The 57671-nt window shown below is 37.9% G+C and carries 54 protein-coding genes, 2 tRNA genes and 1 other annotated feature (2 of these 57 only partly in view); of the genes, 22 read left to right on the top strand and 34 right to left on the bottom strand.

Annotation, left to right across the window (positions count from 1 at the left end):
- Window positions 1-148, top strand: partial view of a sulfite exporter TauE/SafE family protein gene (locus tag H1225_RS05795; RefSeq protein ID WP_161723857.1) — the 3' end only. 668 nt of this gene lie to the left of the window's left edge; 148 of the gene's 816 nt are visible here — the last part of the coding sequence; its start codon lies off the left edge, out of view; it ends in the stop codon at window positions 146-148.
- A gap of 284 nt (window positions 149-432) precedes the next feature.
- On the top strand, window positions 433-1011 hold the full coding sequence (gene sodB / locus H1225_RS05790) for a superoxide dismutase [Fe] (protein WP_072062546.1): 579 nt from the start codon (window positions 433-435) through the stop codon (window positions 1009-1011).
- Between the two features lie 135 nt (window positions 1012-1146).
- On the opposite strand, the gene cydH is transcribed toward sodB, so the two are convergent.
- The gene (gene cydH, locus H1225_RS18415) at window positions 1147-1230 is read right to left on the bottom strand and encodes a cytochrome bd-I oxidase subunit CydH (protein ID WP_109400341.1); all 84 of its coding nucleotides are present in this window, start codon (window positions 1228-1230) and stop codon (window positions 1147-1149) included.
- Between the two features lie 267 nt (window positions 1231-1497).
- Here cydH and purR point away from each other — a divergent pair, with 267 nt between their 5' ends.
- Window positions 1498-2523 (top strand): HTH-type transcriptional repressor PurR, encoded by a 1026-nt coding sequence (purR, locus tag H1225_RS05785; RefSeq protein WP_239739552.1) that lies wholly within the window; start codon window positions 1498-1500, stop codon window positions 2521-2523.
- Window positions 2524-2549: 26 nt separating this feature from the next.
- On the opposite strand, the gene punR is transcribed toward purR, so the two are convergent.
- Entirely contained in the window at window positions 2550-3452 is a 903-nt protein-coding gene (gene punR / locus H1225_RS05780; protein WP_006537046.1) for a DNA-binding transcriptional activator PunR, read from the bottom strand.
- A gap of 118 nt (window positions 3453-3570) precedes the next feature.
- Here punR and punC point away from each other — a divergent pair, with 118 nt between their 5' ends.
- Together punC and cfa are read left to right on the top strand one after the other, a co-directional pair.
- A complete protein-coding gene (punC, locus tag H1225_RS05775) occupies window positions 3571-4788 on the top strand; it encodes a purine nucleoside transporter PunC (protein ID WP_109847608.1) in 1218 nt (405 codons plus the stop codon).
- Window positions 4789-5091: 303 nt separating this feature from the next.
- Window positions 5092-6246 (top strand): cyclopropane fatty acyl phospholipid synthase, encoded by a 1155-nt coding sequence (gene cfa, locus H1225_RS05770; RefSeq protein WP_006537049.1) that lies wholly within the window; start codon window positions 5092-5094, stop codon window positions 6244-6246.
- Between the two features lie 87 nt (window positions 6247-6333).
- On the opposite strand, the gene H1225_RS05765 is transcribed toward cfa, so the two are convergent.
- Window positions 6334-6984, bottom strand: coding sequence for a riboflavin synthase subunit alpha (locus H1225_RS05765; protein ID WP_161671570.1), 651 nt, complete (start codon window positions 6982-6984; stop codon window positions 6334-6336).
- A gap of 310 nt (window positions 6985-7294) precedes the next feature.
- Between H1225_RS05765 and H1225_RS05760 the strand changes: the two genes are divergently transcribed.
- The 6 genes from H1225_RS05760 (at window position 7295) to H1225_RS05735 (ending at window position 12586) form a co-directional block, all read left to right on the top strand.
- Window positions 7295-8668 carry an MATE family efflux transporter gene (locus H1225_RS05760; RefSeq protein WP_072062550.1) on the top strand — a complete coding sequence of 458 codons (1374 nt, stop codon included), beginning with the start codon at window positions 7295-7297 and terminating at the stop codon, window positions 8666-8668.
- A 150-nt stretch (window positions 8669-8818) separates the two neighbouring features.
- Window positions 8819-8895 (top strand) — tRNA-Val (locus H1225_RS05755).
- A 29-nt stretch (window positions 8896-8924) separates the two neighbouring features.
- Window positions 8925-9001 (top strand) — tRNA-Val (locus H1225_RS05750).
- A gap of 451 nt (window positions 9002-9452) precedes the next feature.
- The gene (pykF, locus tag H1225_RS05745) at window positions 9453-10865 is read left to right on the top strand and encodes a pyruvate kinase PykF (RefSeq protein ID WP_006537052.1); all 1413 of its coding nucleotides are present in this window, start codon (window positions 9453-9455) and stop codon (window positions 10863-10865) included.
- 163 nt (window positions 10866-11028) lie between these two features.
- Window positions 11029-12081 (top strand): linear amide C-N hydrolase, encoded by a 1053-nt coding sequence (locus H1225_RS05740; protein WP_239739550.1) that lies wholly within the window; start codon window positions 11029-11031, stop codon window positions 12079-12081.
- 265 nt (window positions 12082-12346) lie between these two features.
- Entirely contained in the window at window positions 12347-12586 is a 240-nt protein-coding gene (locus tag H1225_RS05735) for an Lpp/OprI family alanine-zipper lipoprotein (RefSeq protein WP_069369313.1), read from the top strand.
- Window positions 12587-12676: 90 nt separating this feature from the next.
- Here H1225_RS05735 and H1225_RS05730 read toward each other — a convergent pair whose 3' ends face one another.
- The 11 genes from H1225_RS05730 to ydiJ all read right to left on the bottom strand — a co-directional run bounded on the left by H1225_RS05730 (window position 12677) and on the right by ydiJ (window position 24727).
- A complete protein-coding gene (locus H1225_RS05730) occupies window positions 12677-13201 on the bottom strand; it encodes a hypothetical protein (protein WP_239739548.1) in 525 nt (174 codons plus the stop codon).
- A gap of 155 nt (window positions 13202-13356) precedes the next feature.
- A complete protein-coding gene (locus H1225_RS05725; RefSeq protein ID WP_161671573.1) occupies window positions 13357-14274 on the bottom strand; it encodes a L,D-transpeptidase family protein in 918 nt (305 codons plus the stop codon).
- A gap of 116 nt (window positions 14275-14390) precedes the next feature.
- Window positions 14391-14819 carry a cysteine desulfuration protein SufE gene (gene sufE, locus H1225_RS05720; protein WP_006537057.1) on the bottom strand — a complete coding sequence of 143 codons (429 nt, stop codon included), beginning with the start codon at window positions 14817-14819 and terminating at the stop codon, window positions 14391-14393.
- A gap of 21 nt (window positions 14820-14840) precedes the next feature.
- The gene (gene sufS, locus H1225_RS05715) at window positions 14841-16079 is read right to left on the bottom strand and encodes a cysteine desulfurase SufS (RefSeq protein ID WP_202608160.1); all 1239 of its coding nucleotides are present in this window, start codon (window positions 16077-16079) and stop codon (window positions 14841-14843) included.
- An 11-nt stretch (window positions 16080-16090) separates the two neighbouring features.
- Window positions 16091-17398 carry a Fe-S cluster assembly protein SufD gene (sufD, locus tag H1225_RS05710; RefSeq protein WP_006537062.1) on the bottom strand — a complete coding sequence of 436 codons (1308 nt, stop codon included), beginning with the start codon at window positions 17396-17398 and terminating at the stop codon, window positions 16091-16093.
- Window positions 17373-18119 carry a Fe-S cluster assembly ATPase SufC gene (sufC, locus tag H1225_RS05705; RefSeq protein WP_072062556.1) on the bottom strand — a complete coding sequence of 249 codons (747 nt, stop codon included), beginning with the start codon at window positions 18117-18119 and terminating at the stop codon, window positions 17373-17375. Before sufC ends, sufD begins: the two co-directional genes overlap by 26 nt.
- Before the next feature lie 44 nt (window positions 18120-18163).
- Entirely contained in the window at window positions 18164-19666 is a 1503-nt protein-coding gene (sufB, locus tag H1225_RS05700; RefSeq protein WP_239739546.1) for a Fe-S cluster assembly protein SufB, read from the bottom strand.
- Window positions 19667-19683: 17 nt separating this feature from the next.
- A complete protein-coding gene (gene sufA, locus H1225_RS05695; protein WP_072062558.1) occupies window positions 19684-20052 on the bottom strand; it encodes a Fe-S cluster assembly scaffold SufA in 369 nt (122 codons plus the stop codon).
- A gap of 417 nt (window positions 20053-20469) precedes the next feature.
- Entirely contained in the window at window positions 20470-21090 is a 621-nt protein-coding gene (locus tag H1225_RS05690; protein ID WP_109400330.1) for a hypothetical protein, read from the bottom strand.
- A gap of 170 nt (window positions 21091-21260) precedes the next feature.
- A complete protein-coding gene (gene menI / locus H1225_RS05685) occupies window positions 21261-21674 on the bottom strand; it encodes a 1,4-dihydroxy-2-naphthoyl-CoA hydrolase (RefSeq protein ID WP_006537067.1) in 414 nt (137 codons plus the stop codon).
- A complete protein-coding gene (ydiJ, locus tag H1225_RS05680) occupies window positions 21671-24727 on the bottom strand; it encodes a D-2-hydroxyglutarate dehydrogenase YdiJ (protein WP_072062560.1) in 3057 nt (1018 codons plus the stop codon). Before ydiJ ends, menI begins: the two co-directional genes overlap by 4 nt.
- A 216-nt stretch (window positions 24728-24943) precedes the next feature.
- On the opposite strand from ydiJ, the gene ydiK reads away from it, so the two are divergent.
- Window positions 24944-26056 carry an AI-2E family transporter YdiK gene (ydiK, locus tag H1225_RS05675; RefSeq protein ID WP_006537070.1) on the top strand — a complete coding sequence of 371 codons (1113 nt, stop codon included), beginning with the start codon at window positions 24944-24946 and terminating at the stop codon, window positions 26054-26056.
- A 455-nt stretch (window positions 26057-26511) separates the two neighbouring features.
- On the opposite strand, the gene ppsA is transcribed toward ydiK, so the two are convergent.
- On the bottom strand, window positions 26512-28884 hold the full coding sequence (gene ppsA, locus H1225_RS05670; protein ID WP_109400328.1) for a phosphoenolpyruvate synthase: 2373 nt from the start codon (window positions 28882-28884) through the stop codon (window positions 26512-26514).
- 219 nt (window positions 28885-29103) lie between these two features.
- Here ppsA and ppsR point away from each other — a divergent pair, with 219 nt between their 5' ends.
- The 10 genes from ppsR (at window position 29104) to H1225_RS05620 (ending at window position 40502) form a co-directional block, all read left to right on the top strand.
- Entirely contained in the window at window positions 29104-29970 is an 867-nt protein-coding gene (gene ppsR / locus H1225_RS05665; protein ID WP_072062562.1) for a posphoenolpyruvate synthetase regulatory kinase/phosphorylase PpsR, read from the top strand.
- Between the two features lie 120 nt (window positions 29971-30090).
- Window positions 30091-31137, top strand: coding sequence for a 3-deoxy-7-phosphoheptulonate synthase (locus H1225_RS05660; protein ID WP_115065312.1), 1047 nt, complete (start codon window positions 30091-30093; stop codon window positions 31135-31137).
- A gap of 235 nt (window positions 31138-31372) precedes the next feature.
- Window positions 31373-31555: a hemin uptake protein HemP gene (gene hemP / locus H1225_RS05655; protein ID WP_072062564.1), complete on the top strand. Its 183-nt coding sequence runs from the start codon at window positions 31373-31375 to the stop codon at window positions 31553-31555.
- Window positions 31556-31636: 81 nt separating this feature from the next.
- The gene (locus tag H1225_RS05650; RefSeq protein ID WP_161671575.1) at window positions 31637-33808 is read left to right on the top strand and encodes a TonB-dependent receptor domain-containing protein; all 2172 of its coding nucleotides are present in this window, start codon (window positions 31637-31639) and stop codon (window positions 33806-33808) included.
- Window positions 33809-33878: 70 nt separating this feature from the next.
- Complete coding sequence (locus H1225_RS05645) at window positions 33879-35909, top strand: TonB-dependent hemoglobin/transferrin/lactoferrin family receptor (protein ID WP_239739544.1); 2031 nt, start codon at window positions 33879-33881, stop codon at window positions 35907-35909.
- Window positions 35910-35944: 35 nt separating this feature from the next.
- Window positions 35945-36994 carry a hemin-degrading factor gene (locus H1225_RS05640; protein ID WP_167426077.1) on the top strand — a complete coding sequence of 350 codons (1050 nt, stop codon included), beginning with the start codon at window positions 35945-35947 and terminating at the stop codon, window positions 36992-36994.
- 15 nt (window positions 36995-37009) lie between these two features.
- On the top strand, window positions 37010-37825 hold the full coding sequence (locus H1225_RS05635) for a heme/hemin ABC transporter substrate-binding protein (RefSeq protein ID WP_115065309.1): 816 nt from the start codon (window positions 37010-37012) through the stop codon (window positions 37823-37825).
- Window positions 37825-38829: a FecCD family ABC transporter permease gene (locus H1225_RS05630; protein ID WP_109400322.1), complete on the top strand. Its 1005-nt coding sequence runs from the start codon at window positions 37825-37827 to the stop codon at window positions 38827-38829. Before H1225_RS05635 ends, H1225_RS05630 begins: the two co-directional genes overlap by 1 nt.
- Window positions 38826-39620, top strand: coding sequence for a heme ABC transporter ATP-binding protein (locus H1225_RS05625; RefSeq protein WP_072062570.1), 795 nt, complete (start codon window positions 38826-38828; stop codon window positions 39618-39620). Before H1225_RS05630 ends, H1225_RS05625 begins: the two co-directional genes overlap by 4 nt.
- A 513-nt stretch (window positions 39621-40133) precedes the next feature.
- The gene (locus H1225_RS05620) at window positions 40134-40502 is read left to right on the top strand and encodes a helix-turn-helix domain-containing protein (protein ID WP_109847620.1); all 369 of its coding nucleotides are present in this window, start codon (window positions 40134-40136) and stop codon (window positions 40500-40502) included.
- A gap of 80 nt (window positions 40503-40582) precedes the next feature.
- Here the strand turns inward: H1225_RS05620 and H1225_RS05615 are convergent, their stop codons facing one another.
- From H1225_RS05615 to thrS, 19 genes are all read right to left on the bottom strand, one after another.
- Window positions 40583-41602 (bottom strand): lipoate--protein ligase, encoded by a 1020-nt coding sequence (locus H1225_RS05615; RefSeq protein WP_072062572.1) that lies wholly within the window; start codon window positions 41600-41602, stop codon window positions 40583-40585.
- A 77-nt stretch (window positions 41603-41679) separates the two neighbouring features.
- Complete coding sequence (locus H1225_RS05610; RefSeq protein ID WP_036913240.1) at window positions 41680-42171, bottom strand: C40 family peptidase; 492 nt, start codon at window positions 42169-42171, stop codon at window positions 41680-41682.
- 148 nt (window positions 42172-42319) lie between these two features.
- Window positions 42320-42718 carry a 4-amino-4-deoxy-L-arabinose-phosphoundecaprenol flippase subunit ArnF gene (arnF, locus tag H1225_RS05605; protein ID WP_161671592.1) on the bottom strand — a complete coding sequence of 133 codons (399 nt, stop codon included), beginning with the start codon at window positions 42716-42718 and terminating at the stop codon, window positions 42320-42322.
- Window positions 42715-43056 (bottom strand): 4-amino-4-deoxy-L-arabinose-phosphoundecaprenol flippase subunit ArnE, encoded by a 342-nt coding sequence (gene arnE, locus H1225_RS05600; RefSeq protein WP_072062573.1) that lies wholly within the window; start codon window positions 43054-43056, stop codon window positions 42715-42717. Before arnE ends, arnF begins: the two co-directional genes overlap by 4 nt.
- On the bottom strand, window positions 43056-44720 hold the full coding sequence (gene arnT / locus H1225_RS05595) for a lipid IV(A) 4-amino-4-deoxy-L-arabinosyltransferase (protein ID WP_115065306.1): 1665 nt from the start codon (window positions 44718-44720) through the stop codon (window positions 43056-43058). The genes arnE and arnT overlap by 1 nt, the downstream gene beginning before the upstream one ends.
- A gap of 7 nt (window positions 44721-44727) precedes the next feature.
- A complete protein-coding gene (gene arnD, locus H1225_RS05590; RefSeq protein ID WP_072062575.1) occupies window positions 44728-45621 on the bottom strand; it encodes a 4-deoxy-4-formamido-L-arabinose-phosphoundecaprenol deformylase in 894 nt (297 codons plus the stop codon).
- A gap of 9 nt (window positions 45622-45630) precedes the next feature.
- Window positions 45631-47613 carry a bifunctional UDP-4-amino-4-deoxy-L-arabinose formyltransferase/UDP-glucuronic acid oxidase ArnA gene (arnA, locus tag H1225_RS05585; protein ID WP_109400313.1) on the bottom strand — a complete coding sequence of 661 codons (1983 nt, stop codon included), beginning with the start codon at window positions 47611-47613 and terminating at the stop codon, window positions 45631-45633.
- Window positions 47613-48593: an undecaprenyl-phosphate 4-deoxy-4-formamido-L-arabinose transferase gene (arnC, locus tag H1225_RS05580; RefSeq protein ID WP_072062577.1), complete on the bottom strand. Its 981-nt coding sequence runs from the start codon at window positions 48591-48593 to the stop codon at window positions 47613-47615. The genes arnA and arnC overlap by 1 nt, the downstream gene beginning before the upstream one ends.
- Window positions 48594-49739 (bottom strand): UDP-4-amino-4-deoxy-L-arabinose aminotransferase, encoded by a 1146-nt coding sequence (gene arnB, locus H1225_RS05575; RefSeq protein ID WP_072062578.1) that lies wholly within the window; start codon window positions 49737-49739, stop codon window positions 48594-48596.
- Window positions 49740-49873: 134 nt separating this feature from the next.
- On the bottom strand, window positions 49874-50623 hold the full coding sequence (locus H1225_RS05570; RefSeq protein ID WP_115065305.1) for a vitamin B12 ABC transporter ATP-binding protein BtuD: 750 nt from the start codon (window positions 50621-50623) through the stop codon (window positions 49874-49876).
- 1 nt (window position 50624) lies between these two features.
- Window positions 50625-51635 (bottom strand): vitamin B12 ABC transporter permease BtuC, encoded by a 1011-nt coding sequence (gene btuC / locus H1225_RS05565; RefSeq protein ID WP_006537106.1) that lies wholly within the window; start codon window positions 51633-51635, stop codon window positions 50625-50627.
- Window positions 51636-52008: 373 nt separating this feature from the next.
- Window positions 52009-52305 carry an integration host factor subunit alpha gene (gene ihfA / locus H1225_RS05560; RefSeq protein ID WP_023582381.1) on the bottom strand — a complete coding sequence of 99 codons (297 nt, stop codon included), beginning with the start codon at window positions 52303-52305 and terminating at the stop codon, window positions 52009-52011.
- A 4-nt stretch (window positions 52306-52309) separates the two neighbouring features.
- Entirely contained in the window at window positions 52310-54697 is a 2388-nt protein-coding gene (gene pheT / locus H1225_RS05555) for a phenylalanine--tRNA ligase subunit beta (protein WP_161723871.1), read from the bottom strand.
- Between the two features lie 14 nt (window positions 54698-54711).
- Window positions 54712-55695 (bottom strand): phenylalanine--tRNA ligase subunit alpha, encoded by a 984-nt coding sequence (gene pheS, locus H1225_RS05550; RefSeq protein ID WP_072062582.1) that lies wholly within the window; start codon window positions 55693-55695, stop codon window positions 54712-54714.
- Window positions 55696-55793: 98 nt separating this feature from the next.
- Window positions 55794-55917: a sequence feature (Phe leader region), on the bottom strand.
- Entirely contained in the window at window positions 55869-55916 is a 48-nt protein-coding gene (gene pheM / locus H1225_RS18410) for a pheST operon leader peptide PheM (RefSeq protein WP_120655563.1), read from the bottom strand. Its footprint overlaps the feature before it by 48 nt.
- 105 nt (window positions 55918-56022) lie before the next feature.
- Window positions 56023-56379 (bottom strand): 50S ribosomal protein L20, encoded by a 357-nt coding sequence (gene rplT / locus H1225_RS05540; RefSeq protein WP_006537111.1) that lies wholly within the window; start codon window positions 56377-56379, stop codon window positions 56023-56025.
- Window positions 56380-56421: 42 nt separating this feature from the next.
- Complete coding sequence (rpmI, locus tag H1225_RS05535; RefSeq protein ID WP_004263702.1) at window positions 56422-56619, bottom strand: 50S ribosomal protein L35; 198 nt, start codon at window positions 56617-56619, stop codon at window positions 56422-56424.
- Window positions 56620-56712: 93 nt separating this feature from the next.
- Window positions 56713-57252 (bottom strand): translation initiation factor IF-3, encoded by a 540-nt coding sequence (infC, locus tag H1225_RS05530; protein ID WP_036937410.1) that lies wholly within the window; start codon window positions 57250-57252, stop codon window positions 56713-56715.
- A 3-nt stretch (window positions 57253-57255) separates the two neighbouring features.
- Window positions 57256-57671: the final stretch of a threonine--tRNA ligase gene (gene thrS, locus H1225_RS05525; RefSeq protein WP_072062583.1), read on the bottom strand. The gene runs 1513 nt beyond the window's last position; 416 of the gene's 1929 nt are visible here — the last part of the coding sequence; its start codon lies beyond the right edge, outside the window — the gene reads right to left on this strand; its stop codon occupies window positions 57256-57258.

Genomic DNA, 57671 nt, shown 5'->3' with positions numbered 1-57671 from the left:
TATCGGAATAAGTATTACTAGCATTCTCTTCGCCCCTATCGGTGTGAAAGTTGCTTATCGCCTCCCTATCCCAAGGGTTCGTCAAATATTTGCATTATTTCTATTCTTAGTCGTAGTGAAAATGATGTACACATTGATAATGGAATAAGCAGAATATGCCACAATTAGAGAATCTAGGCTCTGATTACAGCCATTATTTTACTGCTTTACGAGTTGCTCAGTGAGCTATACTCTTATGAGTATAACTAATCTATATGGCTTATAACTATAGATAAAAGATATTTAGCTGTTATTTCAATGAATTTTTGTTAAAATAATTAGCAAAATAGTAACAAATTAGTGATTCATTTGCCTCATTCTATCGATTCAAATGGTTTTGATGGAATGATTTCAGGCACAAAACCCGAAATAGATAGTTTAAAGGAGTACGCAATGTCTTTCGAATTACCAAAATTACCTTATGCGTTAGATGCTCTTGAGCCACATATCTCTAAAGAAACTTTAGAATATCACTACGGCAAACACCACCAAACCTATGTAACTAATTTAAATAACCTAGTTAAAGGTACTGATTTAGAAAGCAAATCTTTAGAAGAAATCATCAAGTCTACCGATGGTGGTATTTTCAATAACGCGGCACAAGTATGGAATCACACTTTCTACTGGAACTGCTTAGCACCAAATGCAGGTGGTGCACCAACAGGTAAAATTGCTGATGCTATCAACAAGGCATTTGGCTCTTTTGAAGAATTCAAAAAGCAATTTAATGATGCCGCAGCAAAAAACTTCGGTTCAGGTTGGACTTGGTTAGTTAAAAAAGCTGACGGTTCAGTTGCAATTGTTAACACCTCTAATGCGGCAACGCCAGTTTCAGGTGCAGATAAACCACTATTAACTGTAGACGTATGGGAACATGCTTACTATATCGACTACCGCAATGCACGTGTTAAATATTTAGAAGAGTTCTGGGCATTGGTTAACTGGTCATTTGTTGAAGCTAACCTTGCTTAATTTAGATTGATAATCAAAGGTGAATGATTGAGATTCATTTTTGATGACATAATAACAAAGGGCCTTGAGCCCTTTGTTATATTCAGTATTCGATAATCTATTACTTAAATTAATCGAGTACTTATTAAAACATGATTAGAAAAGCAGAGTAGAAAAAATAACAATCATAACCAGCGCTGCTACTGCTGTACTCAAACCAAATTTCAGATCCGTATCCATCTATTCTCCCTCAAAATGATTATAATACACATTATTAACCATAACCTTGTCATGGTTAATTATTATCACATATCAGAATTTGTTAAAATAGCGACTAGTGCACAATTTATAACATTGATTAATACTTTCACTTTTGAGCTAGATCATACAAAATTCACAGCTAATCGCTAAATTATTGCCAGTGTTTGCCCTATGTATGACTATACTGGCAGTTAAACCATAAAATTAGATAAAAGAGACCAATGAAGGTCAGGAGTTTTCCACACCATGGCAACAATAAAAGACGTGGCAAAACGCGCAGGCGTATCAACCACGACTGTTTCTCATGTGATCAACAAAACCCGTTTTGTTGCTGAGAACACACGAGCAACAGTTTGGGCCGCTATAAAAGAATTAAATTATTCGCCAAGTGCCGTTGCGCGTAGTTTGAAAGTCAATCACACCAAATCTATTGGCCTGTTAGCCACGTCCAGTGAAGCTCCTTACTTCGCTGAGGTGATTGAAGCAGTTGAAAATAGTTGTTATAGCAAAGGCTATACACTGGTTTTATGTAACTCACATAACAATCTTGATAAGCAAAAAGCGTATTTAGCCATGCTGGCACAAAAACGTGTTGATGGATTATTAGTCATGTGTTCTGAATATCCTGATCACCTTCTGACTCTTTTAGAAGGCTATCGTAATATTCCCATGGTTGTCATGGATTGGGGAAAAGCGCGTGGTGACTTTACTGATACCATTATCGATAACGCTTTCCATGGCGGCTATATCGCAGGTCGTTACCTTATTGAGCGTGGTCATCGCGATATCGGTATTATTCCTGGACCATTAGAGCGCAACACTGGTGGTGGTCGTCTACAGGGCTTTCTAAAAGCTATGGAAGAAGCCAAAATCACAGTAAAAGATGAGTGGATTGTACAAGGTGACTTTGAACCTGAATCTGGTTATAAAGCGATGTATCAAATGCTAAACCAAAAACAGCGCCCTACTGCAGTTTTTTGTGGTGGTGATGTCATGGCAATGGGCGCAATTTGCGCTGCGGATGAACTTGGCCTGCGTGTTCCTTTAGATATTTCTATTGTGGGCTACGACAATATTCGTAATGCACGTTATTTTACACCTGCGCTAACAACCGTTCATCAGCCAAAAGAGCGTTTAGGCCAAATGGCATTATCAATGTTGCTTGATCGCATCGTTAATAAACGCGAAGACGCCCAAACAATCGAAGTTCATCCGCGATTAGTTGAGCGCCGTTCAGTTGCCGACGGTCCTTTTATCGACTACCGCCGTTAATTCTTATTTATCCAGCTATCTGATTTCTAGCGAAGCCATTCCTCATTTAAGGTTTGGCTATCTCCAAGATAATCTAACAACCATGTCAAAGCAGGCGATTCACTTTTATCGACCCACGTCAGACAGCATGGGCTGTCTGGCAATGGCTGTGCCAGTTGCAAAGTAACTAACTTTCCTTGGACTATCAATGGCTCAGCACGATGCCAAGGCACCATTCCTACACATAATCCTGCCAACAAACATTCAAGCCCCATATCCCACGTTGGTACAACCATTCTACGTTGGTTATTTAACGCCCAAGTGTCACGCTTTGGTAAACTACGTGATGTATCCTCTAAACATAGGCTAGGATAAGGTCGCATTTCATCATCCGTTAGTGGATGTTCCGCTTTAGCTAATGGGTGATCAACATGACAAACACAGCGCCAAGGCATAAAACCCATATCCCTGAAACTATAACGTTCACCAATTGGTGACGCTCTTGTTGCACCAATGGCTAAATCAACACGACCATTAACTAAGGAGTCCCATACCCCATTAAACACTTCTGGGTAGACATACAACTCAATATCAGGAAAATGACGATAAAAATCGAGAATAAGTTGTTGTGTTCTTTCGGGTTTAACAATGCCATCAACTGCTATACTAAATTGACCACGCCACCCATTGGAAACCTGTTGACATAGATGTCGGGTGTCATTCATTTTTTTGATAACAGATCGTGCTTCTTTGATGAAAATTTTACCTGCATCGGTTAGTTCTACATCACGGTGACGGCGCTCAAACAGAGGAACAGCAAGCCATTCTTCTAATTGCCGAACAGTGTAACTAACGGCGGATGGCACTCTGTGCAATTCTTGCGCAGCTGAGCTAAAACTTCCTGTTCTTGCAACTGCATCAACAACTTCTAAAGAGTATTCTGACCACATAGAGTTTATTCCTTTGAAAATTTTTCACAGCATTAACCAAATATTCCCGTTTCACAAGTAAAATAAGTCTTAGTTACAATACATAAAATGTTCTACATCACATAGCATAGAAAATAAAATGAATACTAAAACGTCCACACAATCAAAAACACCTATGAGCTTCATGGTGTACCTAGCTGGTTTGAGTATGCTAGGTTACTTAGCAATTGATATGTACTTGCCTGCATTCGGTATGATGCAGCGTGAACTCGCTATCAGCGAAGGCGCTATCAGTAATAGCTTAAGTATCTTTTTATTTGGTTTTGCTGTTGCTCAGTTACTTTGGGGACCACTTTCTGACAAAGTAGGTCGAAAACCTATTCTTCTTATTGGGTTAAGCCTTTTCTCTTTAGGCTGCCTTGGCATGTTGTGGGTTGAAAGTGCGACAGGTTTACTTGCGATGCGCTTCTTACAAGCTTTTGGTGTCTGTTCTGCAGCTGTTATTTGGCAAGCTCTTGTCATCGACCGTTTCGATGAATCTCGCGCTCAGCGCGTTTTTGCTTTAATTATGCCACTGGTTGCGTTATCCCCAGCACTTGCGCCTTTGATCGGTGCATCATTATTAAACCATGGTGGCTGGCGTATGATTTTCATGCTGTTAATGGCGGTAACTTTAGTTTTGATGTTACCGACATTAATGCTAAAAAACATTAAACAAAAATCCGTCACAGATGCAAACCAATCTTCAGCCTCATTTATGACTTTATTAAAATCCCCGCTCTACACTGGTAACGTATTAGTTTACGCGTCTTGTAGTGCAGGTTTCTTTGCTTGGTTAGCTGGCTCACCAATCATTCTTGAAAAAATGGGCTACTCTCCGCAGGATATTGGTTTAAGTTATATTCCACAAACTATTGCCTTTATGGTCGGTGGCTATGGTTGTCGTATTTTACTATCAAAAATGACGGGTAAAACATTATTACCACTGCTATTAATTGGTTATGCTGTTAGTATGACTGCATTATACCTTGTTGCTAAATTTACTGAGCCAACATTAACCACGATCTTAATTCCGTTCTGTATTATGGCTGCAATGAATGGCGCTTCCTATCCAATCGCTGTATCTAATGCTTTATCGGCTTATCCTGAAATCAGTGGTAAAGCAGCCGCATTACAAAATGCGCTACAACTGGGTCTTTGTAGTTTAGCAAGTTTTATCGTGTCTGCATTTATCAGCCAGCATCCCCTAATTAACACTACTGCAATTATGGCGTTAACAGCGATCCCAATGGCAGTTGGTTACTTTATTCAGCGTAATAAATCTGTTGCCAAACACACAGTTCAAGCAACTGAATAACTCCCCCTTTTATTTTAAGATAATTCTCAAAACGGCTATTTTATAAAAAATGGCCGTTTTATTTTATAGAGAAAAATAATTCACATACCTATACTTATCTAAACGCTTAACTGCGCTTTATCTATTTTCTTTCGGATTTTGAGGCATTAAACAAATTATTCGCTGATTATGTGAGATTAGTTGTTTTATTAATTCTATCCGTTCAATTCATATTGAACACAATACTATTTTAATACTATCTATCTACGCACATTCTTTCTTAGTTTATGTCTCTAAACCCGCTTAGTTTACGCCGGAGAATTTATGAGTACATCTTGTGTAGAAGAAGGCCGAAAGACCTCCAATGATCCTTATAAAAGGATTGCTATCGAACTATTAACTCATGCTGATATTCGAGTTAATGGTTCAGAACCTTATGATATTCAAGTTAATAATCAAAATTTTTATAAAAGAGTATTACAGCAAGGTTCACTTGGACTCGGTGAAAGCTATATGGATGGCTGGTGGGATTGTGAACGACTAGATATATTTTTTCATAAAATTTTACGTGCAGGCCTTGAAAATAAACTTCCTAAAAATCTACATGATATTTTCAGAATTGCGACAGCACGCCTTTTCAATTTACAAACACAAAAACGAGCTTGGATGGTAGGTAAAGAACATTACGATCTCGGTAATGATTTATTTATCGCCATGCTTGATCCTAATATGCAATATTCCTGTGGATACTGGAAACAGGCCGATAATTTAGCCCAAGCCCAAGAACATAAATTAGATTTAATTTGCCGAAAATTAGATCTAAAACCAGGAATGACCTTACTAGATATTGGCTGTGGCTGGGGAGGACTTTCTGCTTATGCGGCAAAACATTTTGGTGTTTCTGTCACAGGGGTTACTATTTCTATTGAACAACAGAAATTGGCACAAGAACGATGCCAAGGACTTGATGTTAATATTATTTTAGAAGACTACCGCGATTTACATGAACAATTTGATCGTATCGTTTCAGTCGGTATGTTTGAACATGTAGGACCTAAAAACTATGAAACCTATTTTGATGTGGTTCGTCGTAATTTAAAGGAAGATGGTCTGTTTTTATTGCATACCATAGGTTCTAATCGCGATAAAGTGAATGTAGATAGTTGGATCAGTAAATATATATTTCCTAATGGTTGTTTACCCTCCATCCAAAAAATTGCAAGTGCGATAGACGGTAAATTCGTAATGGAAGATTGGCACAATTTCGGTGCTGATTACGATAAAACCTTAATGGCATGGTATCAACGATTTTTAGCCTGCTGGCCAGATATTGAGTCAAATTACACGCCTCGTTTTAAACGCATGTTTAGCTATTATCTAAATGCGTGTGCAGGTGCATTTAGAGCCAGAGATATTCAATTATGGCAAATTATGTTAAGCCCTAAAGGACAGATTGGCGGTTTACAAATTCCACGTTGATTTTTTCTTAAAAAGCCAGTTTAATCAATAAACTGGCTTTTTAGTACCCTTGTTAGCGCAACACGTCAATAGTTAATTATGTGCTTCTTATTCCTTATTTTCATTTTGTTCGGCTGCCACTAACAAAGCTTTCTGCTGTGCCATAACGCGCTCTACTGTATCTACAATTGCCTGAGTTTGAGGATCAAGTTCAATATTGACCTTATCACCAAGACGTTTACAACCTAATGTTGTTCTATCACGCGTTTCAGGAATTAAGTGTACACAAAAACGGTTATTAACCACATCGCCAACAGTTAAACTGATCCCATCAATACCGATAAAACCTTTGTGTAAAATATACTTCATTAATGCTTTATCAAAGATACGGAACCAGATTTGTAAGTTATTCTCTGATGTAATAATTTTGGCAACTTCAGCCGTTGTCACAATATGACCAGACATCACATGCCCACCAATTTCATCACCATATTTAGCCGCTCGCTCAATATTTACTTCAGAGCCGACTTTTAATTCACCAAGGTTAGTTAAACGTAATGTCTCTTTCACTAAATCAAAGCTAATATGTGTGCCTTCAATTTTAGTAACCGTTAAACAGCAACCATTATTTGCAACAGAAGCACCTGTTTCTAAATTGCTGACTAACTCGTTGGGTAATTCAATGATATGGGTACGAAAATCGCCTTTATCTTCGATAGCAATAACCCGCCCTTTTCCCTGAACAATACCTGTAAACATCTTACATCTCCTTGGGTCGATAAACTGGTAAACTCAATTTAGGTTTTATGCTATTCAGGATAACATAGCTCGTATTAATCCAAAGGAACAATTACCGTATTTGTTCCTTATTAATTATTGCCGTTCAATATAGCGTAAAAACACCTAATAAATTATCAAAATTCTGTGTTTAAAAAGCCTAATTTCTTTCGTTGCTAATTAAACTTTTATCATTAGAATAAGCGGTCTTGAGGATCTCTTTACGTCATTTAACAACGCGACGTTTGTTCTCCCCCTTTCTCGTTTTCTTATAATAAATAAAGGTGTATGCGTGCAGAAGTATATAAGAGAAGCGCGTAGCTTACTTGCTCTCGGTATCCCCGTTATCATCGCGCAATTTTCCCAAACAGCAATGGGAGTGGTTGATACTGTCATGGCGGGTGCTGTAAATGCTACAGAGATGTCGGCAGTAGCAGTAGGTACGTCTATTTGGTTACCAACGATTTTATTAGGCCAAGGCATATTAATGGCTTTAACACCAATCGTTGCACAATTAAATGGTTCAGGACAACGAAAACACATTGCTAATCGTACACAGCAAGGTTTTTGGCTCGCCACTTTCTTATCAATCATGGTAATTGCTATTCTTTATAACTGCCGTTTTATTATTGAAGCGCAACATGATATCGAACCCGAATTAGCCGAAAAGGCCATAGGATTTATACATGCCATTATGTGGGGAGCCCCTGGTTGCCTATATTATCAGGTACTGAGAAGCCAATGTGAGGGATTATCGAAAACAAAACCCGGCATGATCATTGGCTTTATTGGATTATTGATTAATATCCCTGTTAACTATGCCTTTATTTACGGTAAATTTGGTGCACCACAATTAGGGGGGATTGGTTGCGGTGTTGCAACGGCCTCTGTTTTCTGGGCGATGTTCTTAATGATGCGTTATTACGTGCGCCGAGCACCGACACAACGTGACGTTATGCCAAAGAAACGTTTAGTAAGCCCTGATTTCCACATGATAAAACGTATTACTATTTTAGGCTTACCCGTTGGCCTAGCCTTATTCTTTGAGGTAACACTATTTGCCGTTGTTGCATTATTAGTTTCACCTTTGGGCGTTACTGCAGTGGCAAGTCATCAAATTGCACTGAATTTTAGCTCGTTGATGTTTATGTTCCCTCTATCATTGGGAATAGCGGCGACAATCCGTGTTGGTCACAACTTAGGACAACGATCTACAGAACAAGCCCGTACTTCAGCGATTACAGCACTTGCAGTTGGGTTAATGATAGCAAGTTGTACCGCGATTTTCTCTATCATCTTTAGAGAAAAAATCGCGTTAATGTATAACGATAATATTGAAGTGGTAACATTAGCGTCTCATCTTATGTTATTCGCTGCACTTTATCAGTTATCAGATTCAGTACAAGTTATTGGCTCGGGTGTGTTACGTGGGTATAAAGACACGCGCTCTATCTTCTTTATTACCTTTATTGCCTATTGGGTCATTGGTCTGCCTTCAGGTTATATCTTAGGGCGTACTGATTATTTTGTTGAAGCAATGGGCCCTGCCGGCTTCTGGATTGGCTTTATTCTTGGTTTAACCGCATCCGCGATTATGATGGGTTCTCGTATTTGGTGGATCCAGCGTCAATCTGATGAAGTGGTGTTATTACGCTCAGAGCGTTAAACAAAAAAGGTTAATTTGGCAAGAGAATGACACAAATATCAACAAATAGCTTTAAATACGAGCAGTTGAGTATAAATTTGTGTTTTTCCTCTTGCCAGAATCAGATCATCTCGTTAATATTCGTTCCCGTTGTTACCCAGAATAGATAATGCGTCCATAGCTCAGTTGGTTAGAGCACCACCTTGACATGGTGGGGGTCGGTGGTTCGAGTCCACTTGGACGCACCATTTATTTTTCAACAACATCCCAATACAGTGCGTCCATAGCTCAGTTGGTTAGAGCACCACCTTGACATGGTGGGGGTCGGTGGTTCGAGTCCACTTGGACGCACCATTTCTCTTTTTTCTAATTTTTACTCATCTTACCTACCCTACAAAATAATTAATTTTGCTTGCAATATTTTATTGCGCAACAAAACGTTTAAAAAATAAGCAGTCAGCACCGTATTTTGATCACATCACTTAAATTTACCTTTTTTCGATTTTCTTCATAGAAATTAACCTCTATAATACAAAACATAATTTTGTTGAAAGGTTTCAGCGTATTGATTTACGGGCATCTTTAGAAAACAGAACAAATGAATCGTGATAGACTATAATGTAAGATGTCTACCAACCTTCGATACAAAATAGTGACAAGTTTTTTATGATGTTGCTGAATCATTAACATGTTGCGCAACTTATCCATTAGAGATGAGTTATATATTCTGTTTCGCACAGTTGATTAAAAATAGCGACATTAATCCTTATTCATCCATTACAATACAACCATTAAATAGACTGCCATGAAAAAGACAAAAATTGTTTGCACCATCGGACCAAAAACCGAATCTGAAGAAAAACTAAATCAATTACTGGACGCGGGCATGAATGTTATGCGTCTAAATTTCTCTCACGGTGACTATGAAGAGCATGGCAACCGTATCAAGAACCTGCGTAACGTTTGCGCTAAAACAGGCAAAAAAGCTGCTATTTTATTAGATACTAAAGGCCCAGAAATCCGTACCATCAAATTAGAAGGTGGTAACGATGTCTCTTTAGTTGCTGGCCAAACTTTCACTTTTACCACAGACAAAACTGTCGTTGGTAATAAAGACCGCGTTGCTGTCACTTATGAAGGTTTCGCTAAAGATTTAACTGTTGGTAACACCGTTTTAGTTGATGATGGTCTTATCGGCATGAAGGTAACTGCTGTAACTGATACTGAAGTTGTTTGTGAAGTTTTAAACAACGGTGACCTAGGTGAAAACAAAGGTGTGAACTTACCTGGCGTTTCTATCGGTTTACCTGCATTAGCTGAAAAAGATAAACAAGATCTTATCTTTGGTTGCGAGCAAGGCGTTGATTTCGTTGCAGCATCATTTATTCGTAAACGTTCTGACGTAGAAGAAATGCGTGCTCATTTAAAAGCACACGGCGGCGAAAACATTATGATCATCTCAAAAATTGAGAACCAAGAAGGTTTAAATAATTTTGATGAGATCTTAGAAGCCTCTGACGGTATCATGGTTGCGCGTGGTGACTTAGGTGTTGAGATCCCAGTTGAAGAAGTTATCTTCGCACAAAAAATGATGATCGAAAAATGTAACGCTGCGCGTAAAGTGGTTATCACTGCAACGCAAATGTTAGATTCAATGATCAAAAACCCACGCCCTACTCGTGCTGAAGCAGGTGACGTTGCAAATGCTATCTTAGATGGTACTGATGCTGTTATGTTGTCAGGTGAAAGTGCGAAAGGTAAATACCCAGTAGAAGCAGTGACTATCATGGCAACTATCTGTGATCGTACAGACCGTATTATGCAATCTCGCCTTGATTACAAACAAACAACTGCAAAATTACGTGTAACTGAAGCAGTTTGTCGCGGTGCGGTAGAAATGGCTGAAAACTTAGATGCGCCTCTGATTGTTGTTGCAACTTTCGGTGGTAAATCAGCGCGTTCTATTCGTAAATATTTCCCAACTGCACCAATCTTAGCTTTAACAAATAACGAAGAAACTGCACGTCAGTTGCTATTAGTTAAAGGTGTTACCACTCAATTAGTTAACGAAATCGCTTCTACTGATGACTTCTACCGTATTGGTAAAGAAGCAGCATTAGCAAGTGGTTTAGCTCATGCTGGTGAGCGTGTTGTTATGGTTACGGGTGCCCTAGTTGATAGCGGTACAACAAATACTTCATCTGTTCACGTTCTGTAATTTAATAGTACGTCAATAGCTCAAACGCCACGGTTATCGTGGCGTTTTTTCTTCTCTTCCTATATTTTCTTCTCTTCTACTGATTTTTCCTCTCTTACTGTCCATATTTCTTCTATGCTTTTAATAAACTATTTTATTAATGTAAGTGAAATAAGGATGTAAAATGTCTGCAATAAATGCCCATGCTTTTGCTTGTACTACCCTTGCTATTAAAGACAAAAAAAATCGCATTTATCATGGTAGAACAATGGAATTTTCAGTCGACAAACCAGCTTCAATATTTGCATATTATCCTAAAGCTCATACCTTCCAACAAAATGCCCCCGATGGTACCCCAGGATTAAAATATGCCGTTAAATACCCTTTTATCGCCATTACCGCACCAATTAATTTAGAAGGAACAAAAGACGTACTTGAAGGAGTCAATACAGAAGGGCTTTCTTTTAGCTTGAACATGCTCCCTGATTCAAAACTCGATGATCTTAGCCCTGAAAACTACGCAACCTCAGTGCCTATCGCAGCAATTGGTGAATGGGCTTTAGCACAATATGCAACTGTTGAAGAATTAAAACAAAACATCCCTAAAACAGCATTTTGGTCACAAAGGTTACTTCTATTACACAATTTACCCAGCCCTTTCCATTATGCTTTTTATGATAAAACAGGCGCTTGCATTGTTGTTGAAGTTTCAGAAGGGAAATTGCGTATTTATGATAATCCGACTTACTGTATGACTAATGGCCCACTATTTCCATGGCATCTGACCAACTTAAATAATTATACTCATCTTTCTAATATTAATATTTCCACCAGCACACTGGGACATATTAAGGTAAGACAACCAGATAGTGGAATTGCGTTAGCAACATTGCCAAGCTCTGATACTTCTGTTGATAGATTTATTCGTGCTGTCTACTACACAACGTATTATCATCAAGTTTTTGATCAAGACACACAACTTGTTGAACTGGCGCATATTATGAATCGTTTTGATCGCCCTAAAAATTCTACAATCGATCCTTTACTAGGTCATAACACATTAAAAGCTCTTCATACAAGTGAGTTTTCGGTATGGACAACACTCACCGATTTAGAACGAGGGATACTCCTCTTTAGGGGATATAACGATCTCAACTTCCAAAAATTTGCACTTGAGTCGTTTAAAAATGAGGTAGAACCTATTTTCATAAAAGTAAATTTAGGTAGTACTTTATAGCGATAAAGATAAGTGACAATAAAACAATGCAGATAAAATGTTTTTCTATCAGACTTTTATGAATAAAAATCTTTTGTGAAATAACACGCATTTTTTGTACTGAAGATTTGCGTTTTAAGTGTTATTTTTTCTATTGTTCAACTTATGGTTCAGTAGAATGCGGTAAATAAATCCAGCATTTTCTTATATATGTGCCATACTTATTCATGGTTTCATATAAATGCTACTTGTTCCTTTACACAAACTAATAATAGAGGTTGTAACTATGAAAGCGAAACTTGTACTAGGTGCGGTAATTCTGGCTTCAGGCTTATTAGCGGGTTGTTCTTCTAGTAATAATGCACAATTAGATCAAATCTCTTCTGACGTAAGCCGCCTGAACACGCAAGTTCAACAACTAAGTAGTGATGTACAATCTGCTCGCGCTGAAGCTAAATCAGCTTACGATGAAGCGGCTCGTGCAAATCAACGTTTAGATAACCAAGTCACCACTTATAAAAAGTAATTTGACTCACCAATAGGCTGAAAGCAGCTTAAGGTTATCATTAATCACAAAGCCCTAACAATGTTAGGGCTTTGGTTTTTTATAAGGTTATTAATTATTGTGAAGTTTATCGATACCCAGGGCTTTTATACGCTCATTTAAATTAAAATTAGTAGCTAAGTGCGAATTATATTTGATATTTTTATCAGCTTGAATAGATATCTGACTAAATGTATCTCTAATTTTATCAACACTTTTTTGTTGAGTTATTGTTAGTACAGAATACTCAATACCACTTACTTTTTTAAATTCATTCTCTAGAATATTAAACAGCTCAGTCACTGACTTTGAAGATTTTGTGTAGGAGACTCTAGAGCTCGCCATATCAGGCAAAACCTCTATTCCAATTAACTCATATTTCCTCGATCCCTCTTTGGGAATGACTCGTTGAAGGAGCTCATTGCACATTAATTGAATATTTTCACTTTTTAGCTTTTTATCTCCACATAAAAACGTTTTGCCGCTATTTTTCACCTGAGATATATTATTAAATAGTTTCTCTAAACCATCCCCCACACTAGAAGTGATATTATTATTTCCCTTTATCAAATGTTCATTACTAGATGAAACTCTCATTAAAATACCTTACTATTAATAGAAAACATTTTGATAGTAAGGCATTTTTAACGCTATTGATTTTATAAAGAAGTCTTTTGTTATTTTTGTGAAACTCAAAACAAAACAGGTACCTGAAGCACCTATTTTATTTTTGATCATATCATCCAAACTGACTAGTAAGCTGTAACCTCTACAGGAATACCAGAACGTCGAATAAGCTCAGCATCGACTTTATCTTTATCAACCTTGCCACTTTCATACCATTGATTAAATTGCTTAGTAAAAGTTAATGGCATGGTTTGTGGATCGTCATCTTCATTGCGGGATAGTGGCTGATGAACTTCAATAAACTGTCTACCGTCTGCAGTTTCAGTAAATTTAATCGGCTTATTGATCACCTGAACACGGCTACCTTTAGGTACCACATTAAATAACGTCTCAATATCATTTGGTCTTAAACGAATACAGCCAGAACTCACTCTTAAGCCAATACCAAAATCAGCATTAGTACCATGAATAAGGTATTCACCTCGGCTATGTGCCAATCTTAAAGCATATGCTCCCATAGGGTTTTCAGGACCAGCAGGAACGACAGCCGGTAGTGTGATCCCTTTAGCCGCATAGTTTTTGCGAATATTCGCCGTCGGTGTCCAAGTAGGATCTTTAATTAATTGAGAAATCGATGTCACCATTTCAGGGGTTTCTCGCCCTAATTGACCAATTCCAATAGGGTAAACATCAACTGTGCCACCTTCTTTGGGGTAATAATACAGGCGCAATTCTGCAAGATTGATAACAATGCCTTTTCGCACCGTGTCAGGCAAGATCATCTGTAATGGAATAGTTAATGTTTTACCCGCATCCGGTAAAAGAGGATCAATACCAGGATTCGCTTCCATCATATTAAGCAACCCCACTTGGTATTCGGACGCAATAGCTTCTAGTGAGCGTTTATCATTGGGAACTATATATGAAAAGTTTTCACCAATAATACGCTGGTCATCAGCAGGTAGTAGATATTCTGTCGCATAAGATAAGTGACTACTCATCCCTAATAGCGATGCACCCAAGAGAGTTAACCATTTTTTCATCGTTTATCCCGTGTGTTAGAAATAAAATAAACTGACTATTATGATGATAACATTATCATTGTTATGCTTTCATATAATAAGTCAGTTTAGAACATTAAAGCGGGATCAGGTAACATTTATGCTACAGCGTATTCTGAAAAACGCTTAACTAGTGTCGTAACCATTGCATGTAAACCCTGCGTACGAGAAGGTGTTAAGTGGCTTTCTAGTGCTAATGATGAAAAATAATGTTTTACATCCGTCGCTAAAGCTTGCTCAACTGTTTTACCTTGAAATAAGATAATAACCAAGGCGACTAGTCCTTTAACAATGCCTGCATCACTATCACCAGCAAGGATAAGTTGTTTACTCTCATTAAGAGAAACAGCAATCCATACTTGGCTTTGGCAACCTTCAATAAAGTTAGCTGAAATGCGTTGTTCATCTGTTAAAGGAGGGAGACGCTCACCTAGCTCCATCATATAAAGATAACGCTGTTCCCAATCTTGGCAACGAGAAAAATTGCGTAATAGTTTTGCTTCATCTGGCAAATTGGCAACTGCCATGAATAACCTCTTTTTTAATCTTTAACCTAATAACATTTCAACACGTAATAGCGCATTAACCAACGCATCGATATCATTTTTATTGGTATATAAGCCAAGAGATGCACGACACATTGCAGGAACTTGATAATAATCCATAATTGGCATCGCACAATGATGCCCTGTACGAATAGCAATACCATAATTATCAAGAAAAGCACCCACGTCATAAGCGTGATGTTTACCTAAATTAAAGGCTATCACACCTTGGCGAGAATCATTGCCATACAGCGTTAATGATTTTACTTTTTGTAGCTGCTTTTGAGCATACTTCATTATATGATTTTCATACTCAGCAATATTATTCATGCCTAAATTTGAAAGATAATCTAATGCAGCGCCTAAGCCAATCATTCCCATTATATTCGGTGTTCCCGCTTCAAAACGCCAAGGTGCATCTGCGTAGGTAATATCACCATTAATATGAACATGCTTTATCATTGCACCACCTCCTTCCCAAGGCGGTAATTCATTCAGTATCGCTTTTTTACCATACAGCAGACCAATACCAGTAGGTCCATAAAGTTTATGGCCGCTACAAACAAAAAAGTCACAATCAAGTTGTGAAACATCAATGGTTTGATGCATTGCACTTTGAGCACCATCAACCAATATATGTAACTCCCCTCCTTGCTCAATAGCATATTGGCGAGCATCACGAATAATTTGAGCGATAGGGTTCACTGTGCCCAATACATTTGATTGATGCGTAAGGCTGAGTAATTTAGTTCTTTCGTCGATTAAGCGAGGTAATTGAGCTAAATCGAGTGTACCATCTTGTAATAGCGGTAATACACGAACATTAAAACCACACTGTTTTGCCAACATATACCAAGGAACAATATTTGCATGATGATCCATTTCTGTGATGATGATATTGTCACCATCATTTAAAAATCGTTGACTATAAACATTCGCAATTAGATTGATCCCTTCCGTTGTTCCTTTAACAAAAACAATCTCTTCTTCGCTATGGGCACCTAAAAAATCACAAGCTTTTTTACGGACATTTTCAACTAATGTTGTCGCATTTGCACTTAACGTATGAATGCCGCGATGAACCGCGGCATATTGTGTTAAGGCAAACTGCTTTTCATGTTCAATGACGCAAGCTGGTTTTTGAGCACTTGCGGCACTGTCGAGGTAGACCAGTGATTTTTCTTTCACTTGCTGTGAAAGAATTGGAAAGTCATCTCGCGCTTTTTCAATGGAATGCGTCATAATGCCTTATTTTATACCTCTAATAAGCGCTGATTGATTCTGTCTAATACAAGCGATTTAATCACACTATTTTCTATCGATTCAGTTAATTCAGCAGCAAATGCATGAATAATCATTTTACGAGCATCGGTTAAAGAAATACCGCGTGAACGTAAATAAAATAGTTGTTCATCATCAATTCGCCCCACAGTGGCACCATGGCTACATTTCACATCATCAGCATAGATCTCAAGCTGTGGTTTAGTATCAATTTGCGCTTTATCACCCAACAACAGATTATTATTAGTCATTTGACCGTCTGTTTTTAATGCTTGTGGCGTAACAGTGATCATACCGTTAAATACGGCCTTTCCTGCATCCATAGCAATACTTTTATGTAATTGGCGACTTTGGCAATTTTTCTCACCATGGACCAACCAAGTACGAGTATCTGCAATTTCACCTGCTTTAGGTAATACAACGCTATTCATTGAAAGCACTGTATTTTCACCTTTTAGCGCCGAACTCGTATGATGACGGCTGAGTTTAGCACCTAATAAAAAAGCATAACTATTAACTCGAGCATCACGACCTATCGTCAGATCGTTATGAGCAAAGTGCTGACTTACGCCATTCTCAAAACCTAATTTAATATGGTTAAAAGAGGCATTATCACCAATCGCTGCTGTTAATCTTGCACCTGTAAAATGACGGTTTTTGTTGTCACTGCTGATATAGTGCTCAATAACCTGCATTTGTGTATTAGCACCTACATCAAGGTGAAAACGATAATTCGCGTTATTCACCTCTGCACCACTTTCGCCTTGTGTAATATTAAGGATATAAAGCGGTTTATCCGCAATAACACCGTTTTTCAGGGTAATAAGCAAAGGATGTGGGGCTAAACTTTCAACTAAATGCAGAAAAATTTCACCATTGACGGCCTCAGGTAACTCACTCTGATTATCAAGTAACGTCACTTGATAAGGGCCAAATTCTTCACTGCTTTCTATTGGCGAAAACGTACCATTTACCATCACAACACGATAACAATCAAGCGCTAAAGCATGTTTAGTAATTAGACTTTGCACATCAAAAGCTGGCAACTGTTGATAGCTTTGGCTTAACGTCTCATCTAATGGCGTATAGTGCCAATCTTCATGACGATAAACAGGAAAACCGACTTTCTCAACTTGCAACCAATGATTGCGAGCATTGAGATTATCGTCACCTTTACGTTGATGATATAATTCAGAAAACGTCTTTAGTGCTTGTTGATTACGTAGTTCAACTTGGCGCTGTTTTTCACGCTTTTCATTGAGGGTCAATAAGCCAGCCATAACCTTGTTCCTCCAATTTTTGCGCTAATGAAAAATCACCTGATTTAATGATTTTTCCCTGATAAAGCACGTGCACAAAATCAGGTTTAATATAATCAAGAATACGTTGATAGTGTGTTACAACAATAAACGCACGTTTACCATCACGTAGGCTATTAACACCATTAGACACGATTTTTAATGCATCAATATCAAGCCCTGAGTCGGTTTCATCTAAAATGCATAGTTCAGGCTCTAGTGCGGCCATTTGCAAAATATCGTTACGTTTTTTCTCGCCACCTGAAAACCCCACGTTAACAGAACGTGTTAACAAATCTTGAGGCATATCCAGTAATTTGATTTTATCTTCAATAAAATCTTCAAAATCAAAGCGATCTAACGGCTCTTGCCCACGATATTCTCTTACTGCATTCACTGAAGATTGTAAGAAAAATTGATTACTAACACCGGGTATTTCAACAGGATATTGAAATGCCATAAAAATACCTTCACCTGCACGTTCTTCAGGTTCTAATTCTAATAAATCTTTATTTTTGAAAGTAATAGAACCTTCATCTACTTCATATTCCTCACGACCAGCAAGTGTTGCAGATAAGGTACTTTTACCTGAACCATTTGGTCCCATAATCGCATGAACTTCGCCTGCACGAACTTGCAAATCTAGTCCTTTCAGGATTTCATTGCCTTCAACACTGACATGTAAATTTTTAATATCTAACATAATATATGCCTTCGGTATCGTTACACCCAGAATTTGATTAATACTTAACCAACGCTATGTTCTAAGCTGATTGCTAATAATTTTTGTGCTTCTACAGCAAATTCCAGCGGTAATTCTGAGAACACGTCTTTACAAAATCCGTTTACAATCATTGAGATTGCATCATCTTCACTTAATCCACGTTGACGACAATAAAACAGTTGATCTTCACCAATACGTGACGTTGTCGCTTCATGCTCAAGCTGTGCTGAGTTATTCATTACCTCAACATATGGGAAAGTATGTGCGCCACATTGCGTACCAATTAACATGGAATCACATTGTGTAAAATTACGGGCATTTTTTGCACTAGGAAGAACTTTCACAAGTCCACGGTAACTATTTTGACTTTTACCTGCAGAAATACCTTTAGAGATAATGGTTGATTTAGTATTTTTGCCAATATGGATCATCTTAGTACCGGTATCTGCTTGTTGATTACCATTAGTTAGAGCAACCGAGAAAAATTCAGCAGTAGAATTATCCCCTTTTAAAATCACACTTGGGTATTTCCAAGTGATTGCAGAGCCTGTTTCTGACTGCGTCCACGACATCTTGGCGTTTTCACCTTCACAGATAGCGCGCTTAGTTACAAAGTTAAGGATGCCACCTTCACTATCGCCACCAGAGAACCAGTTTTGTACTGTAGAATATTTTACTTCAGCATCTTTATGGATAATGACTTCAACCACAGCGGCGTGAAGTTGATAACTGTCACGAACCGGCGCTGAACAACCTTCGATATAGCTGACATAACTGCCTTCACCAGCAACCAGAATAGTTCGTTCAAATTGACCTGTTTGAGCCGCATTAATACGGAAATAAGTCGATAATTCCATTGGGCAACGAACCCCTTTGGGAATATAAACAAAAGTTCCATCAGACGCGACGGCGGCATTCAGTGCAGCAAAGTAGTTATCATGGCTTGATACAACTGTGCCTAAATATTGGCGCACTAAATCAGGATATTCTTGAATAGCTTCGCTAAATGAGCAGAAAATAATGCCATGTTCAGCAAGCTCTTCGCGATATGTTGTAGAAACAGAAACCGAGTCAAAGATGGCATCGACAGCAACGGCTTGCCCTTCTCTTACAGGCACACCAAGTTGGTTAAAGGCATCTTCAACTTCTTGAGTTAAATAATCTTGTGAGGCTTGTTTATCACTCTCTACCGCCTCATTTGTGCCACCAGCACAACTGCCATTAGCACAACATGAACTGCAAGATGGTGCAGAATAGTAGCTATAATCTTGATAATTAAGCGATGGATAATCCGCTTTTAGCCAATGCGGTTCTTCCATTTCTAGCCAATGGCGATAAGCATCTAAACGAAATTCCAGCATCCACTCTGGCTCGTTTCTTTTGGCCGATATTGCACGTACAACCGCTTCATTTAATCCTTTTTCTAAGGTGTCGGTTGATATATCGGTATAAAAACCTTCTTTATAATGGTGATCGCTTAGCCATCCCTGAACTTCATCACCAATTTCAACATTGCTCTGAGACATAATCTAACTTCACTATGTTATACCCCGAAGCTCTCACCACATCCGCAGACATTTTGAGCTTTAGGATTATTAAATTTAAACATTTGATTAAGTCCTTCACGAACATAATCAACAACCAACCCATCGATAAATGGCATTGCTTTTAATGAAACAAAGAGTTTTGCTCCATTATGTTCATAAACAAGATCATCGTCATTTGGGGCTGTAGCGAGTTCAATAACATAACCATACCCTGTACAACCAGAGGGTTTAATACTTAAGGAAAGCCCTTGTTTTTCAGGATTTTTCTCAACCAAATGACAGATATGCTTTGCCGCACTATCCGTTAATACAATGCCTTGCCAAGCTGTGTCATCAAGAGAAAAAGTTTCAACATTGTTTGTCATTTCTGACCTCATTTCGAAAGGAGATTGATATCTTTCCTGACACTAATGGTAATGATAACCCTTATCACTTCAACCATGTCTTTTGAAAGGATATTCCATAAATGTGTGTTTTTTGTTCTATTTTTGCAATTAATTTGTTAATGGAAAATGTTAACACCATGTAATATAACACTTTTCTGTTCTTTGATTACAAAAAATAAAACTTTTAATTTTTCTTATATTTCGCACAATACGCACATAAGTTGCAGTATAAATGCACTTTATATGTTATCACTGAAATTTAGATAAAAAAGCATAAAAATGTGTTTTTACATACAGCTTATTAGCTCTGTTTACATTCATTTTTATGCTTATCATAAGGGACAAGATAGCACCACTTATGTGATAGCCTCTTATTGGATTGTGTGCTCTTTGTACTTATTTATTGATAGTGATGGTTTGAATATATTTATTTGTACATTCAAGGGTTTGGCTATTTTTTTGTTTGTTCGATAGGCTATTGAAATTACTAATCAATTGTAGTTGCCATACTCGATTCGTTTTAAGATCAGCCGCTAAAATACCTTCATAGCTGACATTTTCTTTTGCATACTTTCCTTCAAAAAAGACATGTCGACTTTCCACATTTGGGATAGTTAATGGTTCTATTGATGTGGATATTTCATTCATACCATCTATTATCGCAATATTATCAACAATGCCTTGTGCTCCCGCATCCACATCGTAACTCATTACATCGATCATTTTAAAATAAACCAAACGAACCTCTGTCAAATCACAAATAGGTTCTGATTTATAAACCATCATTTCTGTTGTGACATCCTGAACATTATCTGGTAATGATTTGAAATAATTTTCAGTATCTTCTCTGCTCATTGTAAATGAAGTGGGATAAGCCATATTAAAGCCAGAAACAGTTTGTACTGGAATATTACTTATATCATTACTCGTTTTAACGGTAGAATTATTATCACACCCACTGATTAATAAACCTGCAATTAATAATACTGTGGTGTTTAATTTAGAAATAGTTAACATTATCGATCGTCTTATCTTTTATTATGAAGATAATGATTATCATTAAAAATAAAATCTAAATAAAGAAATAGTTTTATTTTCTCTCTCTATTTTTATTCTTTTTGATATTATCTATAAAAATAAAAACGCACAAAACGAGTATTTCACTTTGTGCGTATATTTTTTATTCTTTAAGAAATAACAGATGTTGTTAATCTAGAAATACACACTTGACGACCTTCATCATCAAATATTTCTATTGACCAGACTTGGTGTGAACGTCCTAAATGAATAGGTTTGCATACCCCTCTTACCTTGCCTTCTCTCGCTGAACGAATATGATTCGCATTGATTTCTAGCCCAACAATCTTTTGTTCGCCTTCGGTACAAAGATAACCCGCAACAGAGCCCAATGTTTCAGCTAAAACAACAGAAGCACCACCATGTAAAAGGCCTAAAGGCTGCTTAGTACGATGATCAACAGGCATTGTTCCTTCAAGATAATCATCTCCAAGACATGTTAATTCAATACCTAAATGGCTCATCATATTATTTTGACCAATATGATTAAGATGCTCAATTGTCGTTTCACGTTTCCATATCATGGCATAATCTCCAAAAGTGCCTGTAGTGGGTGTTTTAGCTCAACATTATCAATACGCTTCACCTGACTACGACAAGAATAACCGGTACTTAAACAACGCATTGTTGGTAATGTTTTTAGTGCATTACCCCATGAAAGCTGATAAATGCCCAACGAGTTTTCATAATTATTTAGTTCATGTCCATAAGTACCTGCCATTCCACAACATCCAGTACTCACAAATTCTAGTTGCTGCCCATAATGTTGGAAAATAGCCTGCCACTGTTTCATACTTTGTGGTAGCGCCGTCACTTCTGTACAGTGCCCGAAAAGATACCATTTTTCGGTATCATCACGAACAGCTATTGGCTCAGATACCAATTGACTTAACCATTCATGAACAAGTTGAACATTGAAATCACCACGCTTATCACCCAGTATTTCACGATATTCATCGCGATAACAAAGTACTAATGCAGGATCAACTCCCACCATAGGGATGCCTAATTTTGCAACACGATTAAGCATGATTGACGTTTTTTGCGCTGTTTTACTAAATTGCTGTAAAAAACCTTTAATATGTTGCGCTTTACCGTTAGGTGAAAATGGTAACAAGACAGGTTTAAATCCAATCTTTTCAATTAGCTTGATAAAATCGGCAACCACTTTTGCATCGTAATAACTAGTAAAAGGATCTTGTACCACCAACACATGATGACTGCGTTGCTTTTCTGATAAATGCTCTAAATCTTCTAGCGTCATATCTAACGCGCTGTGCCCTGCCAATTGCTGTCTCAATGTAGGTGATGACAACAAAGGTAAATCGACCATTCCTATGGTGTGCTTACTTAATGTTTGCACCAACGGTTGCTTCATAAAAAAATTAAAGAATTTAGGTGCTTTCGCCATAATCGGCGTTGTCAATTCAACATTAGCGACAATATGGTCTTTTAATGGACGTAAATAACGCTGGTGATAAAGCTCAGTAAATTTAGAACGAAAAGATGGCACATCAATTTTAATCGGACATTGCGTTGAACAAGCTTTACAAGCCAAACAACCATTCATAGCCTCTTTTACTTCATGAGAAAAGTCATATTCACCACGTTTAGCTTTCCATGTATTACGTGTTTTCTCAATTAAACCTCTTAAGCTAGGTTTATTATTTTCAAGGCTAGAACTAAGTTGTTTTGGACTAACGCCTTGCTCTGTTAATAAGCGTAGCCATTCTCTTACGAGTGCTGCTCGTCCTTTAGGTGAATGAATGCGTTGCCCACTAATTTTCATGGAAGGACACATTGGACTTTTGGCATCAAAATTAAAGCAAAGCCCATTACCATTACAATCTAAAGCCCCTTTAAAATCTTGACGGACAGATAAAGGGATAGTGCGATCAAAAGTACCTCGTTTGATCGTATCCACTTGCTTCATCGGTTCATCAACCTCTAAAGGAGGACATATTTTTCCAGGATTTAATCTATTTCGAGGATCGAACACCGTTTTGATTTGACGTAGCTCATGATAGAGTGTTTCTCCGAAAAATTCGGGACTGTATTGCGCTCTAAAGCCTTTTCCATGTTCACCCCAGAGTAACCCACCATATTTAGCTGTTAACGTGACAATGTCATCTGAGATAGATTTCATCAATAATTCTTGCTGTGGATCGCACATATCAAGAGCAGGTCTTACGTGTAATACACCTGCATCGACATGCCCAAACATGCCATAATTGAGTTGATGACTATCCAGTAACGCTCTAAATTCTGTAATATAATCAGCAAGATGTTCTGGTGGTACGCAAGTATCTTCCACAAAAGGAATGGGCTTTGCTTGCCCTTTAGCGTTACCTAATAAACCAACCGCTTTTTTACGCATGGCATAAATACGGTTAATATCTGCCAAGTCCTCACAGACTTGATAACCGATCACCCCGCTCTGACCCTCTTTCATTAATGAATCTAAGCGCTGGCATAATGAGGCGACTTGTGAAGCGATAAGATCTTTATCATCACCCGCAAATTCAACAATATTAAGGCCTTGCATATCTTTATCAGGTATATCAGTAATCAACTCTTTAACGGAGTGCCAAACAATATCTTCACGAGCGAGATTTAATACTTTGGAATCAACAGTTTCAACAGACAATGCATTTGCTTTAACTAAAAAAGGCGCATTACGCAATGCTGAATCAAAAGAGTCATATTTTACATTCACTAAGCTACGTTGTTTAGGAATTGGCGTGATATCCAACGTTGCTTCAGTAATAAAAGCCAGTGTGCCCTCTGAACCGGTTAAAATTCGGGTTAAATCAAAGCGTTTCATGTCATCACTAAAAACATGACGCAAATCATATCCGGTTAAAAAGCGGTTTAATTTAGGAAATTTTTCAAGAATAAGTTTTCGTTGCTCTTTGCAACGGGATAAAACAGTTCGATAAACCTTCCCAATAGCAGAGCTTTCTTGTGCGATATTCTCGGCTAATGCCGTATCCATAGCACGAGTTTCAAGGAGTTCGCCACCTAACAAGACCGCCCGAATACCAAGGACATGATCAGAGGTTTTACCATAAACCATAGAACCTTGCCCTGAGGCATCAGTGTTAATCATTCCACCTAATGTGGCGCGGTTACTGGTAGAAAGTTCTGGTGCAAAAAAGAAGCCATAAGGTTTTAAAAAAAGATTAAGCTCATCTTTTATCACTCCTGCTTCCACTTTCACCCAACGTTCTTCTGGGTTTATCTCAATGATACGTTTCATATAGCGAGATAAATCGACGACGATACCATCTGTTAAAGCCTGCCCATTAGTACCTGTACCACCCCCTCTTGGTGTCAAAGAAAGAGAATGAAATTTGGGTTCATCGACCAGACGTGCAACAATAGTTACGTCAGCTGTTGAGCGAGGAAAAACCACCGCCTGTGGCAATAACTGGTAAATACTATTATCTGTTGCCATAGTGAGTCTGTCAGCATAACTGCTGGAGATATCACCGGTGAAACCGTTTTTTCGAAGAGTATCAAGAAATTCTGTTGTGAGTTCACTAACTTGCGGTGCTTGCGATATACGTGGGATCATTTGTTATAGCTCTTTAATATAATTGTCCACATTGCTTAATTTTAGATGTTGAAATGTATACTAAGAGGTACTTCGCCTCATTTTGTACTTTCAGACCTATACCTGTTCACCTTATCATACAATTCTGGCAAATTGCGTAGTGATATAAACAACGTGATATTTGCAATGTTTATTCATCTGCTTCTAGCATTTTTATTCGTGTAGGGATTTAAAACCATGGAAAAACCGCAGATCCATACAGATATACCCAAAATTTTATTCACTGTTCTTTTTATTTCGTTTTTTATTATCGCCAGTTTTTGGATACTCAATCCCTTTATTGTGGGTTTTATTTGGGCTGGAATGATTGTTGTAGCAACGTGGCCTTTACTTCTTATTATTGAAAAACGAGTAAAATATCGTTGGTTATCAACTATGATAATGATGATTTTGATATTACTGATCTTCGTTATTCCTATTATCTTATTAATTAGTAGTGTCATTGATAATAGTGCCCCTTTAATTGAGTTAGCGAAATCACCTTCGAATATTCAGCCCCCTCAATTATTATGGCTTAATGATGTCCCTATGATAGGGAGCTCACTTTATGATACATGGCACTCTATTCTTGTCTCTGGGGGCAATGCGTTAATCTCAAAAATCCAGCCTTATGTTGGACAAGCTGCAAACTGGTTTTTTGCTCAAGCCTTAAATATTGGTCGATTTGCCCTACATTTGGGTGTGATGTTGTTATTTTCAGGCTTACTATTTTTACAAGGTGAAAATGTCGTATCTTGGTTGCGCCACTTTGCTATTCGTTTAGCGGGTCAACGTGGTGATGCGGCAATCTTACTTGCATCTATGTCTATTCGCGCTGTCGCATTAGGTGTGGTTTTAACCGCCTTAATTCAAGCTATTGTTGGTGGTATTGGCCTTGCGGTATCTGGTGTGCCTTATGCTACGGTATTAACCGTCATTATGTTTATTTGCTGCCTTGCTCAAATAGGTCCTTTATTAGTATTGATCCCTTCAGTTTTATGGTTATTTTGGACGGGTGATACAACATGGGGCATTGTCATGGTAATCTGGGGTGGTGCTGTTGCAACAATGGATGGTGTATTACGGCCTTATTTAATCAAAATGGGCGCTGATTTACCTATGGTATTAATTCTTACGGGTGTTATTGGCGGGATTTTAACATTAGGTATGATTGGATTATTTATTGGCCCTGTTGTTCTTGCTGTTGCTCATAGCTTATTAAATGCATGGATTAATGAAGTACCAAAACCTAATCCTGATTTAACTGAAACAGTAGAATTTATGAATAAAAACTTTATCGAAAAAGAATAAATAATAATGGAGCATGTAAGTGTAGCTACTTACATGCTCTAAAATAACAGAGAAAAGTTTAATAAAGATTATCAATTTAGGAATAAAACATTATATTTTTATATTCAAACTTACATTTTGAAACAAATTACATTTTTTTAAACCTGTTTGTTACCAGCAAGTTATATTCACTTTTAAATAAACCAACAATCTTTTTATTGAGATAATTCTTAGAGCATAATTAACGCATTTCTCTTAATATAAATATCAACGAAACAAATGTTTCATCAAATTAATAATTTCGCCGTTCATATTAATAAATTAATTGGCGGGATTAAAGAATATAAAATATTGCTGTGTGTAGTCTTTGCCTGTCAGCCCATGATAGGCTTTTTTTTTGCCTATTATTTATATAATTGTATAAAAAAAGCTCACATTATATTGTGAGCTTTTTATTTATAGCGATGATATTAATTCTATTGCGCTAATTTTACCCAAGTTTTAATTACAGTATCTGGGTTTAAAGATAAACTATCAATTCCTTCTTCCATTAACCATTGTGCGAAATCTTCATGATCAGAAGGTCCTTGACCACAGATACCCACATATTTTCCATTACGTTTTGCAGCTTGGATTGCCATTGATAATAATGCTTTCACTGCATCATTACGTTCATCAAACAGTGAAGAAACCACACCTGAATCACGATCAAGACCTAATGTTAATTGGGTCATGTCGTTAGAGCCGATAGAGAAACCATCAAAATGTTCTAAGAATTTATCAGCTAATAAGGCATTCGATGGAATTTCACACATCATAATGACTTTTAAGCCGTTCTCACCACGTTTTAAACCATTTGCCGCTAATTCGTCAATCACCTCTTCAGCTTGGCGGACAGTACGAACAAATGGGATCATGACTTCAACATTCTCTAAACCCATATCATTACGAACACGTTTTACCGCTTCACATTCAAGCGCGAAACAACGACGGAAATCATCAGAAACATAACGACCCGCACCACGGAATCCTAACATTGGGTTCTCTTCATCTGGCTCATAGCGATCGCCACCCACTAAGTTGGCATATTCGTTAGATTTAAAGTCAGATAAACGAACAATAACGCGTTTAGGCCAGAATGCGGCGGCTAATGTTGCAATCCCTTCTGTTAATTTACTGATATAATACTCAACTGGAGATTCATAACCTGCCATCATTTCATTGATTTCAGCTTTCAGTGCTTCAGTTTGGTCGTCATACTCTAACAATGCACGAGGATGCACACCTATCATGCGGTTAATAATAAATTCCAAACGCGCAAGACCGACACCATCATTTGGTAGACCTGCAAAATCAAATGCACGATCAGGATTACCGACGTTCATCATGATTTTGAGCCCTAATTCAGGCATATTATCGATTGCGGAGCTCTGAATAGAAAAATCAAGTTTGCCATCGTAAACAAATCCTGTGTCACCTTCAGCACAAGAAACGGTTACAACTTGCCCTTCTGTTATACATTCAGTGGCATCGCCACAACCTACAACAGCAGGAATACCTAATTCACGAGCAATAATTGCAGCATGACATGTTCTACCACCACGGTTAGTCACAATCGCGGAGGCTTTTTTCATGATAGGTTCCCAATCCGGGTCTGTCATGTCAGTAACCAGCACATCACCCGCTTCAATTCTATCCATTTCATTTAAGTTATGAATAACTTTGACTGTGCCTGTACCAATACGATGACCAATAGCACGACCTTCAATGATGACAGAGCCATTTTCATTTAACTGATAACGCTCCATCACTTGCTGGTTAGATCGAACGGTTTCAGGGCGAGCCTGTACTATGTACAAACGACCATTATGCCCATCTTTAGCCCACTCGATATCCATTGGACGACCATAGTGTTGTTCAATCAATACAGCTTGTTTTGCTAACTCTTGAACTTCATTATCAGTCAAAGAGAAACGATTGCGCAGTGATTCTGGCGTATCTTCAATACGGACTTGTTTACCATGCTCTACACTGTCTGCGTAAACCATTTGGATCTTTTTAGAGCCAAGATTACGACGGACAATAGAAGGTAAACCTTTCGCTAAAGTTGGCTTGTGTACATAGAATTCATCTGGGTTAACTGCACCCTGTACAACCATTTCACCTAAACCATAAGCTGATGTAATAAAGACAACTTGATCAAAGCCCGATTCAGTATCGATGGTAAACATCACACCTGAAGAAGCAAGATCAGAACGCACCATACGTTGAACACCTGCAGATAATGCAACACCACGGTGATCATAACCTTGGTGAACACGATAAGAGATTGCACGGTCGTTAAACAACGAAGCAAATACGTGTTTAATCGCAACGAGAATGGCATCAATACCTTGAACGTTTAAAAACGTCTCTTGTTGACCTGCAAAAGAAGCATCAGGCATATCTTCTGCAGTCGCAGATGAACGAACGGCAAATGAAGCTTCAGATTCACCTTCACTTAATGTGAGATAAGCGTCACGAATATCTTTTTCAAACTGAGGCGTAAAAGGTGTATCAATTACCCATTGGCGAATTTGATTACCCGCTTGAGCCAGTTGATGGACATCATCAACATCAACACTATCAAGTAATTCATAAATACGCTGATTGATACCGCTCTGTTCCAGAAAATCATTAAACGCTTGCGCTGTGGTAGCAAACCCATTAGGAACAGAAACACCCAGTTCCGCTAGGTTTGTGATCATTTCACCGAGGGAAGCATTTTTCCCACCAACACGATCAACGTCATTCATACCCAATTGGTTATACCAAAGCACATTGCACGGGGTGAGGCTATTGCTGGACATTGAGAACAATCCTTTTTTAAACAATTATGAGAGAGAGAAAAAAAAGAAAAACCCGCTGTCAAAACGACAACGTAAATAAGCGTATCACAATGTGATGCTGAATATAGAAAGGTGAATCGATCAACCAGAAAACTTTATTTTTTTATCCTTTATAATCACTAAAAATGCTTTAGATAATATTGTTTGATTTGCTAATTCAGCTAAAAAAAGGTGAGCGTTATGATATTAAGCTTAAATTCTATTAATTGTGATAATAATGAACCCATTGATAGAACAGTCTTTTTTATCTCAGATGGTACAGCAATTACTGCTGAAGTATTAGGTCATGCGGTACTTTCTCAATTTCCATTAAAAATGAAAAGTTATACATTACCTTTTGTTTCTACTGTAGAAAGAGCTGAAGAAATAAAACAGAAAATAGCTGAAATTTATAAAAAGAGTGGTGCTAAGCCTCTTGTTTTTTATTCGATTATCAGTCCTGAAGTTAAACAGATAATAAATAGCAGTGAGGGTTTTTGTCAGGATATCGTGCAATCTCTCGTCATACCACTTGAAAAAGAAATGGGGATCAACGCATCGCCAAAATTAAATAAAACCCATGGATTAACTGAAAAAAATCTTAGTAAATACGATGCTCGTATTGCTGCCATCGAATACACCCTTTCCCATGATGATGGCATATCATTACGTAATCTCGACCAAGCTCAAGTGATCTTAATTGGTGTTTCTCGTTGTGGAAAAACCCCCACCAGCCTCTACTTAGCAATGCAATTCGGTATTCAAGCCGCCAACTACCCATTTACTGCTGATGATATGGATTTCTTAAAATTACCTACGGAATTAAAAGAATATCAGAATAAATTATTTGGATTAACCATTGCGCCAGAACGTCTTGCAGCTATTCGTGGCGAACGCCGTGAAAATAGCCGTTATGCTTCAATTCGCCAATGTAGAATTGAATTAGCAGAAGTGGAAGCACTTTTTAGAAAAAACAATATCCCTTATCTCAATACGACTAATTATTCGGTTGAAGAAATTTCAACCAAGGTGATTGATTCTATGGGATTAGCAAGAAGAATGTTCTAACGCATTTTCGTCATTTTTTTATTGGTTTTTCACTGAGAAGACTGTGAAATTAGCTGAATTTCGTTTATTGTGATCTTAATCACTGGGTAGATTTACCCTGTATATTTATTGAGATAAATTATGTTAAAGACAGACGAACTACGGACTAAGGCTTTAGACAGTCTGGTAACACCAGAAACCTTAGCAAAAGAGTTCCCCATTTCTGATGAGATAATCCAAAATATCACATCGGCACGTAAACGAATTGAAGCGATCCTCACCGGTGAAGACAAGCGATTATTAGTGATTATAGGGCCTTGTTCTATTCATGATCCTAAAGCTGCTAAAGAGTACGCAACTAAGCTTAATCAGTTAAAAGACCAGTATCAGGACTGCTTAGAAATCGTCATGAGAACCTACTTTGAAAAGCCACGTACGGTCATTGGCTGGAAAGGTTTAATCTCTGATCCTTACCTTGATAACTCTTGCAATGTCAACGAAGGTATTCGCCTTGCAAGAAAACTATTAATTGAAATAAACGCGTTAGGTTTGCCCACTGCAACTGAATTTCTCGATATGGTCACAGGCCAATATATTGCAGATTTAATTAGTTGGGGTGCCATTGGTGCAAGAACAACAGAAAGCCAAGTTCATCGTGAAATGGCATCTGCACTCTCTTGCCCTGTAGGCTTTAAAAATGGCACTGATGGTAATACCCGTATTGCAATTGATGCTATTCGCGCTTCTCGAGTGGGTCATACGTTCTTATCGCCAGATAAAAATGGTCGTATGACGATTTATCAAACCAGTGGTAATCCTTATGGTCATATTATTCTACGTGGCGGCAAAAAACCGAATTATCACGCAAGTGACATTGCTGACGCAGTTGATGCACTAAAACAAGTAGATTTACCGGAACATCTTATTATCGATTTTAGCCATGGCAACTGTGAAAAAATTCATCGTCGCCAATTAGAAGTAGCCAGAAATGTTGCTCAACAAATTAAAGATGGATCACAAGCGATTGTAGGCGTGATGGCTGAAAGCTTTTTACAAGAAGGCTCACAAAAAGTCGTGCAAAATAAACCGCTTAATTATGGGCAATCAATCACTGATCCTTGTTTAAGCTGGAATGACACAGAACAACTTATTGAGTTATTAGCACAAGCCGTTGAGAGCAGATTTTAATAACCACGTTATGCTAAAGGGGGGTATTTCTATCCCCTTTTTATTTTGCTCCCGCTATATTTTAATAAAAATATAACCTTACCTTTATTCCACTGTTCTAATTCTCATCACATCACGCTTTATTATTCACAATATGACTTAATTTTACGTCTTTGCGTTAAAAAAAGCTTGTCTAAATATTTTTGTTAACGATAATGATTATCATAATGATAACGCTTATTACTCTTAGTATGTTATGAATAAAAAAGCTCATAATTTAAATAGTTCTTCAATCAATCAGAACTCTCATTCTTCAATAATTCAATCCATTAATAGTATTGAATTATTGGGTAAAGATGGCGTGGTTTACATTCAACACAACGGAGAGTTGTATCAACTACGTCAAACAAAAGCAGGAAAATTAATCCTGACTAAATAATCATTTTCGACAATAACTTGCAAGCCACCTATTACCTCAGCTAGGCAGCCAGCTAAATAACTCCATATACAAGGATTTTTTATGGACATTTATGGTATGTGTATGCTGAAAAAACATTTCAAATACTCTGGTATTGCAACAGCACTTTGTTTGTTGTACTCCCCTATTGCCTCTGCACAGCTTGAAAATAATGGCACGGAAACGCTCACCGTTATTGACACAACAAATACAACTCCCGATTTTCATTCAACAATTGATATCACCACAGCAAAAGCACAGACCGCTGCTACAACAGGTGAAATGCTAAAAGATGTCGCGGGAGTTACCTTATCAGGGACGGGTATTACGAATGGCGCTAATATTTTGATGCGCGGGTATGACCAAAAAGGAGTAAAAATACTCATTGATGGTATTCATCAACCATCAGAAAACACCATGAATAATTTAGGTGGATTGTTTATTGACCCTTCTCTTATTCGTCGCATTGATGTTAAACATGGTTCTTCTGCAGTATTACATGGCGAAGGCGCTATGGGAGGGGTTGTTTCTTTTAATACCCTTGATCCTCGATCAATATTGACAACTGATAGAAAATTAGGTGCAAAACTCTTTAGTTCGATTTCATCAGCAGATCGTCATTTTTCTTATGGTGGCATTGTTGCAGCTAGACATGATATTGCAGAAGGCTTATTGGCTTATACTCAACGTCAACGTGGTCCTATTCGCCTAGCTAATGGCGAAAAGATGGAAAACAATGAGCATATTAAAAACTTTTTTGCAAAAGCATATCTCTATCCAACTGAAAATCAAACAATTATTTTTTCAGCTCGCCATTATGATAATTCAGGTGAACAACGCGAAGTATTGCATCGTATGGGCGGATTTGGTAAGAGCGAAAGCAATCAAGTACAACGTGATACTCAGCAAAAAAACTATTCTATCACGCACCATTATATTTCTGACACTAACTCATGGTTAGATTTAACCACTCATCTTTACTATTCGCAGTTTAATATTGATCAAACTTTTTTAACCGATACTAAACTAACAGCATCCGAATTAAAAAAAAATATTCAAGGAAAAATAGGTAGATACGAATCACGAACACAATCAACCTATGGTATAAAACTAGAAGATCACGCTAATATTTTATGGACTGATACCCTCAAACAATCAATGACGATAGGCTCAGAAGCTTATCAGCAAAAAATGCTGTCAAATGAGCAAGCAAAAAACTTTCCTTTAGCGAAAACGAATTATATTGCAAGTTGGTTACAAAGTTCGCTCAGTACACCATTATTCCCAATTAACCTTACTGCTGGTATACGTTATCACTATTACAAAAATATACCTGGTAAAGGGATTGATCCTTTCTTTAGTAAGTTTTCAACTAAATCATTACAAGCCAAAAAACACCCATCGAGTTACCGAGGTACAACTGAAAGTATCACACTAACATTCACACCAACATATTGGTTACAGCTCTATTCCACTTATTCAACTGCATTTCGCATTCCAACTTTAAGTGAAATGTTTAATGATTCATTTCATTTTAAATTACTCTTCACTAATGCGCATTGGGTTCCTAATCCTAATTTAAAACCAGAAAAAAATCGTACTTGGGAATATGGTGGTCAACTTGCATTCTCAAACTTACTTACTAAGCAAGATAAGTTATCAATAAATGCCGTTTATTTTGACACAAAATCAAAGGATTACATCACTTATGGTCCTTGGCATAATAAATCCATGGCAGGCATGCTTAACTTACAAGCTTTCAACATTCCTGAAGCCCTTATTGAAGGCGTTGATCTTAGTTTACGTTATTCCCATCCATTAATTTCTATTGGATTAGGCTATAACCGTACTCAAACCCTTGAATTAACTACGCATGAAACCATTTCGCCTGTTCGCCCTGAAGTACTCACAACCTTTATTCAACTGCCTATCGCTAAAACGCCTTTTTCATTAGGGTGGTCAGGTAAATTTGCCAGTGCAACAGAAAATAAAGGCACACACAAAGGACGAGCACCTCACGTAAAAGGCAAAACAACAAATCGAATGCAAGAGCTGATTACTCAATATCCGGGCTATGGCATTCATGATTTTTCAATCAGTTATCAATCTAAAAACAATAAAGATATTCAAGCCGCATTGGTACTCGCAAATGCCTTTAACCGAGAATATTTCTCAGCATTAGGTGTTCCACAAGAAGGTAGAAATATCAAAATGTCCGTCAGTTATCGCTGGTAGATGAGGAGCAATGATTTATATAACAAAGGGCTGTTTTTAACAGCCCATTAAATAACGGAGATCCATCTGCATGTCTCAGTCATCCCTATTATTTAAATTTAGTTTACTGGCTGTTACTGTTTCTTCTGCTTGTGTGTCAGCACAAGAGAAAACACAAACTAGCGAGGAGAAAAAAACAGAAGTACTTACCGTTTATGCGACTGGTAATGAGCGTGATAATTTTACGTTACCCATGATGTCAACCGTTATTAAAAATAACAATGCGTTGTCAGCAACCGCAGGTAGTACATCTGAATTACTTCGCCATGTGCCAGGAATTTCTATTTCTGGCGCAGGTCGTACTAATGGTGAAACCATCAGTATGCGTGGATACAGTAAAAATGGAATATTGACACTTGTAGATGGTGTACGTCAAGGAACTGACACTGGCCATATTGACAGTATTTTTGTTGATCCTCTTCTTATAAAACAAGTTGAAGTCGTTCGGGGTCCTTCTGCATTGTTGTATGGTAGTGGAGCACTTGGCGGTGTTATTGCTTACGATACCGTTGATGCAAGCGATCTACTTTCAAAAAACGAACAAGGCGGTGTGCGTGTCACTGGTCTTGGTAATACCGCGCAACATAGCCAAGGTTTAGGTGTTACTGCTTTTGGTAGACACGATAATCTTGATGGTCTCGTGGCATTATCAGCTCGTGATAAAGGTGATATTCGTTATGGTGGTGGTTATCGTGCACAAAATGATGAAACCATTATTAACCTACTCTCCAAAGGGCGTTGGTTTATTGATGATAGTAATACATTAAGCGGACAATTTCGTTATTATCATAACAATACAAATCAGCCCAAAAACCCTCAAGTTCCCTCAAATCCTACACTTGCTAATGTAGAAACTAATCGCACTACGACACAAAAAGATGTTCAGTTAACGTATCAATTTGATCCTTCAAATTCACAATGGATTAATTTGAAAACACAGGCTTATTACAGTGAAGTTGATATCAATGCCAAGACGGAACAAAAAGGGTTTGAAGGTCGAGAACAAAAAACTTATGGCGTAAAACTCGAAAACCGCTCACAAGTAGGTACATACAGCTTTGCATCACATGGATTGACTTATGGTGGCGAGATTTATAAACAAAAACAATCACCACGCCAAAATGCAGAAAGCTTCCCACAAGCCGATATCCAGTTTATGTCAGGTTGGTTGCAAGATGAAGTCACTTTACGTGATTTACCTGTTTCCTTTATTTTAGGAACGCGTTTTGACAAATATAAAAGCCAAAACGATCGTTATGATGATATTACCGCTGATAAATGGTCATCAAAAGGCGCAATCAGTATCACGCCAACGGATTGGTTAATGCTTTATACCTCTTACTCTCAGGCATTTAGAGCACCAACTTTAGGTGAGATGTATAACGATGCTAAGCATTTTGATGCCCCTTTCCCTGGCGCACCAACAAACTATTGGCGTCCAAATCCCAATTTAAAGCCCGAAACCAATTCAACTACTGAATATGGATTTGGTTTTCAATTCGACGACTTATTATCTAATAATGATAATCTGAAAATTAAAGCTGCCCATTTCAATACTCGCGCAAAAGATTATATTGATGCAGATGTCGCTATTTTTCAGGGATATACACAATCAACAAATATTCCAAGAGCAACTATTTGGGGATGGGATGTTTCTATGAATTACCAATCAAAATTCTTTAATTGGGATTTAGCCTACAACCATACCAAAGGGAAAGATAATGCGACTAATGCCTCAATAGTATCCATCGAGCCGGATACATTAACGAGTCGCTTAGATATACCTGTACCAAGTACCGATTTTTCTGTCGGTTGGGTTGGTCAATTTACCAAAAAAACGGACTTTACTAAACATAACCGTTTTAATCGCCCAATCAATAGCCAACAAGCAGGTTACGGCGTTAATGATTTTTACCTTCGCTATGAAGGTAATGATGCCTCATTAAAGGGGCTAACAACCTCATTTGTACTGAGTAACGCATTTGATAAAACTTATTATTCTTCTGCTGGTATTCCCCAAGAAGGCCGAAATGCAAAAGTACTTGTGAGTTATCAATGGTAATCAACAATAAAATGAACGATATAATAGGAGTTTCTGTGACTAAACCTCTTTATGAGAGCTACCTGCAAGCAAAAATTGAAAAAAAAGCATCTTATGCGCGTGATTTAGCCGCTTATTTGAATGTCAGTGAAGCGGAACTAACTCATGCGCGAGTTGGGTATGATGCAAAACGTCTACGCAATGATGTACAAGAATTATTAAAAACCTTAAGTAAAGTCGGTGAAGTCAAAGCGATTACTCGCAATGATATTGCTGTTCATGAACATCTTGGTGAATATACCAATGCACGTTTTAACGATCACGCAGGTTTAATCTTAAATCCACGTGCAATGGATTTACGCTTTTTCTTCGCTTATTGGTCTAGCATTTTTGCACTCGCTGAAGAAACCTCAAAAGGAACTCGCTATAGCATTCAATTTTTTGATATGCATGGCGATGCATTACATAAAGTCTATGCAACTAGCAATACCAATATGGATGAATGGAATACACTAATCCAATCATTCTTATCGGAAGAAAATCCAACTCTAGACATTACCCCTATCGAACCTTATTCAAACACACCTGTTAGTCATGAATTGGCAGAGCAACTTGAACAACAATGGCGTTCAATGACCGATGTTCACCAATTTTTCAAACTACTAAAAGAAAATAATTTGAGTCGTCAACAAGCCTTTAAAGCTGTTGCCGATGACCTTGCTTATCAAGTTGATAACAGTGCACTGAAAACCTTATTAACCCTCGCTAAAGAAGCACAAAATGAGATCATGATTTTTGTCGGAAGCCGTGGTTGTGTGCAAATCTTTACGGGACAGATTGACCGTTTAGTTCCTCATCAATTTGAGAATAGCGATCAAGTCTGGATTAATGTTTTCAACCCTGCATTTACACTTCATTTAATTGAAAGTGAAATCGCTGAAAGTTGGATCACTCGCAAACCAACTCAGGATGGTTTTGTCACCAGTCTTGAAATCTTTGATAGCAAAGGCCAACAGATTGCCCAGCTTTATGGACAACGAACTGAAGGCACTGCAGAGCAACAACAATGGCGCGAGCAAGTTAATACTCTTGCAAAAATAGCCTAATCGGAGAATGAGTTAATGAAAAAATGGCTTCTTTTGATCCTGTGTAGCGCCATGTCTTTTGTCAGTTCCGCCAATGAACGTATTGTCACTATTGGTGGTGATATCACAGAGATCGTTTTCGCGTTAGGTTCGGGTGAACAAATTATTGCAAGAGACAGCACTAGTTTAGTCCCTGAACAAGTGAAAGCACTCCCGGATGTGGGTTATATGCGAATGCTAAACCCTGAAGGTATCTTATCGGTCAAACCAACATTAATTATAACCAGTGAACTCGCTCGCCCTTCTTTAGCACTACGCCGAATAAAAGAGGCAGGAGTCACTGTTAAAACGATTACAGGTACACATTCATTAGAAGCCATTAATGAAAAAATAGACACCATTGCCACTATTTTAAATAAACAAAAAGAAGGTGATCAGTTAAAAGAAAAACTCACCCTATCTATTAGCCAAATACCCACAACCCCTATAGATAAAAAAGTCATTTATATCATGAGTCATGGTGGTGTTGTTCCTATGGCTGCTGGTCAAAATACTGCAGCAGATACCATTATTTCACTAGTTGGGGGTAAGAATGCTATGCAAGGCTTTACGAGTTATCGCCCTCTTTCTCAAGAAGGTGTCATTGCAAGCCAACCTGATATTTTGCTGGTAACTAAAGAAGGTATTAAAGGCATTGGCGGTATTGAAAAACTTTGGAATTTACCTGGTATAAAGTACACGCCTGCAGGTAAAAATAAACATTATGTCGTTGTCGATGATATGGGATTGTTAGGTTTTACGCTTTCAACACCTGAAGTTATGAATCAAATTCGTCAAGCGTTGGAGCAATAATGTCTCGTTTTCGTTCACCGTGGATGAATATTTTAGTTTTACTCTTTTTGCTCACCACTGTTACATTAATTTCAATGAATAGCGGTGCATTAGCCCTTTCATTTCATACATTATGGAATAGCTCTTTTGATGATATGAAATGGCAAATTTGGCTAGATATCCGTCTACCTCGCGTCTTATTAGCGATTCTTGTTGGCGGTGCTTTAGCAATATCGGGCGCGATAATGCAGGGGTTATTTAGAAACTCATTAGCTGATCCTGGTTTACTCGGTATTAGTAGCGGTGCAGCATTAATGGTTGCCATTGTAATTATTATACCCTTCTCTTTTTCACCCATCTTTACATTCTACAGTCATATTGTTGCCGCCTTTATTGGCGGTTTAATTGTGGCTATGATTATTTTCTCATTACATCAATTGAGTGATGGCAATTTAGCACGGTTATTGCTTGCGGGTATTGCTATCAATGCACTATGTATGTCTTTTATTGGTGTATTAAGTTATATCAGTACTGACCAACAGCTACGTCAATTCTCACTATGGATGATGGGCTCATTAAGCCAGATTGACTGGAAAACTTTATCTATTGCAACCCTTGTGATCATTCCTGTCAGTACCTTAGCATGTTGGCAAAGTCATAAATTAAACCTATTACAACTTGGTGATGAAGAAGCACATTATTTAGGGCTAAATGTAAGAAGAACCAAATTTATCTTATTACTTCTTAGCGCTATCTTAATTGGCTGTGCTGTCGCACTAAGTGGTGTTATTGGATTTATTGGACTTGTAGTTCCCCACCTTATTCGTATGCGTATTGGTAGTAATCATATATGGCTATTACCTGCCACTATTTTAGGGGGGGCAACACTATTACTCGCTGCTGACACATTATCACGAACACTGGTATCTCCAGCAGAAATCCCTGTGGGGCTCATTACAGGATTAATTGGTGGCCCTTATTTCCTTTGGCTTATCTTACGACAACCCGCAGGAAGAATGTCATGATTGAAAAACAAAAAGCGTCATTACTCTATGGAAAGAATTTAACTTACCAAATTGGTGAAAAAACTATTATTGATGATGTATCTCTTTCACTTAATGCTGGGGAGTTAATTAGCATTATTGGTCCGAATGGTGCAGGTAAATCATCATTACTACGTTTATTGACAGGTTATACGGCACCAACACAAGGTGAATGCTATTTTAAACAAAAAGACTATTCACAATGGAATAGCCAACAATTAGCACAAAACCGTGCTGTTATGCGCCAAAATAGCCAACTCTCATTTTCTTTTTCTGTAGAAGAAGTGGTTGCCATGGGAAGAACCCCTCATGGACAGCAACATAAAAAAATAGCTATCGAAACGGCTCTACTACAAACGGATTGCTTAAAGTTTAAAGATAGAGACTATCGTCAATTATCAGGTGGTGAACAACAACGAGTGCAACTTGCCAGAGTATTAGCTCAATTATGGCACCCTACACCACAAGAAGCGGTGTTATTCCTCGATGAACCAACTTCAGCACTCGACCTTTACCATCAGCAACACAGCTTGCGCTTACTCAAGCAATTAGCAAAAACACAACATCTTATGGTTTGTTGCGTTCTACACGACCTTAATTTAGCCTCACTTTATGCCGATAGAATTTTATTATTGCACCAAGGAAAGTTAGTTTGTGAAGGTGCTCCACTCGATGTACTGACAACAGAAAATATCCAAAAATGGTATGGCGCAGATGTGAGTGTTGATACCCATCCAGAGCATTCGTATCCACAAGTTTTTCTTCGTCCATAAGTTATCTTAGTTTTACTCAGTTACCTTCTAGCATATGTTTTCTAGATTGTGACTGAGTTAATTTATTTTTATATGCTTATTTATTACAAATAAAACACACTAAGTAACATACCTTGATTGATTAATAAATCTTATTTTTAAATTTCCCTATTTAGTCAAATATATTGACTTTAAAATACACCTTAATCACTGATTAGCTTGTGAAACACACAAAAATATATAACAATCTAAAGAATAAATGGTATAACAGCATTATCAAAGAAAAAATAAATCAATAAATTCAACAAAGTGAAAATCATTTAAAACGATTTTTTTAATCAAAAATATCTATTAAGCTCTACCTTACTTGAGATATATAGCTTTCACCTATTAATTTGATAATGATTATCAATAACAAAAAGCACTTTTTGCCTACCTGTTATTTTCGCCATGCTTAAAATAGGTTATAAATAACATACGTTACTATTCTATTTACTTGGGCACTGTGTCCCCACCATTTTTGTGGGAGGTTTTATGGCTGAAAATGTCGTTAATGATATTCTAAAATGGTTAGAAACTCAGTTACAACGTAACGAAGGTATAAAAATCGATACTATTGCAAGTAAAAGCGGTTATTCAAAATGGCACTTACAACGTATATTTAAAGATTTTAAAGGCTGTACATTAGGCGAATATGTCCGCAAACGTCGCTTATTAGAAGCGGCTAAATCATTACAAGAAAAAGATATGTCTATTTTAGACATTGCTTTAATGTATGGTTTTAGCTCTCAAGCAACATTTACTCGTATTTTTAAAAAACATTTTAATACTACACCTGCTAAGTTTAGAGAAAATGGCACATTGCCTGATACCCATTGTTTCATGTCATGCGAAAATCACTAATTGATTTAGCATCATATTGATATTACTTATCATAAAAAAACCAGCTTCAAAAAGCTGGTTTTTTCTTTATTTTCAGAAAACTAAGCTATTGCCGTTATAAGCCATTCTTCAAGCTCATTAAGCTCCCCTTTATTATTAGGATAACGCTGTATAAGTTGCTGAATAATCTCTTTTAAAGACTCAGGTGTATAACGTTTGCCAACTAGCATATCTGATAATGCTTCTAATGGTGCGGGATCTAAACTGTCAGTATAGATTTGACTTCTGACTACATTACCACGCTCAATATCAAAATGTAGTTCAAGCCCCCCCCATTTAAAACGATTATCTAACAAATGAGAAAATGCAGGGGCTTGTCCAAAATTCCATTCCCAACTACTTTGTTTAGCGAATGTCTCTTCAAAACTAGGTAAATCAGGTAATTTTTGCGGGGAAATAATCTCAGCATCGACCCGTTCACCATAGTATTCAAAAAAGCTTTCGGTGATTGTTTCACACAGTTTTTCGTGAGTGATATCAGATTTGAGTTCGACCAAATTAGCCACTCGAGAGCGTACAGAAGTGATCCCTTTAGCTTGAAGTTTTTTCGGATCTGGATTGAGGTAATTGGCTAATCTAGATAAGTTAGCATTTATTAATAATGTGCCATGATGGAAACCACGATCTTTCGTCTCTTTATAAGCCGAGCCTGAAATTTTCCTTTCCCCCTCTTCTTGTGGTACGACTAAATCATTACGCCCTGATGCTGTTGCTTGTATACCAGCTTTCGATAAGCCATCAAGTATAATTTTAGTTGAGATCGTTTTATTATATTCTGGTTTTCCCGCCATAAAGGTAAAGCAGGTATTACCGAGATCGTGGAAAACAGCACCGCCACCACTTGAACGACGTGCTAATTTCACGCCATCTTCATCCATTTTTCGCGTATTACATTCTTTCCACGGATTTTGTGCTCGACCAATGACTACCGTATTATCGTTACGCCAAAGAAACAGTACGCGTTGATCTGCCGGCATTTGTCTAAAAATACACTCTTCAACAGCAAGGTTAAACCAAGGATCATAAGACTCGGAAATTAACAGACGCAATTTGCCAGACATAAGGAGTACCTATATGAAGAAAATAAGGTATAAGATACCATAACTCTCAATATATTAGGCTGTTAAATGGCACGAAACTACAATCGGCGAGCTTGCCAGAATGTTTTTTTCCAATAGACATTATCAAGAGAAGAACGAGTCACCCCTTTACTAGTTGATGCGTGAATAAATGTGTTGTCAGTATCATAAATACCAACATGAAGTCCATTTTCACCACCACCTGTTTTGAAAAAAACCAAATCACCCGGCATTAAATCGCTTTTACTGATTTGTGTTCCATATTTGGTTTGATCGATAGTCATTCGAGGCAATTTAATGTCAAAACGATCACTATACGTTTTATAGACAAAACCTGAACAATCAATACCTGAAGATGTCATTCCACCATAACTATAAGGTGTGCCATACCACTGCTCAAGTTGTGATTTGAGCTGCACTATCACCATAATAGGATCGGAAAGCTGTGTTTTTAAAGGGGGTGCTGGTGGAATGCGTTTTGATGGACTAGATGAGCACCCAGCCAGCAGGATAATACAGAGTAAGAAAGGATAGAAAACGGACTTTCTCATTGCATCCACCATTATTATTACGAGAGATTTTAAAATTTATCTGCTTTTTTAAGCAAAAACAAGTTATTGAAGGTGAATGAATCAAGATTAATAGAATAAATCGCACAATAACCAACAAGGTACAAGAAATAAAACCCAAACTCTGAATTTAGTGTGGTGTTGACTCTTTGGGTTTCTGGCTAATCAACCAAACACCTATCATAATAAAAGCAACCCCTGCGGTTTTTGTCCATGATGGTGTTTCTTGAAACCAAGGTAATATCACTGCAAGAATATAAACAAACACATAACTTAAGCTAATCAGCGGATAGGCTTTATTTAAAGGAATGGTACGCAAAGTAAATAGCCAGCAAACCATAGAAAGGACATAACCGACAAGACCAGCAAACACAATGGCAAGTAGCATTGCATTGGCCCATAACCATGAGAAATCTAGCCACTGTTTTTCGAGCTGTAAATCTGGTAGTTCGGACATACCAAACTTTAACAACAATTGAGCTACCGTCACTAATAGTGCACTTCCAATTGCCCATAGATAGCCTTTCATGCTTGCATACTCATCAATACAATGCCAACCATAATCGATGCGATACCAATCCAATGTTTCACATTAACAGGCTCTTTATAAACAAACTGGCCAATTAATGTCACCATTATAAAGTTAATACTTAACATAGGGTAAGCAATACTGAGAGGAAGGATTTGTAATAATCGTAACCAAAATAACATCCCAAAGCCAAGCATTGTAATGGCAATAAAAAGCCAGAAAATCGTTTTTCTGGCTTTTGTTAATGAATCACTTTGCCAGCTAACCACCGCTTGTTTTTGACATACTTGTCCTATACAAGTCAAAAAGCTCACGATTAGCAATAAAACAAAGGACATTAATTACGCTTCTCATATGTTAAAATAGCAACTCGATGATTTGTCACCAACTCTTCAGGTCTTGGCAATTGAGCTAACTTTTTCGGATCTTTAAACGTAATAACAACTGATACATTACCTTCTTTTCTTGCTTGCTCTAACCATTGAGCAAAATTGTCAGGTTTAATTAATTTATGCTGAGAATCAGGATACTCTCTAATACCATAAGTTAACTCACCTGTTCTTTCATAAAGATAAATATCACTACGTTGTAATTCCCACGCCAATCCAGCACCAATACCCACACTGTTACTTACAATGTATTTGCTCGCATTGAGTGTATTAATATTTTGACGAATAAATTCTTGAGGTAGCTTTCCATCAACACTACTGTTAGGTATTGCCTGCCCAATGCACAAACTCACGCCTAACGAGCAAGATGCCGCCCATAACCAATGTTTACCATTAAGTGTAGAGCAAAGATAACCAATAATACCCCATAAAGAGAATGCGACGATGGCTAAAACCCATTTAGACCACTCATAAGGCATGTAAATAGGTTTTGAAGAGACAAGTTGGATAACTAAAATAGCGATAACAGCAGCAACACCAATAAAGATATTGATATAGCCGTTAATACGTAACGCTTTCATTCTAAATTTACGAGCACAATCTACGCCATATTTCGCCATTAGCATTGCTAGTGGTGCCATAAATGGCAACATATAAGTCGGTAGCTTACCTTTCGCAATACTAAAAAATAAGAATGGAATGACAAACCAACAGAATAAAAAGAATAATTCAGGACGTTTACGTCTTTTTTTCCAAGCACCTATTAATGCGCCTGGAAGTAATCCAAGCCAAGGGATCACCCCTAATAAGACAACGGGGATATAGTACCAAAATGGAGAACTATGTTGAGCATCTTCACCCGAAAAACGCTGGATATGTTCAACCCAAAAGAAGTAGTGCCAATAATCAGGTTCTGCTTTTGCAATAGCTAATGCCCATGGCAAACTAATTAATGCTGCACTAAATACAGCAAGTAAGCCATAGAGCAACATTTGCGTGAATTGTTTTTGATGCAATGTTATAGGTATCATAACAATGACCGGAATAGCTAATGCTAAAAATCCTTTGGTCATAAATGCCATACCACATGCAAGCCCTAAAGTTATCCACGCTAATATTCGTGTTTTTACTGTGGTGGCTTTAAGCGCCCAAAAACAGCAAACCATGCTCGCGGTAATCCAAAGTGCCAACATAGGATCTAATACACTATAAGTGCCTACGCTAAACACTAAGAACATAGATAAATAGATTAAGCTAGAGACAAAAGCGACTTGGCGGTTACGCCACATCATTCTTGCCAATAAATAGACAAGTAATGTGCTTAAAAGAATAGATATAACAGAACCAAAACGTACAGCAAAATTGGTGTGACCAAAAATTAATTGACTAACATTATTGATCCAATAACCGGCTATGGGCTTCTCAAAATAGCGAATGTCGAGCATATGAGGAACAATCCAGTTCCCACTCACTACCATTTCTCGGCTAATTTCCGCATAACGAGTTTCATCTGGTTGCCATAATAACCGGCTGTTCAATGGAAATAAGTAGGTAAGAACAAAAAAAAGAGCCAAGAGGATGGCCCCGATTTTACTCGCCCGGTTATTCAACATAGTTTCGTTAAACCTCTTGTTGGCATCCTAACCAGCCTTCTCGACCTGGAAAGTCAGATCGAACAACTTTACCCATCGGAAGCGTTTCTTTATCTTGTGGTAATAAATCGCTTAACGGACAGAATTCGATGCCTTCATTTGCAATCATTGCCAATAGCTGCTCAAATTGAGCGGCTTTTGACATTCCTTCAACTTCAGTGTGGATAGTATAAACAGGTATTCCACTATCTTTTTTGATTTCATCAATAATAAATTGATTAAAATCCTCATCCTTTACTTTTGTACCAACAACTTCATCATAAGTTGGTAATGTTACTGGAATTTGCACCGTACCGATAGAACCATTTTCTAAAATAGGCCTAAAAGGATACGTTCCTCGACAATCGCTATTGTAATCGAATTTAAAATTTTCTTTAACTGTTAATACGCGTTCATCTGCTCGCCATCCAGCAACTGCCGAACATTTTACAGGGTTTTCAAGTACTTTTTCCAGTGCTTCAACACCTAAACGAACTTGTTGCATTAATTCTTCTGTTGACCAGCGCCCAACTTTTGCTTGCCAACTTTGATGATCCCATGAGTGCAACCCAACTTCATGCCCCGCATCTTGGGTTTCTTTCATCAAATAACCTAAATTTTTAGCAATTTTTTTCCCCGGCCATGCAGTTCCTGCTAATAAAATATCTAAGCCATACAGTGATGCAGCATTAGATCTCAGCATTTTCCATAAAAATTTGGGTTTTAAAAGGCGCCATAAATGGCGCCCCATATTATCTGGTCCAACACTAAAGAAGAAGCTGGCATAAATGTTATGTCTGGCAAATACATCCAGCAGTTGTGGAATACCTTGTTTCGTTCCTTGATAAGTATCCACATCAACTCTCAAACCAACTTTCTTCATTATTTATTCCTATTTAGTGCCTAATTCTTCAACTGCGCCACGTAAGAAGAAATCTAATGTTTCTTCTACTGTTTGGCGAGTCTCGATACTTGGTTTCCAATCCAATAAACGCTCTGCGTTTTTAATGCTTGGCTTACGGTGTTCAACATCTTGGTAGCCTTTACCATAATAACTGCTACTTTCAATCTTTTTGAAGCCAGCAAATGGAGGGAAATGTCCACGCAACTCATGTTTTTCAAAGCAATCTAACAGCATTTCTGCTAATTCACGAATACTTGCTTCGTTAGTTGGGTTACCAATATTGATAATTTGACCATCACATTTGTTATCACGGTTTTCAATGATACGGAATAAAGCTTCAATACCGTCATTAATATCAGTGAAACAACGTTTTTGCTCACCACCATCAACTAGTTTAATTGGTGAACCTTCAACTAAATTCAGAATCAATTGTGTAATTGCACGAGAGCTACCGATACGCGCTGAATTTAAGTTATCTAAACGAGGTCCCATCCAGTTAAATGGACGGAATAATGTAAATTTCAGACCTTCTTTGGCTCCATAAGCCCATATAACGCGATCTAATAGCTGTTTAGATACAGAATAAATCCAACGTTGTTTATTGATTGGACCAACAATCAGGCGTGAGTTGTCTTCGTCAAATTCTTTATCATCACACATACCATAAACTTCTGATGTGGATGGGAAAATAATACGTTTATTATACTTAACACAATAACGTACAATTTTTAAGTTTTCTTCAAAGTCTAATTCAAAGACACGCAATGGATTACGGGTATATTCGATAGGCGTTGCAATAGCCACTAATGGTAGAATAACATCACATTTTTTAATGTGATATTCAATCCATTCTGTATGAATACTCACGTCACCTTCAATAAAGTGGAAACGTGGGTTACCAATAAAGCGTTCAATTGCAGAAGAACCGATATCCATACCATAGATATCATAGTTATCATCTTTCAATAGACGCTCTGTCAAATGGTTACCAATAAAACCATTCACGCCTAAAATAAGAACACGTTTACGACGTTTAACTTGTGCCGTTGCTTTTGGCCCAACACGAACATCCGTCACAATGCCCATTTCAGCCGCTAAACGACTGCCTTGAACATAAAGACCATTTTCACTTTGACCAGTAACGACTTCGATTGCACCTTTCGCACACGCAATGACTAAAGGTTCTGTTGAGATAACAGTACCAGGACGTTTACCTTGATTATCAGCAACAGCGCGTGAACGCCAGATAATCATTTTACGTTCACCTAAGAAAGTGAATGCGCCAGGGTATGGCTCTGTAACAGCACGCACTAAGTTGTGAACTGTTTTTGCATCTGCATTCCAGTCGATTAAACCATCATCAGCGCAACGGCGACCAAAATAAGTTGCTTGGCTTTCATCTTGTGCAGTTGTTGAATAATCACCTGATACAATATGTGGTAATGAACTCGAAAGTAACTTATTCGCTGCTTCTCTTACTTTTTCATGTAAAATCAGAGAAGTATCATTGTCTGCGATGGTAACTTTTTCTTGAGCAACAATATCACCCGCATCAGCTTTCGCTGTCATTTTATGCAGAGTAACACCTGTTTCTGTTTCACCGTTCACAATCGCCCAGTTAATTGGTGCACGACCACGATATTTTGGTAATAAAGAACCGTGTAAATTAAACGCGCCTTTAGGTGCCAAATTCAGGATCTCATCACTTAACATGTGACGATAATAGAAAGAAAAAATGACATCAGGTTTCATTTCACGAATACGTTCAATCCATAATGGATGATTGACATTTTCAGGCGCGAATACTGTCAATCCCATTTCTGCACTCACACGAGCCACAGATGAGAAGAAATGATTTTCGTTTGGATCGTCAGTGTGGGTAAATACAGCTTGAATATCATAACCCGCTTTTTCAAGAGCTTTTAAACCAACACAGCCGATATCGTGATAGGCAAATACTATTGCTTTCATTAGTCTTTTTCCTGATCTTCGTTGGGTTTGTTAACACCAACCACTTTTTGGATAAAATACCGAGGACGCGCTCTTACATCATTATAAATCCGGCCTATATATTCACCTAATAAGCCCATTGCAACGAACTGCGCACCGATAAACATAAATAAGATTGCGAAAAGTGTGAATACACCTTCAGCGGCCCACATTGCACCGAAAATAATACGTAAAATAATCAACAATAAGGCTAAGACAAAGCCAGATACAGCGATCACACTGCCGACAATGCTTAATAAACGTAATGGTGCCGTGGTTAGACAAGTTAATAAGTCATACATTAAATTGATAAGCTTTAAAAAGCTGTATTTTGAATCGCCATATTCACGCTCTGCGTGTGCGACATCAATTTCAATGGTACGACGAGCGAATGTGTTCGCAAGAATAGGGATAAATGTACTTCTTTCGTGACACTGTAACATTGCGTCAACAATGTGGCGACGATAAGCACGCAACATACAGCCGTAGTCTCCCATAGAGCGACCTGTTGCTTTAGTGATCATTGAGTTAATCATTTTTGAAGCGGTTTTGCGAAACCACGAATCCTGGCGGTTACGACGACGAGTTCCGACAACGTCATAACCTTCTTCAGCCGTAGCGACAAGTCTTGGGATCTCTTCAGGTGGATTTTGTAAATCAGCATCCAATGTGATCACTAAATCACCATCAGCCTGATTAAAACCAGCCATAATTGCGGAATGTTGACCGTAATTACGGTTTAAAATAATTGCAATAACGTGATTTTCTTCAATTGCAGCCGCTTCTTCTAACATCTTAGCTGAATTGTCACTACTACCATCATCAACAAGGATCAGTTCATATTCTTGTTCTAATTGTTTACAGCTTTTAATTGTACGTTCTAAAAGCTGAGGAAGGCTCTCTTCCTCGTTATAAACGGGAATTACAACCGATACTTTCTTGATTTCATCAAATGTTGACACTTAAATATGCTCCGAAAGAATTTCATTGATCGCATCTACAACACGAATAACATCTTCATTATTCATATCAGGAAACAGCGGCAACGAGCATAACGTTGCAGAGTTCCATTCTGATTGAGGAAGGGATAAAGAAGGATAACGCTCACGATAATATTTTTGTGTGTGCGCTGCACGGAAATGTAACCCTGTACCAATATCTTTCTGCTTTAATTTTTCCATAAAAGCATCACGATCGATACCACAGGTATTTTTATCAACTCTCACCATAAATAGGTGATTTGCATGTAAATGTGGATATTCAGGGACACTCAACATTTTTAATGGAGAGTCTTTGAGTTTTTCACGATACAGCGCAACTAATTCGGCTCGTTTAGCATTCATTTCATCTAAACGTCTTAATTGCACCACGGCAATCGCTGCATGAATATCAGATAAATTATATTTGTAGCCAGGTTCAACAACTTCGGCTTGAGGTTTACGACCTTGAATCTGTCTATCAAAGGCGTCTACTCCTAAACCGTGGAATTTTAAACAACGTACTCTATTAGCCAACTCGTCATTATCAGTAACAACCAATCCACCTTCTGCACAAGTTACATTCTTAATTGCATGAAAAGAAAAAATGGCAGTTCCTTTTTCACCAATCCATTCATTTTTATAGCGAGTCCCTATAGCATGCGCGGCATCTTCGATAAGAGGAATTCCTGCATCTTGTGCAACTTTTCTTAATGCATCAAGATCGCAAGGTGCACCAGCATAATGAACCGGAATAATCGCTTTCGTTCTAGGTGTAATCGCTTTTTTGACATCTTCTGCACTTACCATCAAGGTATCACGGTCAACATCAATCATCACTGGCTCCGCACCAAGTAACGTAATGATATTCATCGTTGAAACCCAAGTTTGTGATGGTGTGATAACTTCATCACCAGCACCAATTCCCATCGCCATTAAAACAACATGCATACCTGCAGTGGCAGAGCAAATTGCGATAGCATGTTTGCTACCAAATTTTTCACAAAAATCTTGCTCTAATTGGTGATTTTGAGGGCCTGTTGTAATCCAACCTGAACGCAGTACATCCTCAACGGCTTTGATTTCTTCATCGCCAATCGCAGGGCGAGAGAAAGGAAGGAAGTGACTCATAAAAAATGTAGCCTAATTAATGAATGAATAAAAAACAATTATATACAAACTATTGTTCACCAGCATCAGTCTTATTAAGAAAACATTAAAAAAACCTTAATAATTACTCAGGGATAAACTTAACAATAGCCATATTATTGTAAAACTAACCAATCAATATGATCAACATCATTGATGCATTTGATATTTGTATTAAATGTAGTTGATAATAAATTTTCGTCCAATAAAAGTGCAGATGCGCCAGAATTGACCAAGTATCCATTTTTTATAAGTAAAACTCTGTCTGCTTTTTGGTAGGAATGATTCAAATTATGTGTACTCATAATAACGGCACCACCTTGTTGGCAAAACTTATCAACCCACTTGTCCAAAATAGCCAACTGTACGACATCTAAATTATTCGTTGGTTCATCAAGTAACATTAATTTTCCTTTTAAATCATCACTTGACCATAATTGGATAAATGCGCCAACAATTCTAACCCTCTGCCATTCACCTCCGGATAAATGATGAATGTTTTTTGACAATAATTCATCTACTTTAAAATCATTTAACAGCATATTTAATTGCTGAACATCCATTTTCGACAATTGATGATATAATGAGAGATAATGAAAAACTGGCATAAATGACAAAGTTTCCAATTGTTGTATAACAATGCTCTGCATTCTAGAAAGATCACTATATTTATAATGTCTTATTGAGGTTTCGTTTAGAATAATCTCCCCACTAAATGGAAGCTCTCCCGCGATCGCCATTAAAAGTGTACTTTTCCCCGCACCATTAGCACCAATTAAGTGGACACGTTCGCCATAGTTTACTCGTTCTGTAAATGTGTTAAGTCGGTCTTTAACACTTAAATTATCAAATTTAAGTAACGTCATATTACAAACGTCCCATCTCTTTTGTTGCCAATAACCAAATAAATAAAGGTGCACCAAGCGTTGCTGTAATCACCCCTATAGGAACTTCTGCACCATTTAAAATCAACCGAGATAGCAGATCAGCAAGTAATAGCAATCCACCTCCAGCAAGTGCACACGCTGGTAGTAAGGTTTTATAATGCGTTAATCCACATAGTCTCAATAAATGTGGTACAACAAGCCCTACAAAGCTTATAGCACCCGCTAAAGCAACACTTAGCCCTATCAATAACCCAACCGCTAAAATAAACCAATTTCTCCATTGATTAACGGATATACCTAATTGCTTTGCTCTAAATGAACCTAGAGATAAATAATTAAGAACATCGGCTTGTAGAATAAGAATTAAAACAATGGGTATAAGAGTCCAAAATAAGATTTGATGACGCCAATCAATGCCACTAAAACTCCCCATCAACCAATACATTAATTGTCTTAAATCTAAAGCTGAACTGAAATAAACCAGCCAGGTCATTATCGCGCTTGCCATAACGCCTAATGCCACCCCAATTAATAGTAACTGAGCGTTAGACAGCTTTTTTATTCGAGCAAAAAACATTAATAAGAGAGTAATACCTAATGCACCGAATATCGCGGCACTACTTATTAACCAAAAGCTTAAATTAAATTGCAAAACAATGAGCAATACAACACACACACCCGCACCACTGCTTACGCCTAATAACCCTGGTTCTGCGAGTGGATTTTGGAATAAAGCCTGCATAATAGCACCTGCAATTGCTAAGCTGGCGCCAACTGTCATTACTGCAAGTATTCTGGGTAAACGGATCTGCCAAACAAATAAATGGGCTTCATCTGTTAACCATTGATGTGGAAATAACGAAATCTCACCAACAGAGAGGGAAAAAATAAACAAGAAACATAATACTAGCACCATTAGAAACAGCTTTTTTTTGTCGTCAATGCGCTGTTTTTTAGTAAATTTAATCAAAGGATTAATTTCTTTATTCATTTCATTCCCTATCCATGCAATAACAGCTCTTACTATTTTTTGTTTATAAAATACTTTTTAGCAACATAACATGTTCACATTCAATGATGAAAAACTAAATTTAGAACATGTAAGTTTGTCTCTAATAATGAAGAAAAAATTGAGATTAACTATCACAGTGTTGATGCAGGTAAGAGATTAAGAAGAAAAAGTCAAAATAAGAATAAAAAGTAAGATAATGAAAAATAAAAACATTTCATCCAAATAGAAATATCCATTCAGACTATATTGATAAATATAAACATCTCAATACGTTTATTATCAAAATTAGATATAGATAATCATGATAAAAAAACGGCTTTCAAAGAAAGCCGTTTTGGATGTTTTTTAAATCTTATTCTTTTGGTGTTGCGCTCTCAACCCGGCTTTTTAACTTTTGTCCTGGTCGGAAAGTAACAACACGGCGAGCTGTAATAGGAATGTCTTCCCCTGTTTTTGGATTACGACCAGGGCGCTGATTTTTATCACGCAGGTCAAAGTTTCCAAATCCAGACAGCTTCACCTGTTCTCCATTTTCAAGAGAACGACGCACTTCCTCAAAAAAGGATTCTACAAGGTCTTTTGCATCGCGTTTGCTAACACCAAGTTTTTCAAACAGATTTTCTGCCATTTCAGCTTTTGTAAGCGCCATAGGTCTAGTCCCTCAAGGATGCTTGGAATCGCTGTTTCAATGCTGCTACACAGTTACTCACTGTTGCAGCAATCTCATCTTCTTCCAGTGTATGCTCGATATCCTGCAAGATTATGCTAATAGCGAGGCTTTTATAGCCTTCTGCTACTCCCTTACCACAATACACATCAAATAAGTTTATGCCAACTATTTGATTTCCGCCAACTTTCTTACATTCAGCTAAAATATCCTCTGCAGCAACATTATTCGGAACAACTACAGCGATATCTCTACGATTCGAAGGGTAACGAGAAATTGCTTTTGCTTGTGGTAAACTGCGATTTGCAATTGCATTCCAACGTATTTCGAATACTACCGTACGGCCGTTTAAGTCAAGTTTACGTTCAAGCTCTGGATGAACAACGCCAATACAGCCAATATATTCATTTCTCAGATAAATCCCAGCACTCTGTCCCGGATGAAGTGCTGAATGATTAGCTGGTTTAAATGTAATTTCATCTAGCTGGCCTGTCAATTCCAGAATTGATTCAATATTACCTTTCAAATCAAAGAAATCAACAGTTTGCTTCTCTAAACTCCAATGTTCTTCATAACGGTTGCCCGCGATCACACCAGCTAACATAAGTTCCTGACGTATTCCATATTCTGCTTGATTATCAGGAACAAAACGCAGACCTGCTTCAAATAACCTAACTCTAGACTGTTGACGGTTCTGATTATAGACAGTCGTAGTCAATAACCCGGTTAATAGAGACAGCCTCATTGCTGACATATCTGCTGAAATCGGATTAGGCAGAATCAATGCTTCTTCATTTGGATGTAATAAAGATTGGATCTTCGGATCAACAAAACTATAAGTAATGGCTTCTTGGAAGCCGTTATCTACTAGCATTGTTTTAACGCGTTTTAATGATAAGTTCGCTTCACGATGATTGGTCATCACCAAATCAGCGCGCAATGGTACATCTGGAATATTGTTGTAACCATAAATGCGAGCAACCTCTTCAATCAGGTCTTCTTCGATTTGAACATCGAAACGCCATGAAGGAACGATTGCTAACCAGCCATCACTTTCAACAGAAACTTTGAACCCTAAACGAGTTAATGAATCTAGAACTTGTGCATCATCGATCACATGACCTAATAAACGGTCTAATTTTTTACGTGTTAATTTGACCGGTGCAATATTTGGCAAATGTGCTTTATTGGTGACATCAATTACTTCACCAACTTCACCACCGCAAATTTCTAATAGTAACTTAGTTGCACGCTCAATTGCTTTGTATTGTAGTTCAGAATCAACACCACGCTCAAAACGATGAGAAGCATCAGTATGCAAGCCATAACGACGTGCACGGCCTGTAATGGATAATGGAGAGAAGAATGCACACTCTAAGAAGACATTTTTCGTTTCCTCATTAACGCCTGATGATTCGCCACCGAAAATACCAGCCATACCTAATGCCTGTTTTTCGTCTGCAATAACTAATACATCTTCTTTTAATGTAATTTCATTGCCATCAAGTAAAGTCAGTTTTTCATCTTCTTTACCCATACGAACAACAACAGCACCTTCAACACGATCAAGATCGAAGGCATGTAGTGGTTGACCCATTTCAAGTAAAATTAAGTTGGTAATATCAACAATTGGGTCAATAGAACGAATGCCACCACGGCGTAACTTTTCTTGTATCCATAAAGGTGTTTTTGCTTTCACATTTATATTAGTGAAAACACGACCTAAATAACGGGGACACGCTTCTGGCGCTTCAACACGTACTGGGAATGTTGCTGAAGATGTTGCCACAACAGGCGACATATCAGGTACTTGGCATTCCATTTTATTGATAACAGCGATATCACGAGCAACACCTAAAATACCTAAACAATCAGCACGATTTGGTGTAACACTAATCTCAATCGCATTATCATTTAATTTTAAGTATTCACGAATATCCATACCAATAGGTGCATCGGCAGGTAATTCAATAATACCTTCATGGTTTTCTGAAATGGCTAATTCAGAAAATGAGCACAGCATACCCTCTGATGGTTCACCACGTAGTTTTGCTGCTTTAATTTTGAAATCGCCTGGTAATACTGCCCCGACAGTTGCAACCGCAACTTTTAGGCCTTGGCGGCAGTTAGGTGCACCGCAAACGATATCGAGTAATCTGTCACCACCGACGTTAACTTTTGTTACACGTAATTTATCGGCATTAGGGTGTTGTCCACATTCAACAACTTCACCTACAAACACACCGTGAAAATCACCTGCAACAGCTTCAACGCCATCAACTTCAAGACCAGCCATTGTTAATTGTTCAGAAAGTGCTTCGCTACTAATCGCTGGGTTTACCCACTCACGTAACCAAAGTTCACTGAATTTCATGAGATAATCCCACCTTATTTAAACTGTTTGAGGAAACGAAGATCGTTTTCGAAGAATGAGCGCAAGTCGGTGACACCGTAACGTAACATAGTCAAGCGTTCCATGCCCATACCGAATGCAAAACCAGAATACACTTCAGGATCGATACCTACATTACGCAATACATTTGGGTGAACCATACCGCAACCCAATACTTCTAACCATTTACCATTCTTACCCATGACATCGACTTCTGCAGAAGGCTCTGTGAATGGGAAATAAGAAGGACGGAAACGAATTTCCATATCTTCTTCAAAAAAGTTTTTCAGGAAATCGTGTAGTGTTCCTTTTAAATTGGTAAAGCTAATGTTTTTATCAACAATTAAGCCTTCAATTTGGTGAAACATTGGTGTGTGAGTCTGATCGTAGTCATTACGATATACGCGACCTGGTGCGATGATACGAATAGGTGGCTGTTTATCTTGCATAGTACGAATTTGTACACCCGACGTTTGTGTACGTAATAAACGTTTAGCATCAAACCAGAAAGTATCGTGGTCGGCTCTTGCTGGGTGATGTGCAGGAATATTCAACGCATCAAAGTTATGATAATCATCTTCGATTTCAGGGCCAGATTCTACAGAAAACCCTAATTCGCCAAAGAAAGTTTCAATACGTTCAATTGTACGAGTTACTGGGTGTAGACCACCGTTTTCAATGCGGCGACCGGGCAAAGATACATCGATTTTCTCAGCAGACAAACGTTCGTTTAATAATGCTGATTCAAGATGGTCTTTACGAATATTCAGCGCTTGCTGAACCTCTTGTTTAGCCTGATTAATGACAGCCCCTGCAGCTGGACGATCTTCCGCGGGTAAGTCGCGCAGCGTGGACATCTGAAGCGTTAAATGACCTTTTTTCCCCAAGTATTCAACACGAACCGAATCCAGCGCAGCAACATCCTGTGCCTCTTCGATAGCTGCTTTAGCTTGAGCAACGAGTTCAGCGAGATGTGGCATCGTTTCCTCTTCCTTTGACCTGTGAGGTCTATTAGTTGTTATCAATGATGACGAATAAAATTGCCTTTTTGGTTTCTAACCCAGTATTGAGATCTGAAAACAAAAAAGCCTCCATATTGGAGGCTCAGGCGCTACTTTTCGTTTCTTTTCTTACGCGCAAAAGCCCCCTTGAATTAGGCGCTAAAGTAAAAAAAGAAACGGAAAAAAGCGATATTTAACATTGATAATGTCTCTTAAATATTAACTTATTGAATTTATATCATTAAGCCACAAATTTAGACAAAATAAAAGAGGGAGAAAACTCCCTCTTCCATTGCTTAATAATAATTAAGCCAGAGCACCTTTCGCTTTTTCAACTAAAGCAGCGAATGCTACTTTGTCGAATACAGCGATGTCAGCCAGAATCTTACGGTCGATTTCAATGGATGCTTTTTTCAGACCATTGATGAAACGGCTATAAGACATACCGTTCTGACGAGCTGCTGCGTTGATACGCGCGATCCACAGCTGACGGAACTGACGTTTTTTCTGACGACGGTCACGGTACGCATATTGACCAGCTTTGATTACAGCCTGGAAAGCTACACGATATACACGTGAACGTGCACCGTAATAACCTTTAGCTTGCTTTAAAATTTTCTTGTGACGAGCACGGGCGATAACACCACGTTTAGCACGAGCCATATTAAACTCCTAAATGTCTATATTCTGTTAAAAAAATGATACTTATGCGTATGGTAAGCAAGCTACGACCAGACCTAAATCTCCTTTAGAGACCATGCCTTTTGGACGTAAATGACGTTTACGCTTAGTTGATTTTTTAGTCAGAATGTGACGGAGGTTAGCATGTTTACGCTTAAAGCCACCACCAGCAGTTTTTTTAAAGCGCTTAGCTGCGCCGCGTACTGTTTTAATCTTTGGCATTTCTATAATCCACTTCGCATTGTTAATAACATAAAATAATGAGGCGAATAGCAATCAGCCATTCAGACTGACGCTATTACTTGAATTGCCCGACTATTTCTTCTTCGGCGCTAACACCATGATCATCTGACGCCCTTCAATCTTATTAGGGAAAGATTCAACTGCAGCCAGTTCATCCAAATCTTCACGGATACGGTTAAGCATCTCCATACCGATTTGTTGGTGTGCCATTTCACGACCGCGGAAACGCAGTGTGACTTTGGCTTTATCGCCATCTTCAAGAAAACGAATCAGGTTGCGTAGTTTGACCTGATAGTCGCCTTCATCTGTACCAGGACGGAATTTAACTTCCTTAACCTGAATAACTTTTTGTTTCTTTTTCTGTTCTTTGAGAGTCTTACTTTTCTCATAGAGGAATTTGCCGTAGTCCATAATACGACAAACTGGCGGCTCGGCATTAGGACTAATTTCAACTAAATCAGCACCTGCTTCCTCGGCTTTCTCAAGAGCCTCTTTCAGACTAACAACTCCAATCTGTTCGCCATCTAAACCTGTTAAACGAACTTCATGAGCGCGAATCTCACCATTGATGCGATTCTGACGCGTTGATTGAATTCTTTTTCCGCCTTTAATACCTTATTCCTCCAACTGATGAAGACTTCTGCTTCTAATTTCTTGCAGAAGCTTTTCTTTAAATTCGTTAACGTCGATACTGCCAAGGTCTTTTCCTCGACGAGTACGAACCGCCACTTTGCCTGATTCAACTTCTTTATCTCCACAGACAAGCATGTACGGAACACGACGTAAAGTATGTTCACGAATTTTAAAGCCAATCTTCTCATTTCTCAAGTCTGCTTTTGCACGAATTCCGGCATCTTGCAATTCTTTGACGAGTTTTTGTACATAATCAGCCTGTCCATCCGTGATATTCATCACGACAACCTGCTGTGGTGCTAACCAAGTTGGGAAGAATCCTGCGTATTCTTCGGTCAGAATACCAATAAAACGTTCTAAGGATCCTAACACTGCTCGGTGTAACATAACAGGTACTT

The organism is Proteus penneri, assembly GCF_022369495.1.
Classification (GTDB): domain Bacteria; phylum Pseudomonadota; class Gammaproteobacteria; order Enterobacterales; family Enterobacteriaceae; genus Proteus; species Proteus penneri.
This window is presented reverse-complemented; position numbering and strand designations above follow the sequence as displayed.

Bases quoted from the DNA above. Each gene is read 5' to 3' on its own strand.
- sodB (WP_072062546.1), top strand. From the start codon at position 433: ATGTCTTTCGAATTACCAAAATTACCTTATGCGTTAGATGCTCTTGAG.
- cydH (WP_109400341.1), bottom strand. From the start codon at position 1,230: ATGGATACGGATCTGAAATTTGGTTTGAGTACAGCAGTAGCAGCGCTG.
- purR (WP_239739552.1), top strand. From the start codon at position 1,498: ATGGCAACAATAAAAGACGTGGCAAAACGCGCAGGCGTATCAACCACG.
- punR (WP_006537046.1), bottom strand. From the start codon at position 3,452: ATGTGGTCAGAATACTCTTTAGAAGTTGTTGATGCAGTTGCAAGAACA.
- punC (WP_109847608.1), top strand. From the start codon at position 3,571: ATGAATACTAAAACGTCCACACAATCAAAAACACCTATGAGCTTCATG.
- cfa (WP_006537049.1), top strand. From the start codon at position 5,092: ATGAGTACATCTTGTGTAGAAGAAGGCCGAAAGACCTCCAATGATCCT.
- H1225_RS05765 (WP_161671570.1), bottom strand. From the start codon at position 6,984: ATGTTTACAGGTATTGTTCAGGGAAAAGGGCGGGTTATTGCTATCGAA.
- pykF (WP_006537052.1), top strand. From the start codon at position 9,453: ATGAAAAAGACAAAAATTGTTTGCACCATCGGACCAAAAACCGAATCT.
- H1225_RS05740 (WP_239739550.1), top strand. From the start codon at position 11,029: ATGTCTGCAATAAATGCCCATGCTTTTGCTTGTACTACCCTTGCTATT.
- H1225_RS05735 (WP_069369313.1), top strand. From the start codon at position 12,347: ATGAAAGCGAAACTTGTACTAGGTGCGGTAATTCTGGCTTCAGGCTTA.
- H1225_RS05730 (WP_239739548.1), bottom strand. From the start codon at position 13,201: ATGAGAGTTTCATCTAGTAATGAACATTTGATAAAGGGAAATAATAAT.
- H1225_RS05725 (WP_161671573.1), bottom strand. From the start codon at position 14,274: ATGAAAAAATGGTTAACTCTCTTGGGTGCATCGCTATTAGGGATGAGT.
- sufE (WP_006537057.1), bottom strand. From the start codon at position 14,819: ATGGCAGTTGCCAATTTGCCAGATGAAGCAAAACTATTACGCAATTTT.
- sufS (WP_202608160.1), bottom strand. From the start codon at position 16,079: ATGACGCATTCCATTGAAAAAGCGCGAGATGACTTTCCAATTCTTTCA.
- sufD (WP_006537062.1), bottom strand. From the start codon at position 17,398: ATGGCTGGCTTATTGACCCTCAATGAAAAGCGTGAAAAACAGCGCCAA.
- sufC (WP_072062556.1), bottom strand. From the start codon at position 18,119: ATGTTAGATATTAAAAATTTACATGTCAGTGTTGAAGGCAATGAAATC.
- sufB (WP_239739546.1), bottom strand. From the start codon at position 19,666: ATGTCTCAGAGCAATGTTGAAATTGGTGATGAAGTTCAGGGATGGCTA.
- sufA (WP_072062558.1), bottom strand. From the start codon at position 20,052: ATGACAAACAATGTTGAAACTTTTTCTCTTGATGACACAGCTTGGCAA.
- H1225_RS05690 (WP_109400330.1), bottom strand. From the start codon at position 21,090: ATGTTAACTATTTCTAAATTAAACACCACAGTATTATTAATTGCAGGT.
- menI (WP_006537067.1), bottom strand. From the start codon at position 21,674: ATGATATGGAAACGTGAAACGACAATTGAGCATCTTAATCATATTGGT.
- ydiJ (WP_072062560.1), bottom strand. From the start codon at position 24,727: ATGATCCCACGTATATCGCAAGCACCGCAAGTTAGTGAACTCACAACA.
- ydiK (WP_006537070.1), top strand. From the start codon at position 24,944: ATGGAAAAACCGCAGATCCATACAGATATACCCAAAATTTTATTCACT.
- ppsA (WP_109400328.1), bottom strand. From the start codon at position 28,884: ATGTCCAGCAATAGCCTCACCCCGTGCAATGTGCTTTGGTATAACCAA.
- ppsR (WP_072062562.1), top strand. From the start codon at position 29,104: ATGATATTAAGCTTAAATTCTATTAATTGTGATAATAATGAACCCATT.
- H1225_RS05660 (WP_115065312.1), top strand. From the start codon at position 30,091: ATGTTAAAGACAGACGAACTACGGACTAAGGCTTTAGACAGTCTGGTA.
- hemP (WP_072062564.1), top strand. From the start codon at position 31,373: ATGAATAAAAAAGCTCATAATTTAAATAGTTCTTCAATCAATCAGAAC.
- H1225_RS05650 (WP_161671575.1), top strand. From the start codon at position 31,637: ATGGACATTTATGGTATGTGTATGCTGAAAAAACATTTCAAATACTCT.
- H1225_RS05645 (WP_239739544.1), top strand. From the start codon at position 33,879: ATGTCTCAGTCATCCCTATTATTTAAATTTAGTTTACTGGCTGTTACT.
- H1225_RS05635 (WP_115065309.1), top strand. From the start codon at position 37,010: ATGAAAAAATGGCTTCTTTTGATCCTGTGTAGCGCCATGTCTTTTGTC.
- H1225_RS05630 (WP_109400322.1), top strand. From the start codon at position 37,825: ATGTCTCGTTTTCGTTCACCGTGGATGAATATTTTAGTTTTACTCTTT.
- H1225_RS05625 (WP_072062570.1), top strand. From the start codon at position 38,826: ATGATTGAAAAACAAAAAGCGTCATTACTCTATGGAAAGAATTTAACT.
- H1225_RS05620 (WP_109847620.1), top strand. From the start codon at position 40,134: ATGGCTGAAAATGTCGTTAATGATATTCTAAAATGGTTAGAAACTCAG.
- H1225_RS05615 (WP_072062572.1), bottom strand. From the start codon at position 41,602: ATGTCTGGCAAATTGCGTCTGTTAATTTCCGAGTCTTATGATCCTTGG.
- H1225_RS05610 (WP_036913240.1), bottom strand. From the start codon at position 42,171: ATGAGAAAGTCCGTTTTCTATCCTTTCTTACTCTGTATTATCCTGCTG.
- arnF (WP_161671592.1), bottom strand. From the start codon at position 42,718: ATGAAAGGCTATCTATGGGCAATTGGAAGTGCACTATTAGTGACGGTA.
- arnE (WP_072062573.1), bottom strand. From the start codon at position 43,056: ATGTCCTTTGTTTTATTGCTAATCGTGAGCTTTTTGACTTGTATAGGA.
- arnT (WP_115065306.1), bottom strand. From the start codon at position 44,720: ATGTTGAATAACCGGGCGAGTAAAATCGGGGCCATCCTCTTGGCTCTT.
- arnD (WP_072062575.1), bottom strand. From the start codon at position 45,621: ATGAAGAAAGTTGGTTTGAGAGTTGATGTGGATACTTATCAAGGAACG.
- arnA (WP_109400313.1), bottom strand. From the start codon at position 47,613: ATGAAAGCAATAGTATTTGCCTATCACGATATCGGCTGTGTTGGTTTA.
- arnB (WP_072062578.1), bottom strand. From the start codon at position 49,739: ATGAGTCACTTCCTTCCTTTCTCTCGCCCTGCGATTGGCGATGAAGAA.
- H1225_RS05570 (WP_115065305.1), bottom strand. From the start codon at position 50,623: ATGACGTTACTTAAATTTGATAATTTAAGTGTTAAAGACCGACTTAAC.
- btuC (WP_006537106.1), bottom strand. From the start codon at position 51,635: ATGAATAAAGAAATTAATCCTTTGATTAAATTTACTAAAAAACAGCGC.
- ihfA (WP_023582381.1), bottom strand. From the start codon at position 52,305: ATGGCGCTTACAAAAGCTGAAATGGCAGAAAATCTGTTTGAAAAACTT.
- pheT (WP_161723871.1), bottom strand. From the start codon at position 54,697: ATGAAATTCAGTGAACTTTGGTTACGTGAGTGGGTAAACCCAGCGATT.
- pheS (WP_072062582.1), bottom strand. From the start codon at position 55,695: ATGCCACATCTCGCTGAACTCGTTGCTCAAGCTAAAGCAGCTATCGAA.
- rplT (WP_006537111.1), bottom strand. From the start codon at position 56,379: ATGGCTCGTGCTAAACGTGGTGTTATCGCCCGTGCTCGTCACAAGAAA.
- rpmI (WP_004263702.1), bottom strand. From the start codon at position 56,619: ATGCCAAAGATTAAAACAGTACGCGGCGCAGCTAAGCGCTTTAAAAAA.